At 69.7% G+C, this 55,869-nt stretch carries 53 protein-coding genes (1 of these 53 cut by a window edge); 23 read left to right on the top strand and 30 right to left on the bottom strand.

From position 1 onward, the window contains the following. The 8 genes from uvrC to A8G15_RS09440 all read right to left on the bottom strand — a co-directional run. The coding region (gene uvrC, locus A8G15_RS09475; protein WP_068158409.1) for an excinuclease ABC subunit UvrC at positions 1-1,580 on the bottom strand (1,580 nt) is incomplete at its 3' end. A 9-nt stretch (positions 1,581-1,589) separates the two neighbouring features. Beyond that, on the bottom strand, positions 1,590-2,063 hold the full coding sequence (locus A8G15_RS09470; protein ID WP_082899777.1) for a PH domain-containing protein: 474 nt from the start codon (positions 2,061-2,063) through the stop codon (positions 1,590-1,592). After that, on the bottom strand, positions 2,060-2,542 hold the full coding sequence (ribH, locus tag A8G15_RS09465) for a 6,7-dimethyl-8-ribityllumazine synthase (RefSeq protein ID WP_068158406.1): 483 nt from the start codon (positions 2,540-2,542) through the stop codon (positions 2,060-2,062). Before ribH ends, A8G15_RS09470 begins: the two co-directional genes overlap by 4 nt. Then, positions 2,542-3,792: a bifunctional 3,4-dihydroxy-2-butanone-4-phosphate synthase/GTP cyclohydrolase II gene (locus A8G15_RS09460; protein WP_068158402.1), complete on the bottom strand. Its 1,251-nt coding sequence runs from the start codon at positions 3,790-3,792 to the stop codon at positions 2,542-2,544. The genes ribH and A8G15_RS09460 overlap by 1 nt, the downstream gene beginning before the upstream one ends. Before the next feature lie 84 nt (positions 3,793-3,876). Continuing rightward, positions 3,877-4,485 (bottom strand): riboflavin synthase, encoded by a 609-nt coding sequence (locus A8G15_RS09455; protein WP_068158401.1) that lies wholly within the window; start codon positions 4,483-4,485, stop codon positions 3,877-3,879. Next, entirely contained in the window at positions 4,486-5,514 is a 1,029-nt protein-coding gene (gene ribD / locus A8G15_RS09450; protein ID WP_068158399.1) for a bifunctional diaminohydroxyphosphoribosylaminopyrimidine deaminase/5-amino-6-(5-phosphoribosylamino)uracil reductase RibD, read from the bottom strand. Beyond that, the gene (gene rpe / locus A8G15_RS09445) at positions 5,511-6,194 is read right to left on the bottom strand and encodes a ribulose-phosphate 3-epimerase (RefSeq protein ID WP_068158397.1); all 684 of its coding nucleotides are present in this window, start codon (positions 6,192-6,194) and stop codon (positions 5,511-5,513) included. Before rpe ends, ribD begins: the two co-directional genes overlap by 4 nt. Positions 6,195-6,200: 6 nt before the next feature. Next, on the bottom strand, positions 6,201-6,590 hold the full coding sequence (locus A8G15_RS09440; protein WP_082899776.1) for an MmcQ/YjbR family DNA-binding protein: 390 nt from the start codon (positions 6,588-6,590) through the stop codon (positions 6,201-6,203). Positions 6,591-6,747: 157 nt separating this feature from the next. On the opposite strand from A8G15_RS09440, the gene ppsA reads away from it, so the two are divergent. Then, positions 6,748-9,045: a phosphoenolpyruvate synthase gene (ppsA, locus tag A8G15_RS09435; protein ID WP_068158394.1), complete on the top strand. Its 2,298-nt coding sequence runs from the start codon at positions 6,748-6,750 to the stop codon at positions 9,043-9,045. Between the two features lie 9 nt (positions 9,046-9,054). On the opposite strand, the gene A8G15_RS09430 is transcribed toward ppsA, so the two are convergent. After that, positions 9,055-9,543 (bottom strand): MarR family winged helix-turn-helix transcriptional regulator, encoded by a 489-nt coding sequence (locus tag A8G15_RS09430; RefSeq protein ID WP_245687772.1) that lies wholly within the window; start codon positions 9,541-9,543, stop codon positions 9,055-9,057. Between the two features lie 63 nt (positions 9,544-9,606). Between A8G15_RS09430 and A8G15_RS09425 the strand changes: the two genes are divergently transcribed. The 4 genes from A8G15_RS09425 (at position 9,607) to surE (ending at position 14,863) form a co-directional block, all read left to right on the top strand. Then, positions 9,607-10,914: an MFS transporter gene (locus tag A8G15_RS09425; protein ID WP_068158391.1), complete on the top strand. Its 1,308-nt coding sequence runs from the start codon at positions 9,607-9,609 to the stop codon at positions 10,912-10,914. A 456-nt stretch (positions 10,915-11,370) separates the two neighbouring features. Continuing rightward, complete coding sequence (locus tag A8G15_RS09420) at positions 11,371-12,978, top strand: ABC-F family ATP-binding cassette domain-containing protein (protein ID WP_068158390.1); 1,608 nt, start codon at positions 11,371-11,373, stop codon at positions 12,976-12,978. 83 nt (positions 12,979-13,061) lie between these two features. Continuing rightward, positions 13,062-14,036, top strand: a complete 975-nt coding sequence (locus A8G15_RS09415) for a 1-phosphofructokinase family hexose kinase (RefSeq protein WP_068158444.1) — start codon at positions 13,062-13,064, stop codon at positions 14,034-14,036. Then, positions 14,033-14,863, top strand: coding sequence for a 5'/3'-nucleotidase SurE (gene surE / locus A8G15_RS09410; protein ID WP_082899774.1), 831 nt, complete (start codon positions 14,033-14,035; stop codon positions 14,861-14,863). The genes A8G15_RS09415 and surE overlap by 4 nt, the downstream gene beginning before the upstream one ends. Here surE and A8G15_RS09405 read toward each other — a convergent pair. The 3 genes from A8G15_RS09405 to fmt all read right to left on the bottom strand — a co-directional run bounded on the left by A8G15_RS09405 (position 14,806) and on the right by fmt (position 18,155). Further along, positions 14,806-15,735: a 1-phosphofructokinase family hexose kinase gene (locus A8G15_RS09405; RefSeq protein WP_068158384.1), complete on the bottom strand. Its 930-nt coding sequence runs from the start codon at positions 15,733-15,735 to the stop codon at positions 14,806-14,808. The genes surE and A8G15_RS09405 overlap by 58 nt on opposite strands. 63 nt (positions 15,736-15,798) lie before the next feature. Continuing rightward, positions 15,799-17,235: an RsmB/NOP family class I SAM-dependent RNA methyltransferase gene (locus A8G15_RS09400; RefSeq protein WP_068158381.1), complete on the bottom strand. Its 1,437-nt coding sequence runs from the start codon at positions 17,233-17,235 to the stop codon at positions 15,799-15,801. Next, positions 17,232-18,155, bottom strand: coding sequence for a methionyl-tRNA formyltransferase (gene fmt, locus A8G15_RS09395; RefSeq protein WP_068158378.1), 924 nt, complete (start codon positions 18,153-18,155; stop codon positions 17,232-17,234). The genes A8G15_RS09400 and fmt overlap by 4 nt, the downstream gene beginning before the upstream one ends. A gap of 334 nt (positions 18,156-18,489) precedes the next feature. Here fmt and A8G15_RS09390 point away from each other — a divergent pair, with 334 nt between their 5' ends. From A8G15_RS09390 to A8G15_RS09325, 14 genes are all read left to right on the top strand, one after another. After that, positions 18,490-19,572 (top strand): phosphotransferase, encoded by a 1,083-nt coding sequence (locus A8G15_RS09390; protein ID WP_068158377.1) that lies wholly within the window; start codon positions 18,490-18,492, stop codon positions 19,570-19,572. Positions 19,573-19,608: 36 nt separating this feature from the next. Then, a complete protein-coding gene (locus A8G15_RS09385; RefSeq protein ID WP_245687770.1) occupies positions 19,609-20,019 on the top strand; it encodes a cupin domain-containing protein in 411 nt (136 codons plus the stop codon). Between the two features lie 333 nt (positions 20,020-20,352). Beyond that, a complete protein-coding gene (locus A8G15_RS09380; RefSeq protein ID WP_068158374.1) occupies positions 20,353-21,876 on the top strand; it encodes an AMP-binding protein in 1,524 nt (507 codons plus the stop codon). Next, on the top strand, positions 21,869-22,096 hold the full coding sequence (locus A8G15_RS09375) for a ferredoxin (RefSeq protein WP_068158371.1): 228 nt from the start codon (positions 21,869-21,871) through the stop codon (positions 22,094-22,096). Before A8G15_RS09380 ends, A8G15_RS09375 begins: the two co-directional genes overlap by 8 nt. Continuing rightward, the gene (locus A8G15_RS09370; protein ID WP_068158368.1) at positions 22,083-23,342 is read left to right on the top strand and encodes a CaiB/BaiF CoA transferase family protein; all 1,260 of its coding nucleotides are present in this window, start codon (positions 22,083-22,085) and stop codon (positions 23,340-23,342) included. Before A8G15_RS09375 ends, A8G15_RS09370 begins: the two co-directional genes overlap by 14 nt. Next, positions 23,339-23,758, top strand: coding sequence for a Zn-ribbon domain-containing OB-fold protein (locus A8G15_RS09365; RefSeq protein ID WP_068158364.1), 420 nt, complete (start codon positions 23,339-23,341; stop codon positions 23,756-23,758). Before A8G15_RS09370 ends, A8G15_RS09365 begins: the two co-directional genes overlap by 4 nt. Then, a complete protein-coding gene (locus tag A8G15_RS09360; RefSeq protein ID WP_068158361.1) occupies positions 23,755-24,954 on the top strand; it encodes a thiolase family protein in 1,200 nt (399 codons plus the stop codon). The genes A8G15_RS09365 and A8G15_RS09360 overlap by 4 nt, the downstream gene beginning before the upstream one ends. An 82-nt stretch (positions 24,955-25,036) precedes the next feature. Next, positions 25,037-26,506 carry an aldehyde dehydrogenase family protein gene (locus A8G15_RS09355; RefSeq protein ID WP_068158357.1) on the top strand — a complete coding sequence of 490 codons (1,470 nt, stop codon included), beginning with the start codon at positions 25,037-25,039 and terminating at the stop codon, positions 26,504-26,506. Then, positions 26,503-27,729, top strand: a complete 1,227-nt coding sequence (locus A8G15_RS09350; RefSeq protein ID WP_068158354.1) for an amidohydrolase family protein — start codon at positions 26,503-26,505, stop codon at positions 27,727-27,729. Before A8G15_RS09355 ends, A8G15_RS09350 begins: the two co-directional genes overlap by 4 nt. Before the next feature lie 60 nt (positions 27,730-27,789). Next, entirely contained in the window at positions 27,790-28,575 is a 786-nt protein-coding gene (locus A8G15_RS09345) for an SDR family NAD(P)-dependent oxidoreductase (RefSeq protein WP_068158440.1), read from the top strand. Continuing rightward, positions 28,572-29,828, top strand: a complete 1,257-nt coding sequence (locus A8G15_RS09340) for a cytochrome P450 (protein WP_068158351.1) — start codon at positions 28,572-28,574, stop codon at positions 29,826-29,828. Before A8G15_RS09345 ends, A8G15_RS09340 begins: the two co-directional genes overlap by 4 nt. A 7-nt stretch (positions 29,829-29,835) precedes the next feature. After that, entirely contained in the window at positions 29,836-30,270 is a 435-nt protein-coding gene (locus tag A8G15_RS09335; RefSeq protein WP_068158348.1) for a nitroreductase family deazaflavin-dependent oxidoreductase, read from the top strand. Positions 30,271-30,333: 63 nt separating this feature from the next. Then, on the top strand, positions 30,334-30,933 hold the full coding sequence (locus tag A8G15_RS09330; protein WP_068158438.1) for a TetR/AcrR family transcriptional regulator: 600 nt from the start codon (positions 30,334-30,336) through the stop codon (positions 30,931-30,933). Between the two features lie 219 nt (positions 30,934-31,152). Then, on the top strand, positions 31,153-32,730 hold the full coding sequence (locus A8G15_RS09325; protein WP_068158345.1) for an ABC transporter substrate-binding protein: 1,578 nt from the start codon (positions 31,153-31,155) through the stop codon (positions 32,728-32,730). Positions 32,731-32,807: 77 nt separating this feature from the next. Here A8G15_RS09325 and A8G15_RS09320 read toward each other — a convergent pair whose 3' ends face one another. Further along, positions 32,808-33,785, bottom strand: coding sequence for an esterase/lipase family protein (locus A8G15_RS09320; RefSeq protein ID WP_068158342.1), 978 nt, complete (start codon positions 33,783-33,785; stop codon positions 32,808-32,810). Positions 33,786-34,199: 414 nt separating this feature from the next. Here A8G15_RS09320 and A8G15_RS09315 point away from each other — a divergent pair, with 414 nt between their 5' ends. The 3 genes from A8G15_RS09315 (at position 34,200) to A8G15_RS09305 (ending at position 37,056) form a co-directional block, all read left to right on the top strand. Beyond that, positions 34,200-34,514 carry a hypothetical protein gene (locus tag A8G15_RS09315; protein WP_245687769.1) on the top strand — a complete coding sequence of 105 codons (315 nt, stop codon included), beginning with the start codon at positions 34,200-34,202 and terminating at the stop codon, positions 34,512-34,514. 171 nt (positions 34,515-34,685) lie between these two features. Then, positions 34,686-36,056: a hemolysin family protein gene (locus A8G15_RS09310; RefSeq protein ID WP_068158337.1), complete on the top strand. Its 1,371-nt coding sequence runs from the start codon at positions 34,686-34,688 to the stop codon at positions 36,054-36,056. Continuing rightward, positions 36,049-37,056: a hemolysin family protein gene (locus A8G15_RS09305; protein ID WP_068158331.1), complete on the top strand. Its 1,008-nt coding sequence runs from the start codon at positions 36,049-36,051 to the stop codon at positions 37,054-37,056. Before A8G15_RS09310 ends, A8G15_RS09305 begins: the two co-directional genes overlap by 8 nt. A gap of 62 nt (positions 37,057-37,118) precedes the next feature. On the opposite strand, the gene A8G15_RS09300 is transcribed toward A8G15_RS09305, so the two are convergent. From A8G15_RS09300 to A8G15_RS09220, 17 genes are all read right to left on the bottom strand, one after another. Then, positions 37,119-37,532: a hypothetical protein gene (locus A8G15_RS09300; protein ID WP_068158328.1), complete on the bottom strand. Its 414-nt coding sequence runs from the start codon at positions 37,530-37,532 to the stop codon at positions 37,119-37,121. Between the two features lie 145 nt (positions 37,533-37,677). Then, positions 37,678-39,696, bottom strand: coding sequence for a primosomal protein N' (locus tag A8G15_RS09295; protein WP_211270135.1), 2,019 nt, complete (start codon positions 39,694-39,696; stop codon positions 37,678-37,680). Positions 39,697-39,714: 18 nt separating this feature from the next. Further along, on the bottom strand, positions 39,715-40,929 hold the full coding sequence (gene metK / locus A8G15_RS09290) for a methionine adenosyltransferase (protein WP_068158325.1): 1,215 nt from the start codon (positions 40,927-40,929) through the stop codon (positions 39,715-39,717). Positions 40,930-41,061: 132 nt separating this feature from the next. Beyond that, positions 41,062-42,363: a bifunctional phosphopantothenoylcysteine decarboxylase/phosphopantothenate--cysteine ligase CoaBC gene (gene coaBC / locus A8G15_RS09285; RefSeq protein ID WP_245687768.1), complete on the bottom strand. Its 1,302-nt coding sequence runs from the start codon at positions 42,361-42,363 to the stop codon at positions 41,062-41,064. Next, positions 42,360-42,662: a DNA-directed RNA polymerase subunit omega gene (rpoZ, locus tag A8G15_RS09280; RefSeq protein ID WP_068158322.1), complete on the bottom strand. Its 303-nt coding sequence runs from the start codon at positions 42,660-42,662 to the stop codon at positions 42,360-42,362. Before rpoZ ends, coaBC begins: the two co-directional genes overlap by 4 nt. Positions 42,663-42,723: 61 nt before the next feature. Continuing rightward, positions 42,724-43,353, bottom strand: a complete 630-nt coding sequence (gmk, locus tag A8G15_RS09275) for a guanylate kinase (protein WP_068158318.1) — start codon at positions 43,351-43,353, stop codon at positions 42,724-42,726. A gap of 5 nt (positions 43,354-43,358) precedes the next feature. Then, entirely contained in the window at positions 43,359-43,682 is a 324-nt protein-coding gene (gene mihF, locus A8G15_RS09270) for an integration host factor, actinobacterial type (protein ID WP_068158315.1), read from the bottom strand. A 443-nt stretch (positions 43,683-44,125) separates the two neighbouring features. After that, entirely contained in the window at positions 44,126-44,953 is an 828-nt protein-coding gene (gene pyrF / locus A8G15_RS09265) for an orotidine-5'-phosphate decarboxylase (RefSeq protein ID WP_068158312.1), read from the bottom strand. Beyond that, the gene (carB, locus tag A8G15_RS09260; RefSeq protein ID WP_068158310.1) at positions 44,950-48,291 is read right to left on the bottom strand and encodes a carbamoyl-phosphate synthase large subunit; all 3,342 of its coding nucleotides are present in this window, start codon (positions 48,289-48,291) and stop codon (positions 44,950-44,952) included. Before carB ends, pyrF begins: the two co-directional genes overlap by 4 nt. Beyond that, on the bottom strand, positions 48,291-49,457 hold the full coding sequence (gene carA, locus A8G15_RS09255) for a glutamine-hydrolyzing carbamoyl-phosphate synthase small subunit (RefSeq protein ID WP_068158307.1): 1,167 nt from the start codon (positions 49,455-49,457) through the stop codon (positions 48,291-48,293). The genes carB and carA overlap by 1 nt, the downstream gene beginning before the upstream one ends. A gap of 70 nt (positions 49,458-49,527) precedes the next feature. Then, complete coding sequence (locus tag A8G15_RS09250; protein WP_068158304.1) at positions 49,528-50,025, bottom strand: PH-like domain-containing protein; 498 nt, start codon at positions 50,023-50,025, stop codon at positions 49,528-49,530. 4 nt (positions 50,026-50,029) lie between these two features. After that, positions 50,030-51,376, bottom strand: a complete 1,347-nt coding sequence (locus A8G15_RS09245; RefSeq protein WP_082899773.1) for a dihydroorotase — start codon at positions 51,374-51,376, stop codon at positions 50,030-50,032. After that, complete coding sequence (locus tag A8G15_RS09240; protein WP_068158298.1) at positions 51,373-52,317, bottom strand: aspartate carbamoyltransferase catalytic subunit; 945 nt, start codon at positions 52,315-52,317, stop codon at positions 51,373-51,375. The genes A8G15_RS09245 and A8G15_RS09240 overlap by 4 nt, the downstream gene beginning before the upstream one ends. After that, on the bottom strand, positions 52,314-52,934 hold the full coding sequence (pyrR, locus tag A8G15_RS09235; RefSeq protein WP_068158295.1) for a bifunctional pyr operon transcriptional regulator/uracil phosphoribosyltransferase PyrR: 621 nt from the start codon (positions 52,932-52,934) through the stop codon (positions 52,314-52,316). The genes A8G15_RS09240 and pyrR overlap by 4 nt, the downstream gene beginning before the upstream one ends. A gap of 190 nt (positions 52,935-53,124) precedes the next feature. Then, positions 53,125-53,640 carry a transcription antitermination factor NusB gene (gene nusB, locus A8G15_RS09230; protein WP_068158292.1) on the bottom strand — a complete coding sequence of 172 codons (516 nt, stop codon included), beginning with the start codon at positions 53,638-53,640 and terminating at the stop codon, positions 53,125-53,127. Then, a complete protein-coding gene (efp, locus tag A8G15_RS09225; RefSeq protein WP_068158290.1) occupies positions 53,641-54,204 on the bottom strand; it encodes an elongation factor P in 564 nt (187 codons plus the stop codon). It abuts the gene before it with no gap. A 34-nt stretch (positions 54,205-54,238) separates the two neighbouring features. Further along, positions 54,239-55,336 carry a M24 family metallopeptidase gene (locus tag A8G15_RS09220; RefSeq protein WP_068158287.1) on the bottom strand — a complete coding sequence of 366 codons (1,098 nt, stop codon included), beginning with the start codon at positions 55,334-55,336 and terminating at the stop codon, positions 54,239-54,241. A gap of 106 nt (positions 55,337-55,442) precedes the next feature. Here A8G15_RS09220 and A8G15_RS09215 point away from each other — a divergent pair, with 106 nt between their 5' ends. Then, positions 55,443-55,869, top strand: the 5' portion of a protein-coding gene (locus A8G15_RS09215) for a B-4DMT family transporter (protein WP_068158284.1). Its footprint extends 134 nt past the window's final position; 427 of the gene's 561 nt are visible here — the first part of the coding sequence; the start codon lies at positions 55,443-55,445; its stop codon lies beyond the right edge, outside the window.

The raw sequence follows: 55,869 nt of genomic DNA, 5'->3' as shown, positions 1-55,869 counted from the left end.
GTCACATCCCCACCCGTCACATTCCCACCCGTGTCCTGGCCGGCGGCGACGTCACGCCGGTGCCGCAGGAACCGGCGGCGGGTGACCTCCGCGATGGACGCGACGTCGTCGGAGCGGCCCTCGCCGGCCGCTTCCTTGATCGCGTAGTGCCGGTAGTCCGACTTGCGGGGCAGACCGTCCTCGAACACCACCAGGGAGGCGACGACGTCGGTGCCCTGCACGTGGCTGATGTCGACGCATTCGATGCGCAGCGGCGCCGAATCCAGGTCGAGCGCGTCCTGGATGCCCTGCAGCGCCGCGGACCGGGCGGTGAAATCGCCGGCGCGACGCAGTTTGTGCTGGGCGAGCGCTTCCTTCGCGTTGCGTTGCACGGTCTCCGCGAGGGCTTTCTTGTCGCCGCGTTGCGGCACCCGCAACCGGACCGGGCCGCCGCGCAGCCCGGCGAGCCAGCGGCTCATCTCCTGCGGGTTCGGCGGCAATGCCGGCACCAGCACCTCCCGCGGCACGGCACTGCCCGCCGGTTCGGCGCCGGCGGACGCGGTGAGTGCCGCTTCCTCGCCGTAGAACTGGGTGAGGAACTGTTCGACGAGCAGCGACTCCTCCGCGTGCTCCTCAGCACTCTCGGACCCGATCCCGTCGGGTGTGTCGCTTCGCCCGGCGGTGTCGATCCGGTCCGCTTCGTCGGGACGGTCGACGACGTCCCCGGACTTCTCGACGACCCACCCCCGCTGGCCGCGCACCCGGCCGCCACGGACGTGGAAGACCTGCACCGAGACCTCGAGGTCGTCGCCGGCGAACGCCACCAGGTCGGCGTCGGTGCCGTCACCGAGCACGACAGCCTGCTTCTCGAGGGCCTTGCGTAGCGCCCCGAGGTCGTCGCGGAGCCGCGCGGCGGTCTCGAAGTCCAGGTCGGCGGACGCGGCCTGCATCCGGGTCTCGACGTCGCGGACGAGTTTGTCGGTGCGGCCGGCGAGGAAGTCGCAGAAGTCCTCGACGATGCGCCGGTGTTCGGCGGCGTCGACCCGTCCGACGCACGGCGCCGAGCACTTGTCGATGTAACCGAGCAGGCAGGGCCGGCCGATCTGGCTGTGCCGTTTGAACACCCCGGCCGAGCAGGTGCGTGCGGGAAACACCCGCAGCAGCAGATCGAGGGTTTCCCGGATGGCCCACGCGTGCGAGTACGGACCGAAATAACGCACACCCTTGCGCCGCGGACCGCGGTAGACGAACAGCCGCGGGTACTCCTCGCCCAGCGTGACCGCCAGCATCGGGTACGTCTTGTCGTCGCGGTAGCGGACGTTGAAACGTGGATCGAACTCCTTGATCCAGTTGTATTCGAGCTGGAGCGCCTCGACCTCGGTGCGGACCACCGTCCATTCGACGCTGCCGGCGGTGGTGACCATCTGCCGGGTCCGCGGATGCAGGGACGCCACATCCGCGAAATACGAATTCAGCCGCGACCGCAGACTTTTCGCCTTACCGACGTAGACGACTCGGCCGTGCGGGTCGCGGAACTTGTAGACGCCCGGCTCGGTCGGGATGGATCCGGGAGCGGGGCGGTAGGTCGAGGGGTCGGGCACGGGTCCAGGCTAGTCGGCGTCGCCGACAGCCCGCCCGTAGCGCGCTTCGAGCCGGCGGAACCGGTCGGTGGCGTCGACGGCGTGCTGCCCGTCGCGCGGTTGCAGCGCCACGACCGGCATGTACTCGTCGTGCGGCAGTTCCAGACGCGCCCATGGCTTCCCCTCGGGGAAGGTCAGTCCGCGCACCTCGTCCCAGGAGAACGTCTTCTCACCGAAGACGTTGCGGACCGCGACGCCCGACGCACCTGCCCGCACCCGGGCCCGGGAGAACATCAGCGTGGCGCCGGCGAGGACGAACCCGATCACGACGACCGCGAACTGGTCGGCCGGACGCAGGTTCACGCCGGTGTCGCCGCCGCCGCGCAGTACCAGCGCGGCAGCGACGAACACGACCAGCACGACACCGGCGGCGGAGATCAGCCACGTGCGCATCTTCTTGCTGTGAACGTCGAGTTCCCAGTCTGCGTCGGTCGCAGCAGTCACCGCTCGGCTCCCCGCAGACGCCGCAGGGTGACGGCGGTGTCGAGCGCCGCCGCACACGCCTGCCCACCCTTGTCCTCCACCGAGCCGGGCAGCCCGGACCGGTCCAGGGCCTGCTGCTCGGTGTCGGTGGTGAGCACACCGTTGCCGACCGGCGTGCCCTCGTCGAGCGCGACGCGGGTGAGGCCGTAGGTGACGGCGTCGCACACGTACTCGAAGTGCGGGGTGCCGCCGCGGATGACGACGCCCAGCGCGACGACCGCGTCGTGGGTCCGGGCCAGCTGCTGCGCGACGACCGGCAGCTCGATGGCACCGGCGACCCGTTCGAGGGTGACATCGGTGATGCCCGCCTCGCCGGCGACGCGCTGCGCCCCGGCGATCAGGGCGTCGGAGATCTTCTCGTGCCAGCGGCCCGCGACGATCGCCAGGCGTAGTCCGCGCGCCTCGGCGAGCTGCAGGTCGGGCAGACCTTCACCGCTCATCAGGCGTCACCGGCCTCGAACTCGTCGAGCCCGATCAGGTCGTGACCCATCCGGTCGCGCTTGGTGCGCAGGTAGGTGAGGTTCTCGGCGTTGGCGCGCAGCGGCATCGCCACCCGCTCGGTGATCTGCAGACCGTAGCCGTCGAGACCCACCCGCTTGGCGGGGTTGTTGGTGAGCAGCCGCATCGAGGAGATGCCCAGGTCGACGAGGATCTGCGCGCCGATACCGTAGTCGCGGGCGTCGGCGGGCAGGCCGAGCTGCAGGTTCGCGTCGACGGTGTCCGAGCCGGAATCCTGCAGCTGGTAGGCCTGCAGCTTGTGCATCAGGCCGATACCGCGGCCCTCGTGCCCGCGCATGTACAGCACGACGCCGCGTCCTTCGGCCGCGATCATCTCGAGGGCCGCGTCGAGCTGCGGTCCGCAATCGCAGCGCAGCGAGCCGAACACGTCCCCGGTCAGGCATTCGGAGTGCACGCGCACCAGCACGTCCGCGCCGTCGTCGTCGGATCCGGCGATGTCGCCGCGGACCAGGGCGACGTGCTCGACCTCGTCGTAGATGCTCTGGTACCCGACGGCGGTGAAATCGCCGTGGCGGGTGGGGATCCGGGCCTCGGCGACACGCACGACGTGCTTCTCGTGCTTGCGGCGCCACGCGATGAGGTCCGCGATGGAGATCAGGGCGAGTTCGTGCTCGTCGGCGAAGACACGCAGTTCGTCGGTGCGGGCCATCTCGCCTTCGTCCTTCTGCGAGACGATCTCGCAGATGACGCCGGCGGGACGCAGATCGGCCATCCGGGCGAGGTCGACGGCGGCCTCGGTGTGCCCGGGGCGGCGCAGCACGCCGCCTTCCTTGGCGCGCAGCGGCACGACGTGGCCGGGACGGGTGAAATCGTCGGCGCGGGATTCCGGGTCGGCGAGCAGGCGCATCGTGGCGGCACGGTCCGCGGCCGAGATGCCGGTGCCGATGCCTTCCTTCGCGTCGACGGTGACCGTGTAGGCGGTGCCGTGCTTGTCCTGGTTGGTGGAGTACATCGGGGGCAGCCCGAGGCGATCGCAGTCGTCACCGTCGAGAGGCACGCACAGGTAGCCCGACGTGTACCGCACCATGAACGCGACCAGTTCGGGAGTGGCCTTCTCCGCCGCGAAGATGAGGTCGCCCTCGTTCTCCCGGTCCTCGTCGTCGACCACGACGACGGCCTTACCGGCGGCGATGTCTGCGACCGCACGCTCGATCGTGTCGAACCTCGTCACTTGCCTCGACTCCAAATCTCGATATTCCAACGAACAACTGCCTGTACTACCGCGGCGCGAAACTGCCGCATTCCACAGTACGACTCAGCGGCCCGCGTTCTGCAGGCGCTCCACGTACTTGGCGATCACGTCGACCTCGAGGTTGACGACGGTGCCGGGCTCGGCGATACCCAGCGTGGTCAGGGACAGAGTCGTGGGGATCAGCGAGATCTCGAACCACTCCTGCCCCGGCTCGCCGCCGAGGCCGGACACGGTCAGCGAAACACCGTCGACGGTGATCGAACCCTTCTCCACGACGTAACGGGACACGGTGTCGGGCAACGCGATCCGCACGACGGTCCAGTTCTCGGACGGGGCCCGGGAGATCACGGTGCCGGTTCCGTCGACATGTCCCTGCACGAGATGCCCGCCGAGGCGGCTGCCGAGCGCCGCGGCGCGCTCGAGATTGACACGGCTCCCGACGGCCAGATTCGCCAGGCTGGACCGGCTCAGCGTCTCCTGCATCACATCCGCGGTGAAGCTGTCCCCGTCGACGACGTCGACGACGGTCAGGCACACGCCGTTCACGGCGATCGACTCGCCGTGCGCCGCGTCCGAGGTCACCAGCGGCCCGCGCACGGTGAACCGTGCCGCATCCGTCAGATCCTCGCGCGTGACGATCTCACCCAGTTCCTCGACGATCCCGGTGAACACCTACCCGCTCCTTTGCTCCCGGTCGGGGACCAGGGTCATCAACACGTCGGCGCCGATCGTTTCGACGCGCTCCCGACGAAACCGTATCGCCTCGGCGATCGTGTGCACGCCGGCGTCCCTCACAGCGGACCATCCGTCGCCGAGAAACACCGGCGCGATGTACGCCTGGATGCGATCGACGCGGCGCGCGGCGAGGAACGCGCCGGCCAGTTGCGGCCCCCCTTCGAGCAGGACGTCGGGGTGATCGGTCAACGCGTCGAGTACCTCGTCGACGTCGTGGGTGCGCAGAACCAGGGTCGGTGCGGCGTCGTCGAGCACCCGCGACCGGGTCGGCAGGTCCCGGGTCCCCACGACCACCCGCAACGGCTGGTGCGGCGCCAGGGAACCGTCGGGCAGCCGGGCGGTGAGCCACGGATCGTCGGTGAGGACCGTGCCGGTCCCGACGACGATCGCGTCGAGCCTGGCGCGTTCGGCGTGTACGAGGGCCCGGGATTCCGGCCCGGAAATCCACTGGCTGGTGCCGTCGGCGGCGGCGATGCGCCCATCCAGCGACGCCGCGTACTTCCACGTCACGTGGGGGCGCCCGGTGCGGGTGCGGTGCAGCCACGCCCGCAGCGGACCGGCGGCGACCACGTCGGCGCCGAGTCCCTCGTGCACCGTGATCCCGGCGGCGCGAAGCGTCGCGGCGCCACCGGCGGCGGACGGGTTCGGGTCGGGTATCGCGTAGTAGACGGTGGCGACGCCCGCCTCGATCAGTGCGCGGGTGCAGGGACCGGTACGACCGGTGTGGTTGCACGGCTCCAGGGTCACCACGGCGGTGCCGCCGCGTGCCCGCTCCCCCGCCGCGCGCAGCGCCATCACCTCGGCGTGCGGTCCGCCCGGCGGCTGGGTGGCGCCGACACCGGCGACCCGGCCCGCGGCGTCGAGGACGACGGCACCGACCGGTGGGTTCGGGCTGGTGCGTCCCCGCACGTCCTCCGACGCATCGACGGCACGCTGCAGCGCCTCGGCGAGCGCCGGATCGGTCACGGGGCCAGGGTCAGGTGGGTGGAGGCGGCACCGGCCTGGGCGCGGAGCTTGCGAACGGCCTCCCCCGGGTCTGCGGCTCCGTACACCGCCGAGCCGGCGACGAAGCAGTCCACCCCGGCCTCGGCGGCGGCCTCGATGGTGTCGGCGTTGATGCCGCCGTCGATCTCCACGAGCAGGGTCAGCTCGCCGGAATCGACGAGGCGGCGCACGGCCCGGGCCTTGCCGAGCACGTCCGGGATGAACGACTGGCCGCCGAAGCCGGGTTCGACGCTCATCACCAGCAGCGTGTCGAATTCCTTCAGGATCTCGAGGTACGGCTCGATCGGGGTGCCGGGCTTGACGGACAGCCCGGCCTTCGCGCCCGCTGCGCGGATGTCGCGGGCGACCGCGACCGGGTCGTCGGTGGCTTCGGCGTGGAAGGTGACGTTGTGGGCGCCTGCCTCCGCGTAGGGCGGCGCCCATCGGCCCGGATCCTCGATCATCAGGTGACAATCCAGCGGAATTCCGGTCGCGCCGAGCAGCGACTGCACGACGGGCAGCCCGAGAGTCAGGTTCGGAACGAAGTGCGCGTCCATGACGTCGACGTGGAGCCAGTCGGCACCGGCGACGGCGGCGGCCTCGTCGGCGAGGCGTGCAAAATCCGCGGACAGGATGGAAGGGGCGATCATCGGGTGGGCCACGTCGGCCTAGTCTAGTCGGCCCTTCTCCTCCCGCCGGGCGGCCGGTACGCTCCCGCGCGATACCGCCGGTACCCGCTCCCGCAGCGCCGCCGGCGCGGCCAACCGCCACGCCTCGACCAGCAGCTCCCGGAGTTCGCGGGGATCGACCCGGTCGAGGTCGACGAGGATCGCTCCGTACCCGTCGTAGTGCTCGGTCGTGAAGTAGGCGGGATCGCCGGACGCGAGCAGCGCCTTCTTCTCGGAGATCTCGCACAACACCATCAGTCCGCCCTCTGATTCGGGCCGCAGCCGCGCGAATCCTCGGTCGCGGACCTTCAGGGCAGGGGTCCGGTACCACGTCGATTCGGTGACCTCGGGCAGGTCCGCGACCGCCACCACCTCCGACCAACTCGTCATGCGTCCAGTGTGCGCCGCGCCCACTCCGCTCGGGTGCGACTCCTCCGGTTCCGCGCGCCGCGTGGGTGATTCCGGAAAACGTGGATGCCGCCCGCCCGGTCTCGGGGACAGTGGAACCGGAAGCCCCGGGGTCCGCGACGGCAAGGGAGGCCGCGCCATGTCACCTGACGTCACATCACCGAAACGGTGGGTCCGGTCGATCGACGAGGTGGGCCCGCCCGACGCCCCGACGGTCGGCGGAAAATCCGCGAATCTCGGCGAGCTGACACGTGCCGGGTTTCCGGTTCCGGCGGCGTTCGCCCTGACGACCGACGCCTACCTGGACACGATGGCGGCGAACGGGCTGCGGGAGCGGCTGCTCCGGGAGTCGGCGCCGGGTGAGGACGTCCCCGAACAGCAGTTGCTGCGCGAGTCCGAGGAGCTCGCGGCGCTGGTGACCGGCGCGACCGTCCCGGACGACCTGTGCGCGGCCCTCGTCGCCGCCTACACCCGGCTCGGTTCGGATGTGCCTGTGGCGGTGCGGTCGTCCGCGCCCGCCGAGGACGCCGCCGACACGTCCTTCGCGGGCATCCACGAGTCGTACACGAACGTGATCGGTTCGGACGCGGTGGTGCGGGCGGTGCAGGCCTGCTGGGCGTCGCTGTGGTCCGCCCGCGCCCGCACCTATCGGGGGTTGCGCGGGGTGGGCGAGGAACCGTCGATCGCGGTGGTCGTGCAGACAATGGTCCGGTCGGACGCGTCCGGGGTGGCGTTCACCGCGGACCCACGTACCGGCGACCGCGACCGCATCGTCGTCGAGGCGGCGCTCGGTCTTGGCGAGGTCGTCGTGGGCGGTCAGGTCGAACCCGACACCTATGTCGTCGCGAAGGACGGCATGCGGGTTCTCGACGTACATCGCGGGCATCAGGAGTTCCGGATCTCCTCGACGACGACCGGTGAGGACCGGGTGGCGGTGGATCCACAGGCCGGCGCGCGGGTGCTCGACGACGATGCGCTCGGCCGGGTGGCGCGCCTGGCCGTCGACGTGGAGGCACATTACGGATGTCCGCAGGACCTCGAGTTCGCGATCGCCGACGGCGAGTTGTGGATCGTCCAGACCCGGCCGATCACCACCCTGGGCACCCCGGCGGCACCGTCGTCCCCGGTGGGCACGAACGGTGCGGACACGCCGGTGCTGACCGGGCTCGGAGCGGGTCCGGGTGTCGCGACCGGCAAAGCACGGGTGCTGCACGATCCGGGCGACGGCGCCAAGCTCGCCGCGGGCGAGATCCTGGTGGCGCCGATGACCCGCCCGGACTGGCTGCCGATTCTGCGGCGCGCCGGGGGCATCGTCACCGACGGTGGCGGTATCACGTGTCACGCTGCGATCGTCGGTCGTGAACTGGGGAAACCGGTCGTGGTGGGGGCGCGGACGGCGACGACCTCGCTACGGGACGGACAGGTCGTGACCGTCGACGGCGACAGCGGGTCGGTCTTCGAGGGTGCCGCACACCCGTCCACATCCGACGCCCCGACAGCGGCGGCCACCGCGGCCCCGGTCGCGGCGGCCCCGGTGACCGCGACCGCCGTGTACGTCAACCTCGCGACGCCGGACGCCGCGGCTGCCGTCGCCGCCACCGACGTCGACGGGGTGGGGCTGCTCCGCGCCGAGTTCATGATCACGGACGCGCTCGCCGGGGAGCACCCGGTGCACATGATCGCGCAGGGCAGGCGCGACGAGTACGTGACGAGGATGGCCGAGGGGGTCGCGACCATCGCGGCGGCGTTCGCGCCCCGGCCGGTGGTGTACCGGGCGATCGACCTGCGCAGCAACGAGTTCGCCGATCTCGTCGGCGGCGAGGTCGAGCCGCACGAGGAGAACCCGATGATCGGATTCCGCGGCTGTTTCCGCTACATCCGTGACCCGGAACTGTTCTCCCTGGATCTGGATGTGCTGCACCGGGTGCGGGCGCAGCATCACAACGTGCACCTGATGATCCCGTTCGTGCGCACCCGGTGGGAGCTGCGCGAGTGCCTGGCCCAGCTGGACGCGCATCCGCTCGGTGCGGACCGCTCGATGCTGCGCTGGATCATGGCCGAGGTGCCGTCGGTGGTGTACTGGCTGCCCGAGTACGCGCGGCTCGGCATCGACGGGGTGTCGATCGGCAGCAACGACCTGACGCAGTTGATGCTCGGCGTGGACCGTGATTCGGAGGTGTGCCGGGACGTGTTCGACACGATGGATCCGGCGGTGCTCGACGCGATCGATTCGATCATCGAACGTGCGGGGGCGGCGGGTTTGACCACCTCGCTGTGCGGCCAGGCGGTGTCGACGAACACCGGACTCGCCGAGCACCTGGTGCGGCGCGGCATCACCTCGGTGTCGGTGACACCCGATGCGGCTTCGGTGACGCGTCGTACCGTCGCGCGAGCCGAGCAGCGGATTCTGCTCGACCGCGCCCGCTCGGAGTCCTGAGCGGCCGGTTCACAGCGCCCGTTCGCGCGCGAGCTCCTCGAGGGAACACAGTGCGTCGAACGCCGCGAGGAGTGTCTGCCGCTGAGCGTCGGGCAGGTTACGGATGTGCCCGCCGATTCGCTCCACTCCGCCTTCGCGCCGGGCCACGACGTAGCGCAGTCCCTTGTCCGTCAGCTCGATGAGGGTGGCGCGGGCGTCGGCCGGATCGTGACGCCGCGTGACCATCCCGCCCTTCTGGAGGGACGTGACGATCGAGGTCATCGACGGCTGGGTGATCCCCTGCGCCGCCGCGAGGGTGGTGATGCGCAGCGGGCCGCGGCGCCGCAGTGTCGCGAGGGTGGCCGAGGCCGTCAGGCTCAGGTCGCGCGGGAGCTGACGCAGGAAGTCGGACATCAGGGAGTACAGCACGTCCGCGGTCGCCTCCACGCCGTCGCCGCCCGCTCCGTGCCGCTCCGGGGGGTCGGCGGGGACGTCGGGGCGAACGGGCATATCGGTCATGGTGCCAGTGTAGGCGACCCCCGACCATTGCATAGGGCTTCTATATAGAGTATCTATGTATTTGTGTCTTCCACTTCCTTCGCAAGCTCCTTCCGCCAGCCCCGGGCTGTGTGGGCGGTCGCGTTCGCGTGCGTGATCTCCTTCATGGGCATCGGCCTGGTCGATCCGATCCTGCCCGCCCTGTCCAGCGAGCTGGACGCGACACCGTCACAGGTCACGCTGCTTTTCACGAGCTATCTCGTCGTCACCGCGATCGCCATGCTGTTCACCGGCTGGGTGTCCGGCCGAATCGGCGCCAAGCGCACGCTGATCGTCGGGCTCGTCCTGATCGTCGTGTTCGCCGCCGCGGCCGGCGCGAGCGGCTCGATCGATCAGATCGTCGGATTCCGAGCCGGCTGGGGCCTGGGCAACGCGTTGTTCATCGCGACCTCGCTGGCGGTCATCGTGGGCGCGGCGAGCGGCGGCTTCTCCGGCGCGATCGTGCTCTACGAGGCGGCACTCGGCATCGGCATCGCCACCGGCCCGCTGCTCGGCGGGCTGCTCGGCGACATCAGCTGGCGCGGGCCGTTCTTCGGTGTGGCCGTTCTCATGCTCGTCGCGCTGGTCGCCACCGCGGTGCTGGTGGAACCGACCCCGGTCCCGAAGGACAAACCGTCGATCCTCGAACCGATCCTCGCGCTGAAGCACCGAAGCCTCGCCACCACGAGCGTCACCGGCCTGCTCTACAACTGGGCGTTCTTCACGATCCTCGGCTACGCACCGTTCCTGATGCACCTGTCGGCCATGCAGCTCGGGTTCGTGTTCTTCGGATGGGGTCTGCTCGTCGCGCTGTTCGCGGTGTTCGGCGCCCCGCTGCTCAAGTCGCGGTTCGGCACGCCCCGCACGCTCTACGGCGCGCTGCTCGGCATGGCGGCGGTGTCCCTGGTGATCGGGATCTGGGCGGAGAGCCGCTGGGTGGTGGTCGGCGCCGTGATCTTCTCCGGCATCTTCGTGGGCCTGAACAACACGCTGGTGACGACCGCGGTGATGAGCATCGCGCCGGTGCCGCGGCCGGTCGCGTCCGCCACCTACGGTTTCGTCCGGTTCATCGGCGGCGGCCTGGCCCCATTCGCGGCGGGCAAGCTCGTCGAGCATTTCGACGTCCATGTTCCGTTCGTGCTGGGCGCGGTCGTGGTGCTGGTCGGCGCGATCGTGCTGAGCACGGTCCGGCCGGCGCTCGATGCCGCCGACCGCGAGGAACAGCAACCGGACTCGTCGGAGCGGCGTGCCGCGGAGGACGCCGTGCGCACGGTGCCGACCCTCGAGGAGGAAGCCGTCCTCGCCGAGACCGCGCTCGCCGACGATCAGCGGTTCGGCGCCCGGCACGCCTGACCGGGCCGATGTGCCACCGAGCCCGCCCGCACGGCCTTCACCGTGCGGGCGGGCTCGTCGTTCTCCTCCCGCCGTCCGCGGCCGGAACCCCGGCACCTGTGTAGAGTCGCGGTCGTGGAAATCGAGGTCGACAGAATCTAGCCACCGGACTGCCGGTGGCTTCCTCCGCGTGGGCGCAGGTCCACGCCGACGAATGCTCGCGTCCCGACGCAGCAGCGCGTGTCCGCCCGACCCGGGCGTCGACGGCTCTGCGCGACCCCTACCGGCACGTTCGCACCGCACCGACCCCGGACCCCGCCGTTCCCCTGCGGAAAGCCGCGCCGTCGATCCACGATCGACCTGTCGCCGCAGCGGTTTCGGTCCCCGCGGTCGGTCGCCTCCCGGCCACCGCCGTCGTCGAGTGGCCGATCCCTGCGACGTCCGTCCTCGTCGACGGAAGAATCGAGTGCACCACCGATGACCGCCAACCCCACCGTCACCCTCCGCGATCTGACCTTCGAATGGCCCGACGGCACCGTCGCCCTCTCGCACCTCGACGGCACCTTCGGCGCCGGACGCACCGGCCTGATCGGCCGCAACGGCGCAGGAAAGTCGACCCTGCTGCGCCTGATCGCCGGCATTCTCGAGCCGACCTCCGGCCGGATCGACACCGCGGGCGCGGTCGGGTACCTGCCGCAGACCCTCACACTGCGGCACGAGACGACCGTTGCCGAACTCCTCGGGATCGACGAGATCCTCGCGGCGATGAGGGCCATCGAATCCGGTGACGCCGACGAACGCCACTTCGACACCGTCGGCGACGACTGGGACATCGAAGCCCGCGCCGACGAGGCCCTGCACCGGATCGGCTTCGGTGCCGCGGATCTCGACCGGAGCGTGGCCGAGGTGTCCGGCGGCGAGGCCATGCTCATCGCCCTCACCGGTCTGTACATCCGGCGCACCCCCGTCACGCTGCTCGACGAACCGACCAACAACCTCGATCGACGCACCCGCGCCGCGCTCGCCGACTTCGTCGACCGCTGGCCGGGGACTCTCGTCGTGGTCAGCCACGACCTGGAACTGCTCGAACACATGGACAACACCACCGAACTCCACGCCGGCACCCTCGACACGTTCGGCGGTCCGTACAGCGCCTGGAAGGAACACCGGGAACAGGAGCAGGCCGCCGCGGTTCAGGCCGCCCGTGCCGCCCAGCAGGCACTGACCGTCGAGAAGAGGCAACGCGTCGAGGCCGAGACGAAACTGGCGCGCCGGGAACGGACCGCGAAGAAGACCCAGAAGGACGGTGGTATCCCGAAGATCCTGGCGGGCAACCGCGCGAGCAGAGCCCAGAATTCCGCAGGCTCGATGCGCTCGACACTCGACGACAAGGTGCGGGCCGCCCAGGCCGCGGTCGACACCGCGGACGCCCGGGTGCGCGAGGAGGAACACATCCACCTCGTCCTGCCCGATCCCGGCGTGCCGCGCGGACGACGCCTCGCCGAACTCCACGACCGCGACCACACCGTCGTCGTCCAGGGACCGGAGCGGGTCGCGCTCGTCGGCGCGAACGGCGCCGGCAAGTCCACTCTGCTCGAGCAGCTCGTCCACGGGACCGCACCGGTTCCCGGTCGTCCATACGGCCGCCTCCTGACCGAGTTCGTCGGGTATCTCCCGCAACGTCTCGACGGGCTGGACGACGCGGCGAGCGCGATCGAGAACGTGCAGGCCGTCGCCCCGGCCACCGGCACGGGCACGATCCGCAACCAGCTCGCGCGGCTGCTCCTGCGCGGCGACAGCGTGGATCGTCCGGTCCGCACGCTCTCCGGCGGCGAGCGGTTCCGCGTCTCGCTCGCGCGCCTGCTGCTCGCCGAGCCGCCGGTTCAGCTGCTCGTGCTGGACGAGCCCACCAACAACCTCGACATCGCCAGTGTCGAGCAGCTCGCCGAGGCGCTCGATGCCTATCGCGGAGCACTGTTGATCGTCAGCCACGACTTCGGGTTCCTCGAGCGCATCGGAATCGACACGGTCGTCGAAATCGACGACGACGGGCACTTACAGCGACGCCGCAGGCTGACCGACTGACCCGGTCGGGTGCCGGTGAGCATCGAACGGGCACATACCGGGTACCCCCCGGTATGTCCCGTACGCCCGATGAAGCCCACCCGATGCCCAAGTCCCCCGAGCCCGCCCCGTCCACCGCGCCGAAGCCGTCCGCGTTCGTGTTCGCGCCGTCCCCGCTGCTGACCGTCACCGTCGAATGCGCCCCGGACGGCAGCGACGAACTGCACGTCCATGCCGGCGGGCAGGGATTCTGGATCGCCAGGATGGCCGCGACCCTCGCCGCGGACGTGGTGCTGTGCGGGGTCTTCGGTGGAGAGACCGGCCGTATCCTGCGCCATCTGCTCGAGTACGAGGGCATCGAGGTCCGGGGGATCGAAACGACCGGCGCCAACGGTGGTTACGTGCACGACCGGCGCGGGGGCGAGCGTGTCGCTCTGGCCCGGGTCGATCCGACGGTGCTCACGCGGCACGAGGTGGACGACCTGTTCGCGTTGTCGCTCGAGTCCGGTCTGCGCTCGGATGTGGCGGTCCTCGGTGGACCGCACAGCGGCACGACCGTGCCGGCCGAGGTCTACGGCCGTCTCGCGTGCGACCTGGGCGCGATGGGGGTTCCCGTCGTCGCGGATCTGTCCGGGCCCGAGCTCACCGCTGCACTCACCGGAAACCCGGCCGTACTCAAGGTCGCTCACGACGATCTGATCGAGGACGGCCGGGCGGAATCCGACGACGTGGATGTCCTGATCGAGGCTATGCACGCGCTGATCGACGAGGGCGCGCGGAACGTCGTGCTGTCCCGGGCGGGGGATCCGGCGCTGGCACTGCTGGACGGCGAGCTCTGGGAGGTGATCTCCCCGCCGCTGAAGATCGTCGATCACCGGGGCGCGGGCGACTCGATGACCGCCGGGATCGCAACCGCCGTCGCCCGCGGCGAGAGCCTGGTCGACGCGGTGCGGCTCGGGGCCGCCGCCGGCGCGATGAACATCACCCGGCGGGGTCTCGCCACCGGCAGGCGCGAGCTGGCCGCACGCCTCGCGGACGTGGTCGAGGTCCGCCCCTATCGGAAGGGAGCGGGTTCGTGAGAGCGCTGGTGACCAACGACGACGGCATCGACAGCCGCGGCCTCGGCGTGCTGGCCCGCATCGCCGTCGAGGCCGGACTCGACGTGATCGTGGCCGCCCCGCACACCGAACGCAGCGGGGCGAGTGCCTCGATGACGGCGCTGGCGGCAAACGGACGACTCGCGGTCGCCGACCGGCAGTGGCCCGACCTGCCGGGAGTTCCGATCCGGGCGGTGGAGGCGTCACCCGCCCTCATCGGTTTCGTCGCCGCGCACGGGGCATTCGGACCACCCCCGGACGTGGTGCTGTCCGGAATCAACCACGGCCCCAACACCGGTCACGCGATTCTGCATTCCGGGACGGTCGGCGCGGCGCTGACCGCGGCGACGCACGGGGCACTCGCGCTCGCGGTGTCACTGGCCTCCGCGGATCCTCGGCACTGGGACACCGCCGCGTCCGTCGCGGGCCGGGCATTGCGATGGCTGCTCGAGTCCGGCACGCGGGGCGCGGTACTCAACATCAACGTTCCCGATGTCCCGCCGGCCGAGCTGCGCGGCCTGCGGGCCGCTCCGCTGGCCGCCTTCGGCGCGGTGCAGGCCGACATCGGCGAGATCGGCGCGGACTTCGTCACCGTGACATTCCGGGAGATCCGTCCGGACGAGGCGGACGAGACCGACGCGGGCCTGGTCGCACAGGGCTGGGCGACGGCAACCGCGTTGCGCGCGCCCGTGGAGGCCGGCGACATCGACCTGCGACCGCTCACCTGGTCGCCGGCGGGCGATGGCCCGGATCAGCGGGACCGCGCGAGTTCGTCGAACCGGTCGATGTCCTCACGACGGCACACGTGACTGCCGGCCGTCAGCAGCGCCGCAGATCCGCAGGCGATGCCGAGCGCGAGCGCGTCGCGCAGCGACCGATCCTGCAGCAGACCCACCACCAGGCCCGCGACCATGCTGTCGCCCGCGCCGACGGCGCTGCGCACAGGCACCTCGAGCGCCGGCACCTCCACCGCGTCGTCGGCGGACACCATGATCGCGCCCTGCGCGCCGAGCGAGACCACCACGATCTCGGCGATCCCGGCGTCGACGAGTTCGCGGGCCACGGCGATCCGGGACGCGGTGTCGGGCAGGTCCCGGCCCACCCATTCGCACAGTTCGTCCAGGCTCGGCTTGACGAGGAACACCCCCGATTCGATGCTGGTCAGCGCGTCCCCGGACGAGTCGAGCACGAAGCGGGCACCGACCTTGTGCGCGACGTCGGCGATGCGCCGCACGAACGTGCCGGGCACACCGGGCGGGAAGCTGCCGCTGGCCACCACGTAGCGGGCGTCCGCCGCGGCGGTCACCAACGCCTCGAGGCAGCGCTCCTGCTCGTCGGCGGTCAGCTCGGGACCCGGTGTGACGAAACGGTATTCACGGCCGGTGCTGCGGTCGATCGCGGTGAAGCACTCACGGGTGTCGTCGGCGATCTCCACGATGTGCTCGTCGACATCGTCGTCGTCGAGCAGTCCGCTCATCTGCCGGCCGCGGGCCCCTCCGGCCGGGTACACCGCCGCGGCGGACGCGCCGAGCACGCGGGCGACCTTCGCGACGTTCACCCCGCCCCCGCCTGCGTCGTAGAAGGGTTCGTCGCACCGCAGTTTCCGGGTCGGTACGACCTCGTCGGCGAACGTGGTGACGTCGAGCGCCGGATTCAGGGTCAGGGTGACGATGTCGGGCACGAACTTCCTCTCGTCTGGGATCGGGCGGCGGGAACCGGTCGGGTGAACGGCCCCCTCACGGGGTCAGCCGACGGGTTTGCGCAGCGCGGCCATGAACATCGCGTCGGTGCCGTGCCGGTGCGGCCACAACTGAACCCCGGGGCCGGCCCCGAGGCGCGGCACCCCCGGCACGAGCTCGCGGGTGTCGAGCTGTTCGACACCGTGCCGGCGCACCGCGTCGGCGACGATCGCGACCGTCTCGGACACGTGCGGGGAACAGGTCGCGTACAGCACGACGCCGCCGGGCCGCAGCAGTCCGACGGCCGACGCGAGCAGTTCCTTCTGCAAACGCACGAGTTCGGCGACGTCGCCGGGCCGCCGTCGCCAGCGGGCCTCGGGGCGACGACGCAGCGCACCGAGACCGGTGCACGGTGCATCGACAAGGATGCGGTCGTAGCCGCCGTCGAGACCGGGATCGCGACCGTCGGCGACGTGCACCGTGACCGGCAGATCCCGGGTGGTCTTGCGGACCAGGTCGGCCCGGTGCTCGACCGGTTCGACGGCGTCCACGGTAAAACCGTCGAGGTCGGCGAGGGCGCCGAGCAACGCCGCCTTGCCGCCGGGTCCGGCACACAGGTCGAGCCAGCGGCCGTGGTCGTCGCCGTCGAGCGGTGCGAGCGTGAGCGCACGCGCGACGAGCTGGCTGCCTTCGTCCTGCACCGCGGCCATGCCTTCGCGCACGGCGTCGAGCCGGCCGGGGTCGCCGTGTTCGAGGTGCACCGCGTACGGCGACCACGGCCCGATTTCTCCCCCGGTCGCGAGCGCGAGTTCTTCGGCGGTGATGACCCCCGGTCGCGCCACCAGGTGCACGATGGGCCGGGCGTCGTCGGCGGCGAGGACCTCCTCGAGTTCTCCGGCGTCGGCGCCGAGCGAGTTCGCGAAGGCCTGCGCGATCCACACCGGATGCGGGTACCGGAACGCCAGGTGACCCACCGGATCGCGTTCGGGATCCGGGGCGAGCGCCGCGACCCATTCCTCCTCGGTCCGCTCCGAGACGCGGCGCAACACCGCGTTGACGAAACCGGCCCTGCCGGAACCGAATTCGGACCTGACGAGGTCGACGCTGGTGGCGACGGCGGCGTGCGGGGCGATGCGGGTGCGCAGCAACTGGTAGGCACCCAGACGCAACGCGTCGAGCAGCGGACCGTCGATCTCGTCCACGGGACGGTCGGCGGCGGAGGCGATGACGGCGTCGAGCAGACCCTGCGCACGGGCGGCGCCGTAGGTCAGTTCGGTGGCCAGCGCCGCGTCACGGGTGTCCAGGTGACGCTCGCGGAGCAGGCCGGGCAGGACGAGGTTGGCGTAGGCGTCGCGTTCGCGTACCGCGCGCAGCACGTCGCGGGCGGCCACGCGGGCCGGGTCCACGATGGACTGCGAGGGCCGGCGAGCCTGGCGCGGTTTGTTGTTGCGGTCGCCGGGACCGCGGTGCGATCGACGGGCCGGCCTGCGGGATTCGGTCACTGTGCACGCACCTTCGGGTCGAGGCGGGCACCGCGTGCCCAGTCCGCGGCGATCATCGCCTTCTTGCCGGGCGGCTGCACCCGGTCGAGTTTCACCGCGGTGGTGGCCGTGCCGACGAAGACCCCACTCCTGCGGACGTCGATCTCCCCTGCTTCGAGGATCTCGTCGGTGACCGATACCGGACCGATCTTCACCCGCAGGTCACCGATCATGGTCCAGGCACCGGGCGCCGGGGTGACCGCACGGATGCGCCGGTCGACCACGTGCGCCGGATGTGTCCAGGTGACCCGGGCGGATTCGACGGTGACCTTCGGCGCGTAGGACACTCCGTCGGTGGTTTGCGGGACGGCGGTGAGCAGTCCGTCCTCGAGCCCGTCGAGCGTCGATTCGAGCAGTCCTGCTCCGGAGTCCGCGAGGCGGCCGAGCAGGTCCCCGGCGGTATCGGTGGGCCGGACGGTCTCGGTGACCACTCCGTAGACGGGGCCGGTGTCGAGACCCGCCTCGAGCCGGAAGGTGCTGGCGCCGGTGATCTCGTCACCGGCGGCGATCGAGGCCTGCACGGGCGCGGCGCCGCGCCACGCGGGGAGCAGCGAGAAGTGCAGGTTCACCCAGCCGTGCACGGGGATGTCGAGCACGGGCTGCGGTAGCAGAGCACCGTAGGCCACGACGGGACAGCAGTCCGGGGCGAGTTCGGTGAGCCGGGCCACGAACTCGGGGTCGCGCGGCGATTGCGGAGTGAGGACCTCGATGCCGTGCTCGTCGGCGACCTGCCCGACCGCGGATCGCACGACCTTGCGACCCCGGCCGGCGACGGTGTCGGGCCGGGTGACGACGGCGACGACCTCGTGCCGGGACGATTCGACGAGTCGGCGCAGCGACGGAACGGCGGGTTCGGGAGTGCCCGCGAACACCACCCGCATGTCAGAGCACCGCCGATGCAGGAGTGTGCGGTGCGATGCGGGAGGAAACAAGCGGGTGTGTCACGAAGACTGCTCCAAGACTCGGCGGCGATAACTCCCCCCAGTCTAGGGAGTCCGGCGGGCCCGCTCCCACCGCGCACGCACGAACCCGGCCGGGCGCGTCGCGGTTTCTTCGAGCGAATTTTCGCAAATATGGTGATTCTCACCACATGCAGTATTACATTCTCCTCATGCCGCAATCCCATTCTACTTTTTCCAGGGCTTTCATGCCCGAACGGACGACTCGGGGACCCCGCACCGCAGCGTGCGCCCCTCGCCGGCAGGCCGATCACGCATGACCACCGCCCCCGTTCCGGACACCCTGCCCGAGGCTCTGTCGCCGCAATGGCTGACCTCCGCCCTGCATCCGCGCTATCCGGGCCTGCAGGTACGGAAGGTCGATCCGGGTCCGATCGTCGACCGGGTCTCCACCAACGCCCGCTTCACGATCGAGTGCACGGGAGGCGTACCCGAGAATCTGTCGCCGGATCTGTGCGTCAAGGGGTACTTCAACGAGCAGGGCCGCGAAACCCGGGCCGCCGGTGAACCCGAGGCATGCTTCTACCGGGACCTGGCCGACGCGACGGGCGTACGTACGCTCCGAAGCGTCTACGCCGATTTCGACGAGCACACCCGGCACGGCGTCGTCATCACCGAGGACGTCGTGGCGGCGGGCGGCTCCTTCCTCGACGCGGGCAGCTCCTTCACCCCCGATCAGGTCGCGCAGAGCCTCGAGCAGTTCGCACAACTCCACGCCGCAACCTGGGGGAACCCGGCGTGGGCCGGACAGACCTGGTTGACCCCGCGCCTGACCGGTGCGCTCCGCGCCTTCGGCGTCGACGAGATCACCGCACGCATCCACCGCAACCTCCACGGGCCGAACGGCCGTCGGGTGCCCGCCGAGCTGCGCGATGCGCCGCGGCTCGTCGCCGCCTATCAGGGCCTCGTGAACGCACTCGCGGCCGAACACGAGGCGTCCGACTGGTGCGTCATCCACGGTGACGCGCACGTCGGCAACCTCTACCTCGACGGCCGCGGGTTCCCCGGACTGGTCGACTGGCAACTCGTCCAACGCGGAATGTGGTACCTGGACGTGGGCACCCACATCGCCACGGCCCTGGATCCCGACGACCGGCGCAGCACCGAACGCGACCTGCTCGTCCACTACCTCGATTGCCTCTCGTCACGCGGGGTCGAGCCCCCGCCGCCGGACGCGGCGTGGCGTGCGCTCGGCCGCGGGATCGTCCGCGGTCTCTACCTCTGGGGCATCACCGTCAAGGTCGAACCGCGCCTGATCGAGATCCTGCTCCATCGCCTGAGCACGGCGGCCGCCGATCACGATGCCCTGTCCCCCGAGTTGTTCTCGGCCCCTTGCTGATTCCCTCCCCGATGACCACCCAGACCGGAGAAGCCCGTGCCTCACGCACTTCCACACGAGCTACCGAACGCCGGAGGCGGCCGCTGGCCCTCGGCGACCGACCACTTCCACTCGGCCCAGTGGGGCGACCTCGAGGTGGGTTACACCACGACCGCCGGTCCCCGCGACTGCACGGAGCTCTACCGCGCCTGCGGGCTCCCGGGCGGCGTCTGCATGTGCCCCCACTACGGATACGTGCTGTCGGGCTCCATCACGGCCTGCTACCCCGGCACGGACATGGAGGACGAAACCGCGGTCGCCGGCGAGGTGTACTTCTTTCCCGCGGGGCACATTCTGAAGTATCCCGAGCAGACCCGCCATCTCGAGTTCAATCCCGCGTATGCGCTGCAGCAGCTGATGGATGCCATCGAACGGCTGGCCGATCGGATGAAGCCCGTCCAGAACTGACCGAATCTACTTTGCCGCTGTACCTTTCGGCGTCAGTTGCGAAATTCGACCGTCTCGGCTCTTGAATTTCCGAGAGGACCGTGGCAGCCTGTACGAGAATCACGTTCTACCTTGAACTGCATTTTTCAAGTTCCGCCGTCGCGCGGCGCGGCGCGACGGCCGATCCCGCGGGCAACGCCGGGAGGAACACGAATCACACTCCCCCAAGCGTTTCCCGGCCACGGCAGAAATCAGTCATCCCTTTCTCGAAAGGTGTTGTGAAAGTTGGCTATCCACAGCCCGAAACTGCCGGTCAGGTCGATACCACCGGCACTGAGCCGCCACTACGAAGCAATGGGGTGGTGGACCCGGGAAACGCTCGGCGAGATCCTCGCCGAGGGGTTGAACAAGCACTCCGACAAGGGATTCCACGTGCATTCGGTGGTCCGTCCGTACACGGGGACGTTCGCGGACGTCGAGCTCGTCGCCCGCCGGCTCGCCGCGGGCCTGTGGGCGCGGGGCATCCGGCCGGGTGACGTCATCGCGTTCCAGTTGCCGAACTGGATGGAAGCCGCCGCCACGTTCTGGGCATCGTCCCTGCTCGGTGCGGTCACCGTGCCGATCGTGCACTTCTACGGGCCCCGCGAACTCGGCTTCATCCTGAACGACGCACAGCCCCGGGTGTTCATCACCGCCGAGAACTTCGGCCGGATGACCTACTCACCGGGGGTCAGCGAGCACGTGCCGGTCGTGGGCGTGGTCGGACGCGACTTCGACGAGCTCCTCGGCGACGAACCGCTCGCCGGCGTGGCCACGGTCGACCCTGCGAGTCCCGCCCTCATCGCGTACACCTCGGGCACCACACGCGAACCCAAGGGCGTCATCCACTCCCACCGCAGCCTGATCTTCGAAACCCGTCAGCTGCTCTCCAACTACGACCCCGACCGCGGCAGGCAGCTCACCGCCCTCCCGGTGGGTCATTTCATCGGGATGCTGGGTGCCTTCCTGTTCCCGGTCGTCGACGGTATCCCCGCCGACATGTGCGACGAGTGGGACCCCACCCGGGTGCTCTCGCTGATGAACTCCGACGGTGTCGCGATCGGAGGCGGTCCCCCGTACTTCGTGACGAGCCTGCTCGACCACCCGGACTTCACCCGCGACCACCTCCGGCACTTCGGTCCGATCGGTCTGGGCGGGTCGACGGTGCCGGCGGCCGTCTCCCGGCGGCTGACAGATCTGGGCCTGACCGTCACCCGCTCCTACGGCAGCACCGAGCATCCCTCCGTCACCGGATCGGCGACGACCGCCCCGGAGGAGAAGCGCCTGCTCACCGACGGCTCCACCCGAACGGGAGTGGAGATCCGCCTGACGCAGGACGGGGAGATCCTCAGCCGAGGCCCGGACCTGTGTCTGGGCTACACCGACGAGTCGCTCACCGCTGCCGCCTTCGACGACGACGGCTGGTACCACACCGGGGACATCGGGGTCATCGACGAAGACGGATACCTCACCATCACGGACCGCAAGTCCGACATCATCATTCGCGGCGGTGAGAACATCGGTGCGGCCGCCGTGGAGGACGTGCTGCTCACGATGCCCGCGATCGCGGAGGCCGTCGTCGTCGCGGCCCCGGATCCCCGCTTCGGTGAACGCGCGGCGGCGGTCCTGCGGCTGAAGCCGGGACACACCATGCCGACGCTCGACGAGGTCCGCGCCCACTTCGCGGAAGCCGGAGTGGCGCGGCAGAAGTGGCCGGAAGAACTGCACGAGGTCGACGAGTATCCGCGCACGGCGTCGGGCAAGGTCCGGAAACACCTGGTGCGCCAGTACGTGGCCGAATCCGCGCGCCACCTCGACCGGGAGGAATCCCATGCCTGAGAACCGGTACGTCGTCGAACTCGACCAGGAGATCTGCATGGGTGCCGGAGTCTGCGTCTCCTACGCCGCCGACACTTTCGCGATCGGCCCCGGCCCCAAGGCCGAACTCGTGCACCCGGTCACGAACATCTCGGACGTGCAGGTCGCAGCCTCGGGTTGCCCCACCGGGGCCATCACCGTTCGAGACTCGCAGGAAGGACCCACCCGTGACGGACGTTGACGCACCCTCGCCGGCCACGGACACGACTGCGGCGACCCGGCCCCGGGCGTTCGACGGGGTACGGGTGATCGAACTCGCCCAGTGGGTGTTCGTTCCGGTGGCCGCGGCCCTGCTCGCCGACTGGGGAGCCGACGTCATCCGGATCGAGCCCCCCGAGGGCGATCCGTACCGCGGGTTGGCGACGCAGGGGGTCGGCACCGATCGGGGCGGGCCGAATCTCTCGATGGCTCTCGCCAACCGCGGGAAGCGTTCGATGGCACTGGATGTGCGGCGAGCGGAAGGTCTCGCGGTTCTGCACGAACTGCTCGAATCCGCGGACGTCTTCATCACGAGCCTTCGCCCGGCCGCGCTGGAGCGGCTGGGACTGGACGCCGACACCCTCCGGAAACGGTATCCGCGGTTGATCTACGCGCGGGGACACGGATTCGGCACGCGCGGTCCCGATGCCGACAAACCCGGATACGACAGTTCGGCGTTCTGGGCACGCGGCGGCGTCGGCCATGTGCTGACCCCCACCGAGCGCGAGTACCCGATCAGCCAGCGCGGGGCCATGGGCGACCGCAACGGCGCCATGGCGTTGGCGTTCGGGATCGCCACCGCACTGCTCGAGCGCGCCAAGACCGGCACCGGCACCACCGTCGACGTGTCCCTGCTCGCCACCGCGATGTGGATGCTGTCGTCGGACCTGCTCGCCGCTCTCAACGGTGGCGACGTGGCCCCGGTGACCGGCCGGGGACCGGGAGTCAACCCACTCACCGGGACCTACGCCACCCGGGACCGACGGCACATCCAGCTCATGTTCCTGCAGGGCGACCGGTACTGGCCGGCCTTCGCCCGGCTGGTGGGCCGCGAGGACCTCGTCGACGACCCACGCTTCGTGGACATGGCCGCCCGCAGGGCCAACAGCTCCGCCTGCATCGAGGAGCTCGACGGCATCTTCGCGAAGCACACACTCGCGGAATGGAAACACCTGCTCGCCGGGCTGGACGCGCCGTGGGCCCCCGTGCAGTCGGTGCACGACGTGGTCGAGGATCCGCAGGTCACGGCCAACGACTACATCGGCGAGGTCCGGCTCGACGACGGACACACCTACCGGCTGCCGTCGGTGCCGGTGCAACTGGACGAGGCGCCCGCCGTCCTCCGCCGCGCCCCGGAACACGGCGAGCACACCGAATCGGTGCTGCTCGAACTCGGCTACGACTGGGAGCGGATCGGATCGCTCAACGAGAAGGGCGTGATCCCGTGACCACCGCACGACCGGTCCCCGTACCGGACGCGATCTCGGCACCGTACTGGGCTGCGGCAGCGGACCACGTCCTCACCGCGGCCCGCTGCGCCCGGTGTTCCGGGTTCGCCATGCCGCCGGACAGTGTGTGTCCGCACTGCGGTTCCACCGATCCCGAGTTCGAGTTCGTTCCGGTGAGCGGGCGCGGCACCGTCCGCTCGTGGACGGTCGTCCGCCAGTCCTTCCTTCCCGGTTTCCAGGATCTGCTCCCCTTCGTTCTGGTCGACGTCGAACTCGAGGAGCAGCCGGAACTGCGGATGATCGGCCGACTGCTCGACGGTGCCGACGGCGAACTCCGCGTCGGGACACCGGTCGTCGCGGCCTTCGAGGACCTGACCGCCGAGGTGTCGGTCCCGGCCTTCGAGCGTGCGCCGTGACCGGCGGGTTCGCCCGCAACCAGGTGGCGATCGTGGGGTACGCGCACAGCGACATCCGCCGCACGGCCGATCGGCCACTCGGCGCCCTGACGGCCGACGTGGCCCGGGCGGCCATCGAGGACGCCGGGCTACGGGTCGAGCAGGTGGACGGCTACGTCGGTTCGAGCATGTTTCCGAGCGCGGGGGGCCGCGTCGCGGAGGACGGCGTGAACATCGTGTCACCGGCCTGGCTGGCGCAACGACTGGGCGGAAACCCGGGCTATGTCGCGGGATTCGACGGGATCGGTCAACTGACCGGGTCGGTGGCGATGGCCGTCAACGCGGTCGCCGCCGGGGCCGCCGAGTACGTCCTCGTGCACCGGGCACTGCACAACCCCACCGGCAGCTATCACGGCAATCCGATGCAGCAGGTGCACGGCCCGCAGCAGTGGACGGCCCCGCAGGGATTCTTCGGGCCGCTGGCGATGATCTCCCTGCCCTACACCGAGTACCTGCAGCGGTACGGTGCGCGTCAGGAGTCGATGGCCGCGGTGGTGACCGAGGCCCGGAAGAACGGCGCCCGGATCCCGTGGTCGTTCTGGCACGGCCGGCCGCTGACGGTGGACGAGTACCTGGTGGCACCGACCCTGTTCGATCCGGTGTGCCGCTACGACTGCGACATTCCGGTCGACGGGGCGGCGGCATTCGTTCTCACGAGCGCCGAGCGCGCGAAGGATCTCGCCCGTCCTCCGGTGTACATCTCGGGTATCGCGAACGGCTACCCCGCTCGACGGCGGCTGCCGCTGCATTGGCCTCTCGACGACATCGTCGACGGCGGAACCGATATGGTGCGCCGGTTGCAGGACGCGGCCGGGATCGGCATGCACGAGATCGATCTGCCGCAGGTCTACGACGGGTTCTCCCCGTTCGTGTGGTTCTGGCTCGAGGCACTCGGTCTGTGCCCGCCCGGTGAAGCCCACCGTTTCGTGGAGGCAGGCGGAATCGATAGCGATCGACCCGGCGCGGTTCCGGCGCTGTCCGGGGGCGGAGCCCTCGGAAACGGCCGGATGCACGGGATTCCGCAGATGCTCGAGTGTTATCTCCAGCTGTCCGGCCGCGCCGGGGAGCGTCAGCGCGAGGGGGTGTCCACCGCCGTGGCGTGCCATTCGTCTCCCCACTACGGCGGGGCGGTCGTGTATTCCGTCGAGCCGTTCTGACATCCTGCAAGAATTTTCAGAATGACACTCTCGCCCAAACGAGAATTATGTTCTACTTTCACCAGCTATTTAAGGAGCAAACGTGTCCATCCTTGCGGAACGTAGAACCTACGTCGCCGGAGAGTGGGTCACCGGCGATCAGGTCGTCCCCGTCGAGAATCCCGCCGACGAGAGCCACGTGGCCGATGTGATCGCCACCCCGGTGGCCGAGGTCGAACGCGGGATCCTCGCGGCCCGTCGAGCCTTCGACGACGGCGTGTGGGCCGACCGCACCCCCCGCGACCGCGCCCGGATCCTGCACACCCTCGTCGACCACCTCGAGGCGCACCGCGAAACCCTGGTGGAGACCCTCGTCGCCGAGGCCGGCCAGCCGTACCGATTCGCCGACGAAACACAATGCCGCGCAGGAACAGCCATCGCCCGGCACACCATCGATCTCTACCTGTCGATGGCACACGAGGACACCAATCCGGTTCCGGTCGACGACCTGGTGCGGGGGCGGGTCGCGCTCAGCATCCGCCGCCACGAACCGGTGGGTGTCGTCACCGCGATCACGCCCTACAACGCCGCGCTGATCATGGCCCTGCAGAAGCTGATTCCCGCGCTGATGGCCGGTAACTCGGTCATCCTGCGGCCCAGCCCCCTGACACCGATCTCGTCGCTGATCTTCGGCGAGGCCGCGGAGGCCGCCGGCCTGCCCGCCGGGGTGCTGAGCGTGGTGGCCGAGGAAGGCACCGAGGGCGCACAGTTGTTGACAACGCATCCCGCGATCGACATGGTGTCCTTCACCGGCTCGACCGTCGCCGGCCGCAACATCATCGCGCAGGCGGCGCCGACGGTGAAGCGCCTCTCCCTCGAGCTGGGCGGCAAGTCCGCGCAGATCTACCTGCCCGACGCGATCGAACGCGTGGGCATCGGCGCTCTCGCGGTGGTGGCGCGCACCGCAGGCCAGGCGTGCGTCGCCGCGACGCGGATGCTCGTCCCGCAGGACCGCAAGGAGGAGGTGCTCGAGGCGGTCTCCGCGGCGTACAACAGAATCACCGTGGGTCCCCCCAGCGATCCCGCCGCCCTGATGGGACCGGTGATCAGCGCGCCGCAACGCGCGAAGTGCGAGCGGTTCGTGCAGCTCGCCGAGGAGCAGGGCGCCAAGGTCCGGACCGGTGGCCGGCGTCCCGAACAGTTCGATCGCGGTTACTACTTCGAGCCCACCGTGCTGGATCTGCCGAGCAACGCGAACCCGGCGGCGCAGGAGGAGATCTTCGGTCCGGTCATCGGGGTCATCGGCTACACCGACGTCGACGACGCGGTGCGGATCGCGAACGACAGCGTCTACGGATTGTCCGGCCAGGTGTACGGGGCCGACGCCGCGGCCGCCGTGGCCGTCGCCCGGCGACTGCGCGCCGGTGCCGTCAACGTCAACACCACCGTGTTCAGCGCCTATGCGCCGAGCGGCGGTTACAAGCAGAGCGGGCTTGGTCGCGAACGCGGCCCCGAAGGAATCCGCGAATTCCAGGAAGTCAAGCACATGTCGATTGGAGAACTGCCGAAATGAGCATCGAGACGACGACCAACACCGAGTACAACCTGGATTGGCTCATCTCCGTGGACGACCACATCCTCGAGCCGCCGAACCTGTGGGTCGATCGGGTCCCGAAGAAGGACCGGGACCGCGCCCCCCACATGATCAAGGACGACAAGACGGGGATGGACGTCTGGGTCTACGACGGCAAGAAGTTCCCGAGCAGCGGCCTGAGCGCCGTCGCAGGCAAGTCCAAGGAGGAGTTCAGCCCCGAACCGCTGAACTACAGCGACATGCGGCCGGGCTGCTACGACCCACTGGAACGCGTGAAGGACATGGACCGCGCGGGAATTCTTGCGTCCCTGTCGTTTCCGACCATCACCCGATTCTGCGGTCAGCTCTTCATGGAAGCGAGCGATCGCGAGTTCGGATTCACGTGCCTGCAGGCCTACAACGACTGGCACATCGAGGAGTGGGCCGGCGCCGCACCGGGACGCTACATCCCGCTGATGCTGATCCCGCTGTGGGATCCGCAGCTCGCCGCCAAGGAGATGGAACGCTGCGCCGAGAAGGGCGTCACCTCCTTCTGCTTCTCGGAGAATCCCGAACCCCTCGGGCTGCCGACCATCCACGACAAGGACCGCTACTGGGATCCGGTCTTCGCCGCGGCCGACGATCTCGGCATGGTTGCCTCCATGCACGTCGGCTCCTCGTCCACGGTGCCCCGGATCTCCGCGGACGCGCCGTTCATGGCGAACCTGTCCTGGGGCGCGACCCGCACCTCGGGCGCGATGCTGACGTGGCTGTTCAGCAGCGTGTTCCAGCGTTTCCCCAACCTCAGGATCGCCCTGTCCGAGGGTGAGATCGGGTGGATCCCCTACTTCCTCGAACGGGCCGAGCAGGTGCTCGACAAGCAGCGCTACTGGGTGCAGCGGGGAGCCAACTTCACCGGGCACGCCGGCATGGACACCGATCTGGACGCGCTCGACGTGCGCGAGGTCTTCCGCAAGCACATCTTCGGATGCTTCATCGAGGACCATCACGGGATCGCGAGTATCGACGAGATCGGCGAGGACAACATCATGTGCGAAACCGACTACCCGCACTCGGATTCCACGTGGCCGAACTGCATCTCGTCGGTGAAGAAGCAGATCGGTCACCTTTCACCCGAGGTCCAGTACAAGATCCTGCGCGGCAACGCCGAGCGCCTGTACCGGTTCACTCCGGCGAAGCCCCCGGTGCTCGCCGATGCCTGACCTCGTTCTCGAACCGACCGCGGCGACGGACACGTCGATTCCGCCGAAATGGAGTGTGCGATGACCGACTTGTTCGGTGACAAATCCGCGATCGTCACGGGTGCCGGCTCCGGCGTGGGCCGCGCCACGGCCCTGCGTCTCGCCGAAAAGGGTGCCCGCGTCGTGTGCGCCGACATCGACGTCGACCAGGCGAAGCAGACGGTTCGCCTCGTCGAGGGCCACGGCGGCACCGCCGTGGCCGTGGGAACGGACGTGTCCCGCGAGGATCAGGTGGAAGGCATGATCGGAGCCGCCGTCGAGCAGTACGGCCGGCTCGACATCCTCGTCAACAACGTCGGCATCCCGACACCGCGGCTGGGCACCCTGCTCGAGGATCACACCGCCGAGGAGTTCCACCGCCTGGTGTCGGTCAACCTCGGCGGCGTCTTCTTCGGCTGCAAGCACGCGGTGCGGCAGTTCAAGAAGCAGGGCACCGGCGGCTCGATCGTGAACACCGCGTCGGTCGCCGGCATCGTCGCCTGGGGCGGATCGGTCTACGGCGCGACCAAGGGTGCGGTACTGCAACTGACCCGCGCGCTGGCGATCGAAGGCGCTCCCCACGACATCCGGGTCAACGCCATCTGCCCCTCGGGGATGCCGGCGACCGGTTTCATGGCGGCCGGCGGGATGGATCCGGAAGCGAGCGCAGCGCCCGAGTTCGCCGAACGCGTCGCCGCACAGCATCCGCTCGGTCGTGCTCTGACCGCGGAGGACTGCGCGGAGGCCATCCTGTTCCTCGCCTCCGACCGTGCACGCAACATCACGGGCGTGTCGGTGCCCGTCGACGGGGGGTACGTCGCCAGATGACGACCGCATCGCTCGACCGCAACCGGATGCGTGAGCTGTTCGACCTCCAGGGTTCCTACAACGAGCTCACCGGAGGTCTCTACAGCGGGGATCCGTACCCTATCTGGCATCGTCTCCGCAGCGAGAAGCCGGTGCACCGGGGCACCGTGCACGAACTCACCGGAATCTCGGATCAGCTGTATTTCCAAGGACTCCCGTTTCCGGACCGGCCCCACTTCTCCGCGTTCAGCTTCGAGGCGTGCAACGACGCGTTCCGCAATCCCGCCGTGTTCGCCTCCTCCCCCGAGGCCGTGGACGCCGATCCGGAGAAGGGGTCGCTCGGGCACAACAGCATGCTGTCGATGAACGGTGTGGAGCATCGGCGGTACCGCGGCCTGGTCCAGCCCTCGTTCCTCCCGTCCAACGCCGAATGGTGGATCCGCAACTGGATCGAGGAGACCGTCCATCTCCTCATCGACGGTTTCGCCGGCGACGGACGCGCCGAACTCAACGTCGACTTCTGTGCGGCCATCCCGGTGCTGACCATCACCGGCAGCTTCGGCGTGCCGATGGAACAGGCCCTCGACATCCGTGCCGCCCTGACCCGCGACCACGGGAAGATCGTGGAGATCCTGGCGCCGATCGTCGCGGCGCGACGATCGAATCCGCAGGACGACCTGATCAGCGTGCTGGTTCAGGCCGAACTCACCGACGATTCGGGTCACACCCAGCGACTCTCCGACGAAGAGATCTACACGTTCTCGCTGCTTCTGCTCGCTGCCGGATCGGGAACGACGTGGAAGCAGATGGGCACCACGATCACCGCACTGGTACAACGCCCGGACGTTCTCGACGCGGTCCGCAACGATCGCCGGCTGCTCCGCGCGGCGATCGAGGAAACCCTTCGGTGGATGCCCACCGACCCGATGTTCTCGCGCTGGGTCACCGAGGACATCGACTTCCACGGTCAGTCCATACCGAAGGGCTCGGTCATCCACCTGTGCGTGGGTGCGGCGAACCGCGACCCGGAGCGCTGGGAGGATCCGGACAGGTACGACATCACACGCCCGACCAGGTCGACGCTGGCGTTCGGTCAGGGCGCCCACATCTGCCTCGGCATGCACGTCGCCCGCGGCGAGATGACCGTCGGGATCAATGCCCTGCTCGACCGGCTCCCCGGTCTGCGGCTGGACCCCGACGCGACCCCGCCGAGAATCGTCGGTATGTACGAGCGCGGCGCAACCGCCATCCCCGTGCTGTTCGATGCGAAATGAGAGGAATATGCCCGAAACCGATTACACTCCACCCGATCTCAGCCTGAGGGGTGCCGAGCACGTGCGCGCGTACCAGCAGTCCAACGGTGCGGTCGGATACCTGTGGAACGGTGTGCCGACACTGTTGCTCACGGTGCCCGGTCGCCGAACCGGGAGACCGGTCACATCCGCGCTGATCTTCGCGCGCGACGGAGCCGACTACCTGGTCGTCGCCTCGAAGGGCGGCGCGCCCGAGCATCCTCAGTGGTATCTCAACCTGCGGGCACATCCCCGCGCCGATCTGCAGGTCGCGGACCGGAAATTCTCGGCGGTCGCGCGGACGGCGACGCCCGAGCAGAAGCCCCGGCTGTGGAAGGTCGTCACCGAGACGTGGCCGAACTACGACGCCTATCAGGCACGAACCGACAGGGACATCCCGGTCGTGGTGCTCACACCGGGATGACGACGACTAGGATTCCTCAGCATGTCCAGGGCTGAGGAACGCGCGGTCGAGCGGTCGACGGCGGTGCAGCGATCGCGAACTCGCATCGAGAACCATGTGCGCGCGATTCTCGACGCCGCCCACCGGCTCGTCGAGACCAAGGGCGATGCCTTCACCACCCAGGAACTGGCGAAAGAGGCAGGCGTCGCACTGCAGACCTTCTACCGGTACTTCTCCAGCAAGGACGAGCTCCTCCTCGCGGTGATCGGCGACGGACTCGACGACGCGTGCCGGCGTTGGTCCGTGACGGCGGAGACGTTGGCCGGACCGCTCGAACGACTGCGGTTCTTCGTCACGTCGCCGCTGGCGGGCCTGGATCGCGAACCCCGCCGTCACAGCCTGGCACAGTTCATCGTGTCGACCCACTGGCAACTGCACCGGGTGTTCCCGACCGAACTCGCGCAGGCCGAACAACCCCTGGTCGACCTGCTGGAGAAGGAGATTCGGGCCGGCGTGGCCGCCGGCCTGCTGACGTCGACCGACACCGCGGAAGATGCGTGGTTCGTCACCGAACTCGTCCGGTCGGTGTACCACCACTGCGCCTACACCGCCGGCGATACCAGCGACCTGCAAGAGCAGCTCTGGCAGTTCTGCCTGAAAGCTCTCGGCGGCACCGCGCGCTGATCCGCGGCGCCGATCACCGCTGCCCGCCACCCGCGGGCGGCACGTACGCATCACGATGTCCGGATTCCGGCGTCGAACACGGCTCATCGCGGTGCACCATCCTGCCCCGCTGTCCGGCGCAGCAGATTCCCGGCTCGTCGTGTACCGCGGCCGGGCACGCCGGCGGCGGTGCCCCGACCCTGCCACCCCTCATCCCGACAACGATCGAGAGGTCTTCCCGTGATCCGACACAGACGTACCCGGAGGCTGTCGACGGCCTTGCTGTCGACGGCAGTGTGCCTCTTCGCCGCCGGCTGCGGCGGCGGAGCCGGAACCACCGCCGGCGCGGCCCCCGACGAGGAGGGCGAGCCGGTATCCGGTGGTTCCGCGCGCATTCTCCAGATCGCCGAACCGCAGTCCCTCGACCCTGCCAGACTCTCCAACACCTGGGCCCACATGGCCGCTCTCGGGAATGCCCTCTACGGCACGTTGATGGTCAACGACACCGAGAACTTCGAGCTGGACTACAAGATGGCCACCGGATTCACCTCCACCGACGGGGGCGCCACCTTCGATCTGACGCTCCGGCCGGGTCTGATGTTCACCGACGGAACGCCCTTGGACGCGGCGGCGGTCGAGTACAACTGGAACCGGCTCAAGGATCCCCAGGTCGGCTCCACGGCCCTCCGTCAGGCCGTGCAGGTCGCGAACACCGAGGTCGTCGATCCGACGACGTTGAAGGTGACGCTCGTGTCCCCCAATCCGTACTTCGCGCAGGGCCTCGTCGCGGGTGCCATGAACTGGATCGCCTCGCCCACCGCGCTCGCCAAGGGTACGACCGCGTTCGACGAGGATCCGGTCGGCGCCGGTCCGTTCGAACTGGCCTCGTGGACCCGCCACGGCGCCATCGAGCTGCAGAAGAACCCGAACTACTGGGATGCGCCCAAGCCCTACCTCGACAGTCTGACCATCCAGACCGCACACGAGGCCAGCCAGCGCACGAACGCCATCACCACCGGCGCCGCGGACCTCACCTCCGAATCGAGCGCGAGCAACATCAAGATCGCCGAGGCACAGGGACTCCGGGTCGAGGTTCCGCCCACCGGCGGGGGCCAGATCATCGCGATGAACCAGCGCCGTGCGCCGTTCGACGACATCCGGGCCCGGAAGGCCGTGCAATTGGCTTTGGACACAGACACTCTCAACGCCATCGTGTACAACGGCGAAGGTGAGGTTCCGGCGACCCTCTTCCCGGAAGGGTCGCCCTTCTACACCGGCGCGCCCCTCCCGGAGGCGAACAGCGAAGAGGCGCAGAAGTTGTTCGACGAGCTTGCCGCCGAAGGGAAGCCGGTCTCGTTCACGTTCATGTCCTATCCGGCGAGTGAAAGCCGGATGCTCGCCGAAGCCGTCCAGGCGCAGTTGAGCGCCTACGACAACGTCGATGTGAAGGTCGAAGCGCACGACATCACCAATGCGACGGCCCGGACGGCGAGCCGCGACTTCGACATGTCGATCACCTCGGCGATCGTCCAGGATCCTGACTATTCCCTGTGGACGGCTTTCCATTCGGCGTCGGCGGGCAACTTCATGGGCGTCTCCGACCCCGAACTGGACGCGGCACTCGACCGCGGACGCACCTCCGAGTCGCAGGAGGAACGCATCTCCGCATACACCGCCGCGCAGGAGCGCCTCGACGAACTCGCTGTCGGAGTGTGGTACACACGCGCCACCCCGGGCGTTGTCTACGGTGACGACGTGCACGGCGTCGAGCTCTATACCCTCGGTTCACCGCTCCCCGAGGAACTCTGGATCGGCTGACCGCGCGATCGTCCGTGGTGCCGGTCCGTGACACGGCCGGCATCACGGCGTCGGGCGACGTCGTGGTGCGCGACGGGTCAGAAATTGCTCTCGAGGATGACCTCGGGAATCCCGGTTCCCAGAGCCACCGGCACGCACGGACCGAGGCCGTAGCTGTCCGGATCGAGTGTCTGCCGGATCAGCGCGAGCGAGAAGTTGTCGTACGGCATGTTGAAATGCCCGGTCAGGTTGTCCGGGCACAGATCCTGGATCACCAGATTCACCGCGCCCGGTCCGTGCAGGGCGACGTTGCTCGGCGGCTGGATCACTTCGTCGACCCGGGTGCCGATGGTGGTGTACTCGACGCCGGGCACCGTGTCGGTGGGGTTGTTGAGTTCGGTGAGCAGTTCCGAGCCCTGCGCCTGCTGCACGAGCGCCACCGAGAACTCGTCGGCGATGATGTCGGTCGCCCCCGGGACCTGCGCGGCGATGGTTCCGAGCCCGTAGAAGGTGCCCCCGTAACTCGGTGAGGCCACCCCGATCCACCGGTCGACCGCCGCGGCTCCCCCGAGCCGGTTTATGTAGTAGCGGGCGACCGTCGCGCCCTGTGAGAACCCGACGACGTCGACGTCCGCCGCACCGGTCGCGGCACGCACCGCATCCACGAAGTCCCCGAATTGCCGTCCGCTGACCCGGATGTCGCCGGTTCCGTAGTCGTCGGCTCCCGGAGCCTTCCCGAAGTTCACCGCATACACGCACCACCCGGAGTCCGCGAGCAGGGGCGCCAGCGCCGCGAAGTCGGTGTAGCTGTTCGAGTCGGTGCCGTGCGCGAGCACCACCGGGCGCGGGTGCTGCACGGACGGGACGCACTCGAAGTCGTTGGAACCCGGCGGGGCCGCGTCGACGTGCTCGTCCGCGTAGGCCGCGGCCTGCGCGGAACTGGCGGCCGGGGGTGCCGGGGCGCGGGGCACGCTGGCGGTGGATCCGGCCGGCTCGGCGGTCGCCTGGCTCCCCGCGACGATCAACGCGGCGCAGGCGGCCGCGAGTACTGCGCTGGTTCGTCGTCCACCGGCCATGTCCGCGCCTTTCGAGTCGCCCTCGACCGCTGGGCGCCACACCCCATCATTGAGACTCGTCACCGCCGCAACAGCGGAATCCTGTCGAGAAGTCTAAAGGGAACCGGTTCAACCCGGATGCCGTGCGCACCAACCGTGACGAAGGTGTTTCGGGGACACCCGAGGTTTCGAGCCGCGCCGTGGGGGTGTTCCACTACGGCTACCGGGAAACCCCCGGCGGCCACGAACCGGGTGACGCCGCGAGCAGAGCCGCGAACGAGCTGACCCTCACCGACTGGGATCCGGCTTCCAAGCAACCGTTGTCAAGGGCGGAGCGGCGCGCGTCGAACGCCTCGGGACCGGGGGCGGCGTCCCGTCCACCGCGCCCCGCGGCCACCGCACCCGAGACGTTCGTCGAACCCCCGGAGGTGCGCGATGAACAGGGTGGGCCTGGCGATCCGGGAACTGCACCGGTCCGAGAACGACCTGGCGCGCCGGTTGCTGCAGGTCTCCGACCGGCACCGGACCGATCACGAGGTCGTCCACCTGGGACCCGACCTCGCGCGGTGGTCGGAGCAGCACGTGCGCGAACTCGCTCGCGTCGGGCGGGATCACGACCTCGATCCCGATGCCGAGCCCGCCGACGATCACGCCCTCCTCGCGACCCTGCGGCAGAAGGGCAGCGAACTGATCGGCCGGCATCAGGCGTGTGCCGACGGCATCGGAGAGGGGTGGACGCGCGGTGCGTGACATTCGTGACATCTCCGCGGGAACCTTTCACCGGGTGCGGTTCGTCCTATTCTGTGACGACCAGTTGTCACCGATCACAGAGAGAGCCATGCGACGCGCCAAGCGCAAACCTCGAAGACCCCGCCCGCCCCATCGTGACGAGAAGCCCGCCACGGCCCGATCGGCGTCCACATGCTGACCGCCCTCGGAATCTTCCTCGGCATCCTCGTCGTCCTCGCCATCACTGCCCTCACCGGCTACTTCGTGGCCCAGGAATTCGCCTACATGGCGGTGGACCGCTCCCGCCTGAAGGCCCGCGCCGAAGCCGGTGACGCCACCGCCGCCCGCGCCCTGGTGGTCACCCGCCGCACCTCGTTCATGCTGTCCGGCGCACAGCTCGGCATCACCGTCACCGGCCTGCTCGTCGGCTATGTCGCCGAACCGCTCATCGGTAGCGGCCTCGGCGAACTTCTCGGCGGGGTCGGGATCCCCACCGCCGTCGGTGTGGCGATCGGCACCGTGCTCGCGGTGCTGTTCTCCACCGTGGTGCAGATGGTGTTCGGCGAGCTGTTCCCGAAGAACCTCGCCATCGCCCGTCCCGAACCGGTGGCCCGCTGGCTCGCGCTGTCGACCACCCTCTACCTCAAGCTGTTCGGCTGGTTGATCACGCTGTTCGACGCCGCCTCCAATCTGCTGCTGCGCCTGCTGCGCATCGAACCCGTGCACGACGTGGAGCATTCGGCGACCGTGCGCGACCTCGAGCACATCGTCGCCGAGTCCCGTGATGCCGGGGACCTGCCGACGGAGCTGTCGACACTGCTCGACCGGATCCTCGACTTCCCCACCCGCACCGCCGAGCACGCGATGATTCCCCGCGCCCGGGTGGACGTGGTGCACGTCGACGAACCGGTCGAGCGGGTGCTGGCGACGATGAGCGAGGGTCACACCCGCTACCCCGTGGTGGGCACCTCCACCGACGACCTGCACGGTGTGGTGCACCTGCACGACCTCCTGGAACTGGACCGGACCGACGGCACTGCCGGGACCGTGCACCGGCCCGCCGTGATCGTGCCGACCACGCTGCCGCTGCCGGACGTCCTCGCCCGGCTCACCGAGGCACACGAGGAGATGGCGCTCGTCATCGACGAGTACGGCGGATTCGCCGGGGTCGTCACCGTCGAGGACATCGCCGAGGAGCTGGTCGGCGAGATCGCCGACGAACACGATCCCGAGTCCGACACCGCGGTGATCGTGCGGTCCGGGGACGGCTGGACGATGCGTGGCGATGTGCACCTCGACGAAGCGGGCCGCACACTCGGCCATTCGTTGCCCGACGGCGACTACGAGACTCTCGCCGGGCTGGTCATCGCGGAGTTCGGGGGCCTTCCCGACATCGGTGACCGCGTCGAGATCGCCTTGAACGCGGATCCGGCCGAGCTGGTGAGCGATGCCCGCATCCCCCACCGCACCCTCGTCGCCGAGGTTCGCGCCGTCGACAAGCACGTGCCGTCCTCGCTGCACGTCACCGTCCGCACCGACCCCGAGGTGAACACCGATGAGTAACCCCTGGATCGTGCTGGCCGCGACGGTCGCGCTGATCGCGGCCAGCGCCTTCTTCGTCGCGGTCGAGTTCGCGCTGATCGCCGCTCGCCGGCACCGTCTCGAGGACGCCGCCCAGCACAGCCGTGCCGCGCGGGCCGCGTTGCGCAGCGCGACGGAACTGTCGGTGCTGCTCGCCGGGTCCCAGCTCGGCATCACGGTGTGCACCCTGGCGCTGGGTGCGGTCACCAAGCCGGCCGTGCACCACTGGCTGACCCCGCTCATCGCGGGCTGGGGGGCGCCGATGTGGCTGGCGGACGTCGCCGGGTTCGTGCTGGCGCTGATCATCGTGACCTTCCTGCACCTGGTGGTCGGTGAGATGGCGCCGAAGTCGTGGGCGATCGCCCACCCGGAGAAGTCGGCGACGATGCTCGCCGTCCCGATGCGGGTGTTCATGTGGTTCACCCGCCCGGTCATCATCCAGCTCAACCGGATGGCGAACTGGTGCCTGCGCAAGGCCGGCGTGGAACCGGTCGATCAGGTGGCCACCGGCCAGGACCCGGACGCGCTGCGGCACCTGGTCGAGCATTCGGCCACGGTCGGCACTCTCGACGAGCGTTACCACGGGCATCTGACCAGCGCTCTGGAGTTGGAGGCCCTGACGGTCGGCGACATCGTCGCCCCGAACGACCGTCCGAGCAGCGTGCCGCCGGATGCCTCCGGTGCGCAGATCCGGGATGCGGCCCGCCGGACCGGGCACCTACGGTTGCTGGTGCGCGGCAACGGTCACGTCGACGGCGTCGTGCACGTGCGCGACAGCCTCCACACCCCCGGGGCCAGTGCCGCCGACCTCATGCGGCCCGCCCTGACCGTCGACGCTGCGGTCCCGGTCTACGAAGCGCTGCGCACCATGCGCGAAACCCGCAACCATCTCGCGACCGTCACCGACGGTGGGCGGGTCGTCGGGTTGATCACGATCTCCGACGTGCTCCAGCGTCTCCTCCCCACCGCCGAAGTGCGCTGACGCGCCGGTGTGCCTTTATGGCGGCGGCCGGAGCCGCCACAAAGGCACACCCTGGGCAGTAGTCAGGGCGTTCCGCGGGAGCACGGCCGGTCCGTGGCAGGCCGGAACCATGTGGTGACCCGGCTGAGCAGGTCGGGATCACCGGCCGTCGTGACCGAGCCGTCGGCGACGGCGTCCGACCATTCGCACCTTCCCCTGGCGAGCGCCAGGAGCGCCGGCATCGAGGACTCCAGGTAGACGAAGCGACTCGGATCCAAGAGCGGGTCGGTGAGACACCCGTACGGCTCGGCACCGTGTTTCAGCACCAGCCAGTACCTGCAGTCGGACCGGTGGTGCAACCGAACCTCGAGGACGACGGCCCGCTGTGGCGCACGGGCCGGATCCGCCCGCTGTGCCAGCCAACCGAGCACGATGTCGGGGTCGTCGGGAAGCAAGGTGTCCGCCCACGCCCGGAGCGAGCCGAGTGTCGCCGTCAAACCGTCCCAACCGGATGGTCCGAGCTGCCGGCGTACAGGGCCGCTTCGTGCGCGGCCGGGCAGGCCGGGTCGCGGCGCCGATGGAGGAGTTCACCCGCACCGTGTGCCTTTCCGGCGGTCCCCACCGCCACAACGGCACACCAGCCTAACCAACCTTGGGCGGATCCATCTGGACGCGCAGTGGTCCCTCGACGCGGCGGGCGGTGCGGGCGGCCTGCGCGTCGCGCAGTGCCCGGCCGAGCGCTCTACCGCGGCCGCGGCTGACCCGCACGAGCATGCGGTGCACCTCGTCCGGTTCCGGGTCGTCCGCACCGAACGGCAGACGCTGACCGGGCGGCAGCGGTACCGGGCCGAGCACCTCGGCGTCGTCCGGCAGCGCCGTCGCCTCGAGCAGTTCCGCGACCGCGCCGGCGCTGCCGTCGATCGCTGCCATGTGCACGGTCGGCGGGAACCCGACCTCGGCGCGTTCGTCGATCTGGGAACGCGCATGCCCGACCGGATCCCAGCGCACCAGTGCCTGCACGGTCGGGATCCCGGAATCCGCGACGACCACGACCTGGCCCCCGTCCCGGAACGGACGGACCAGCGACGACGCGGTCAGCCAGCGTCGCAGGGTCTCCTCGGCGGCGCGAAGGTCGGCGCGGCCGAGCAGTGCCCAGCCGTCGAGCAGCAGCGCCGCGCCGTAGCCGCCGGGCACCACCGGTTCGGCGCCGACCGTCGAGACCACCAGCGCCGGCCCCTCCGGGGCGGTGGTCTTCACGTCGGAACCGCCGGAGGTCACCACCGGCACGCCCGGGAACGCACGGCCCAGTTCCTCGGCGGTGCGTCCGGCCCCGACGACCACCGCGCGCAGCGACCGCGCGCCGCACACGTGGCACCGGTGCGTGGCGTCGGCGACCCCGCACCAGCGGCACGCCGGGATCGCGGCTCCGTCCGGACCTCCGGCGGTGGGCAGGGCGAGCGGACCGTTGCAGCGCCGGCACCGCGCAGGCGCCCGGCATTTTCCGCAGGCCAGGGCGGGAACGTAGCCTCGGCGGGGCACTTGCACGAGCACGCCTCGCCCGGCGCCGAGTGCCGCCCGGGCCGCGGCGAAGGCGACCGCGGGGATCCGGGCCGCCCGCGCCGCCGGGTCGCGGGCCAGAGCGTGATCGCTGTCGGCCAGCGCCGTCACCTTCGGCGCCCACTCGCGGATCACCTCACGCGGCGCGGTCAGGTCGTGCGCCCAGCCGGAGTCGACGAGCGCCTGGGTTTCGGCGGTCCGGGCGTGCCCGCCGAGGACCACGGCGGCACCGGCGGCATGCGCGCGCAGCACCGCGACCTCGCGGGAGTGCGGATACGGGGACCGGGGTTCGGCGTGCAGATCGTCGCCGTCGTCCCACACGACGAGCAGGCCGAGGTCCGGGGTGGGTGCGAACACCGAGGCGCGGGTGCCGACAACGACGCGCGCTGTGCCGCGCAACGCGGACAGCCAGCGCCGATAACGCACGGCCGGTCCGAGTCCCGCACTGAGCCCGACGACGTGGCCGGCACCGACGACGGTTTCGCAGGCGGCCAGCACCCGGTCCAGGTCCCGTTGATCGGGGACCACGAGTACCGCGGCGCGCCCCCCGGCCGCGGTGAGCGCGGCGAGCTCGGCGAGGCGGCGAGGCCAGTCCTCCCCCGGCAGCGCCTGCCACGCCGCGCGTGGGGAGCGGCCCGCGGCGAGCGCGTCGAGGAAATGCTCCCCGAACCGGTATCGCGTCCACGCCTGCCGGTCCACCTCCGGGGCTTCCGGCGCCGGCGTCTCGACGGCCGGTTCGGCTTCGACGCGGGCGTGCCGCGGCGGCACCGCCAGGCGCAGGACGTCGGCGCGGGTTCCGGCGTAGCGGGTGGCGACCTCGTCGGCCAAGGCGGCGATCTCGTCGGTCAGCACCGGCTCGGACGAGACGACGCGGTCGAGCCAGCCCAGGCGTCCCTGATGGTCGCTGGTGGCGATACGCGAGAGCAGGAAGCCGTCGACGAGGCGGCCGGAGAAGCGGACACGAACGCGGACGCCCGGTCGGGCGTCCGCGTCGAGTTCACGGGGAATCAGGTAGTCGAACTCGCGGTCGAGGTGTGGAAGCGGCAGCAGCGGAAGAATCCGTGCCACCGGATCGGTCTCGGCGGCGAGCCTGTCGGCACCCACCCGTCGGTGACCCGTCGGTCAGAGGCCGGCGGCCGCGCGCAGTTTCTCGGCGCGGTCGGTGTTCTCCCACGGCAGGTCGATGTCGGTACGGCCGAAGTGGCCGTACGCGGCGGTCTGCGCGTAGATGGGGCGGAGCAGGTCCAGGTCGCGGATGATCGCGCCCGGCCGCAGGTCGAAGACCTCGTTGACGGCCGCCTGGATGCGGGCCGGGTCGGTCTTCTCGGTGCCGAACGTCTCGACGAACAGCCCGACCGGGGCGGCCTTGCCGATGGCGTAGGCGACCTGCACCTCGATGCGGTCCGCGAGGCCCGCGGCGACCGCGGTCTTGGCGACCCAGCGCATCGCGTACGCGGCGGAACGGTCGACCTTCGACGGGTCCTTGCCGGAGAACGCGCCGCCGCCGTGGCGGGCCATGCCGCCGTAGGTGTCGACGATGATCTTGCGGCCGGTCAGGCCGGCGTCGCCCATCGGCCCACCGAGCACGAACGAACCGGACGGGTTGACGAGCAACCGGATGTCCGAGGAGTCGAGGCCGGCGAGGTTAGGATCGGCGAGCACCGCGTCGACGACGTGGGTGCGCAGATCCGGGGCCAGCAGGTTGTTCAGGTCGATGTCCGCCGCGTGCTGCGTGGAAATGACGATCGTGTCGAGACGCACCGGGGTGTCGCCGTCATACTCGATGGTGACCTGGGTTTTGCCGTCCGGACGCAGGTAGGGAAGCACACCGGCCTTGCGGACCTCGGTGAGGCGCCGCGACAGCCTGTGAGCCAGCGAGATCGGCAGCGGCATCAGTTCCGGGGTGTCAGAGCACGCGTACCCGAACATCAGGCCCTGGTCGCCGGCGCCCTGCTTGGCGACCTCGTCGTCGGTCAGCGTTCCGGACCGGTGCTCGTGGGAGACGTCGACGCCACCCGCGATCTCCGGGGACTGCGCGCCGATCGCGATGTTCACGCCGCACGAGTTGCCGTCGAAGCCCTTCGAGGACGAGTCGTAGCCGATCTCGAGGACACGGTCGCGCACGATCTTCGGGATGTCGGCGTAGCCGGAGGTGGTGACCTCCCCCACGACGTGGACCTGACCGGTGGTCACGAGCGTCTCCACCGCAACACGTGCGCGCGGATCCTCCGCGAGCAGCGCGTCGAGGACGGAGTCGCTGATCGCGTCACAGATCTTGTCCGGGTGCCCCTCCGTCACGGACTCACTGGTGAAAAGCCGACCGCCGGTCTTGCTCACAGAACTCCCTCTCGACTGAAAGTGTCTAGCTCGAATGGACAGGATCTACATCAACCGAACGCAATGCCCGGGCCGGTGGCCCGCCACAACCTCGACGCTACTGTTCCGCGCACGCCGACGCGATAGTTAAATTCATCCGCTCTTCGGCCGGTCCGCGGACGCGAGCAGCGGACGCAGCGCATCGAGGACGCGGCTGGCCATCAGCGACTTCGACCCGTGCGCGAGCGCCGTCTCGGATCCGTCGGCCGCGAGCAGCCACCCGTCGTTGTGGTCCACCTCGAACGCCTTGCCGTCACCGACGGCATTGACGACGAGCAGATCGCACCCTTTGCGTGCCAGTTTGGCGCGGGCGTGGGTGAGCACGTCGCCGTCCGCGTCGCCGGTCTCCGCGGCGAATCCGACGATGACGGTGCTCGCGGCGAGAGTGCCCTCGGTGCGGGCGCCGACCAGTCCGGCGAGGATGTCGTCGTTCTTGGTCAGCGCGATCGAGTCGGGTTCGCCCGCGCCCTTCTTGATCTTCGTGGTCGCGAACGTCGTGGGCCGGAAGTCGGCGACGGCCGCGGACATGATGACCGCGTCGGCGCCGGCGGCGTACTTGACGACCGCGTCCTGCATCTGCGCGGCGGTCTGCACGCGCACCACGTCGACGGCGGCGGGGTCGGCGAGCCCGGTGACGGCACCGGCGACCAGGGTCACCTCGGCGCCGCGTTGCGCGGCGAGCCGGGCCAGGGCATAGCCCTGCTTCCCGGAGCTGCGGTTGCCGAGGAACCGGACCGGGTCCAGCGGTTCGCGGGTGCCGCCGGCCGAGATGACCAGCTTGCGGCCGGTCAGGTCGCGCGGCAGGGCGTCGGCGCGTTCGAGCAGCAGCGTCGCCAGCCCGAAGATCTCCTCGGGCTCGGGCAGCCGGCCCGCGCCGGTGTCCTGGCCGGTGAGCCGGCCCGAGGCCGGTTCGACGACGACCACGCCGCGGCGACGCAACGTCTCGACGTTGTCGACGGTGGCCGGGTGTTCCCACATCTCGGTGTGCATCGCCGGGGCGAACATCACCGGGCAACGCGCGGTGAGCAGCGTCGCGGTGAGCAGGTCGTCGGCGCGACCCTGGACGGCACGGGCCATCAGGTCGGCGGTGGCCGGGGCGACGACGACGAGGTCGGCTTCCTGACCGAGGCGCACGTGCGGGACCTGCGGCACGTCGGTGAAGACCCCGGTGTGGACGGGATTGCCGGACAGCGCCTCGAAGGTGGCGCGGCCGACGAACTCGAGTGCGGATTCGGTCGGGATCACCCGGACCTGGTGGCCGCTCTCGGTGAAGGCGCGGATCAGCGCACACGCCTTGTAGGCAGCGATGCCGCCGCCGACGCCGATGACGACGCGACGGCGGCGCTGCCCGAACTCTGTGGTGTCGTCGAGGCCGTCCACGGTGAGCGGACTCACTCGCCTTCGGTGTGCTCGAGCAGGTCCGTGTGGATCTCGCGCATCGCGATCGACAGCGGCTTCTCCTGCAGACCCGGCTCGACCAGCGGGCCGACGTACTCGAGGATGCCGTCGCCGAGCTGGTTGTAGTAGTCGTTGATCTGGCGGGCGCGCTTGGCCGCGTAGATCACCAGCGCGTACTTCGAGGAGGCGCGCTCGAGCAGCTCGTCGATGGGCGGGTTGGTGATACCCAGCGGGGGGTCGTAGACCGGAAGCTCGTTACCCGCAATGTCGGTCGCGGCTGCCTGGATGCTGCTCACTCGGTGATCTCCTGAGTATTCGCGGGAAAGAAATAGCGGCGGACCGCCGCCGGAGGCACGGCTACTGGGAGCGCGGCCCGGGCCCGGCGTCGGGTCCAACCAACAAGGATACCAATTCGTCGCAGGCCCGGTCGACGTCGTCATTGACGATCACGATGTCGAACTCGTCCTGCGCGGCCAATTCGGTGCGGGCCGTCTCGAGCCTGCGCGCCACCACATCGTCGGACTCGGTGCCACGGCCGGTCAGCCGTTCGACGAGGACCTCCCAGCTCGGCGGAGCCAGGAAGGCCAGGACCGCCTCGGACATCGCGGCCCGGACCGCACGGGCTCCGGCCAGGTCCACCTCGACGAGCACCGGCCTGCCGTGGGCGAGCGCCTCGCGGACCGGAGCGGCGGGCGTACCCGATCGCTGCAGTCCACCGTGGATCTCCGCCCATTCGAGCAGGTCCCCGGCGTCGATCATCCGATCGAACTCGGTGCGCTCCACGAAGTGGTAGTCCTCACCGTCGACCTCCCCCGGACGCGGTCCCCGGGTCGTCGCCGAGACACTGAAGTACAGGTCCGGAACGCGGGAACGCAGGAGGCGGACGACGGTGGACTTACCGACCGCGGAGGGGCCGGCCAGAACAACCAGCCGGCCCCTCCGCGTCACGGGCGCGCTGTCCGACACAGTTTGTGCGTCAGCAACCACAGTCGTTACTCAGCGTCGAAATCGAACCTGGCGAGCAGCGCCTTGCGCTGACGGTCGCCCAGGCCGCGCAGGCGGCGCGTCGGGGCGATCTCCAGCTCGGTCATGATCTCCTGAGCCTTGACCTTGCCGACCTTCGGCAGGGCCTCGAGCAGGGCGGAAACCTTCATCTTGCCGAGGATCTCGTCGTTCTCGGCGTCCTTGAGCACCTGCTTGAGGTCGGTGCCGCCGCGCTTCAGGCGCTCCTTGAGCTCTGCCCGGGCACGACGGGCAGCAGCCGCCTTCTCCAGAGCAGCGGCGCGCTGCTCGTCGGTCAGCTGGGGAAGGGCCACGGTTCCTCCGTCTCATCGTTGGAAAACAGTCTTCGACCGCTGATAACCAGCGGCGATAGCGACCGTACTCACGCTCGGCGACGATTGCGAACCCACCCCCCGGCGTTCCACTCGAAAATCCGTGCGGTAGTGCAGAGCGATTCCGCGACGCGAAACCGCCGCTCCGGACGACCGATGCACCACTTCCGACCTGCAGCAACGCGGAAAACCCGCAGGTGAGGACAGCAATGTCCGATTCGCTGCGGAAACGTGCCCGGACTCGGCAGCGAGCGGGCCGCGTCCGTGTCGAAGCCGGTCGGCCGGTCCGGAAAATTTTCTGACGATTGCGCGTGTCGCGTCTCCCACCAGCACCGGGAGACACGACAGGACCCCCGCAGCGGCCCCCACGCACAACGGCGGGGCCGGACCCGTCGGAGGGCCCGGCCCCGCCGCGACGAGTGCCGTCAGGCCCTCAGGAACGCGAATCCCTCGACGGCACGGGCGACCGCGTCGCGCAGCGCCGGCACCGTCGGCCCGGCGCGCAGCACCTCCCGGGACACGTTCGGCACGACCGCGTCGAGATGGTCGCCGACCAGGCGGCGCACGTCGTCCGCGGTTCCCCCCTGCGCGCCCACACCGGGCATGAGGATCGGGCCGTGCAGCGCGCTCAGATCGGGAGCGGCCGTCAAGGTCGCCCCGACGACCACTCCGACGGACCCCAGTACCGGGGCTCCGGCGTTGCGGGCGGCGGCCTCGTCGACCATCACCTGCGCGAGTGTGCGCCCGTCCGCGACCGTCGCCTGCTGCACCTGGGCGCCCTCCGGATTGGAGGTGGCCGCGAGCACGAACACCCCACGATCGGTCTTCTCCGCCAGCGTCAGCGCCGGTTCGAGGGCACCGAAACCCAGGTACGGCGAGACCGTCACCGAGTCGGAGCACAGCGGCGAGTCGTCGGACAACCAGGTACGGGCGTACGCGGCCATGGTGGAGCCGATGTCGCCCCGCTTGGCGTCGGCGAGCACGAGTGTTCCGCGCTCGCGCAGCACCGCGACGGCGCGTTCGAGCACGGCGATACCCGCCGACCCGAACGCCTCGAAGAACGCCACCTGCGGCTTGACCAGCGCGACCTCACCGGCGAACGCCTCGACGCAGTGTTCGGTGAACGTCGCCAGGCCCGCGGCATCGACGGTCAGTCCCCACGCCCCGAGCAGCTCGGGGTGCGGGTCGATGCCGACACACAGCGGTCCGCGCTCGGCGAGCGCCGCGTGCAGCCGCTCCCCGAACCCGGTCACGACTGCTGCTCGCCGTTGCGCAGGCCCGCCTGCATCCGCTGAATCGACCGGACGCCGATCTCGCCGCGGATCGCGGCCTCGATGCCCTGGATGGCGGCGGCGGCACCCTGCACGGTCGTCACACACGGGATGTTCGCGGCGACGGCGGCGCTGCGGATCTCGTACCCGTCGATGCGCGGGCCGGCGTTGCCCCACGGGGTGTTGATCACCATGGCGACGTCCCCGGCGCGGATCCGGTCGACGATCGTCGGTGCACCCTCCGGGCGTTCCTCGTCCGACACCTTGTACACGTGCTCGCACGGAACACCGTTGCGCTGCAAGGTTTCCGCGGTACCTACCGTCGCCATGATCCGGAACCCGAGGTCGGCGAGGTGCTTGACCGGGAAGATCATCGACCGCTTGTCCTTGTTCGCGATGGAGACGAACACGGCACCCTCGAGCGGAAGGGATCCGTAGGCGGCGGTCTGCGACTTCGCGAACGCCCGGCCGAAGTCACTGTCGAGGCCCATGACCTCACCGGTGGACTTCATCTCGGGGCTGAGCAGCGTGTCGACGCCGGTGCCGTCGGCGCGGCGGAACCGGTTGAACGGCAGCACCGCTTCCTTCACCGCGATCGGGGCGTCGAGCGGGGCGTCGCTGCCGTCACCCTCGGCGGGCAGCAGACCCTTGGTGCGCAGTTCGGCGATGGTCTCGCCGAGCATGACCCGCGCACACGCCTTCGCGAGCTGCACACCGGTTGCCTTGGACACGAACGGGACGGTGCGGCTGGCCCGCGGGTTGGCCTCGAGGACGTACAGGATGTCGTCCTTGAGCGCGTACTGGACGTTCAGCAGGCCCTTGACGCCGATGCCCTTCGCCAGCGCCGCGGTGGACCGGCGCACGTTCTCGATGTCGGAGCGGCCCAGCGTGATCGGGGGCAGCGCGCACGCCGAGTCGCCGGAGTGGATGCCGGCCTCCTCGATGTGCTCCATGATGCCGCCGATGTACACGTCGGTGCCGTCGCACAGGGCGTCGACGTCGATCTCCACGGCGTCGTCCAGGAACCGGTCGACCAGCACCGGACGATCGTCGGAGATCTCGGTGGCGTTCGCGATGTAGGTCTCGAGCGCCTTCTCGTCGTAGACGATCTCCATACCGCGTCCGCCCAGCACATAGGACGGGCGCACCAGCACCGGGTAGCCGATTCCGGCGGCGATCTCCCGTGCGCCTTCGAAGGTGGTGGCGGTGCCGTACTTGGCGGCGGGCAGGCCGGCCTCGTCGAGGACGTGGCCGAACTCGCCGCGGTCCTCGGCCAGGTCGATGGCCGAGGGGCTGGTGCCGACGATCGGCACCCCGGCGGCCTCGAGCCGGCGCGCCAGACCCAGCGGGGTCTGGCCGCCGAGCTGGACGATGACACCGGCGACGGTGCCGGATTCGCACTCGGCGCGGTACACCTCGAGGACGTCCTCGAAGGTGAGCGGCTCGAAGTACAGGCGGTCGGCGGTGTCGTAGTCGGTGGACACCGTCTCCGGGTTGCAGTTGACCATCACGGTCTCGTACCCGGCGTCCGACAGGGTCAGTGCGGCGTGCACACACGAGTAGTCGAACTCGATGCCCTGGCCGATGCGGTTCGGGCCGGACCCGAGGATCAGCACCTTCGGGCGCTCGGTCTGCGGCGCGACCTCGGTCTCGGCGTCGGGATCGAGCTCGTAGGCCGAGTAGTGGTACGGGGTGCGGGCCTCGAACTCGGCGGCACACGTGTCGACGGTCTTGTACACCGGGTGCACGCCCAGCTCGACGCGCAGCGCACGCACGGCGTCCTCGTCGGCGAATTGCTGCGGGCGCAGTTCGGCGATCTGCCGGTCGGAGAAACCGTGGTGCTTGGCGTAGCGCAGTTCCTGCTCGCCGAAGGTCTCGGCGGCGCGGATCTCGTCGCCCAGTTCGACGATCTGCTGGATCTGGTCGAGGAACCACGGGTCGATCGCGGTGGCGTCGAAGACCTGCTCGACGCTCGCGCCGAGTTCGAAGGCCTTCGCGACCCCGTAGATACGACCGTCCGTGGGGGTCGCGATCTCGGCGAGGATCGACTCGAGGCTGCCCTCGACCTCGGGGCCGGTCCAGAAACCGGCGCGCTTGGTCTCGAGCGAACGCAACACCTTGCCGAACGCCTCGGTGAAGTTGCGCCCGATCGCCATGGCCTCACCGACGGACTTCATCGTGGTGGTCAGCGTGCCGTCGGCGCCCGGGAACTTCTCGAACGCGAACCGCGGGGCCTTGACCACGACGTAGTCGAGGGTCGGCTCGAAGCAGGCCGGGGTTTCCTTGGTGATGTCGTTGACGATCTCGTCGAGCGTGTAGCCGATGGCGAGCTTGGCGGCCATCTTCGCGATCGGGTAGCCGGTCGCCTTCGACGCCAGCGCCGAGGACCGCGACACGCGCGGGTTCATCTCGATGACGACGAGGCGGCCGTCCTTCGGATCCATCGCGAACTGGATGTTGCAGCCGCCGGTGTCGACGCCGACCTCGCGCAGGATCGCGATGGAGAGATCGCGCATCTTCTGGTACTCGCGGTCGGTGAGGGTCATCGCCGGCGCGACCGTGATCGAGTCGCCGGTGTGCACACCGACCGGGTCGACGTTCTCGATGGAGCAGACGATCACGACGTTGTCGCGGCCGTCGCGCATCAGCTCGAGTTCGTATTCCTTCCAGCCGAGGATGGACTCCTCGATCAGGACGTTCGCGGTCGGCGACGCGGCGAGACCGCCGCCGGCGATGCGAGTGAGGTCCTCGTCGTTGTAGGCCATGCCGGAACCGAGACCGCCCATGGTGAACGACGGGCGCACCACGACCGGAAAGCCGAGTTCGGCGACGGTCGCGCGGACCTCGTCCATCGTGTAGCAGACACGCGAACGGGCGGACTCGCCGCCGCACTTGGTGACGATGTCCTTGAACATCTGCCGGTCCTCGCCGCGCTGGATGGCGTCGAAGTCGGCGCCGATCAACTCGACGTCGTACTTGTCGAGGATGCCCTGCTCGGACAGCGCGACCGCGGTGTTCAGCGCGGTCTGGCCGCCGAGGGTCGCGAGCACCGCGTCGATCGGAGTGCCGTTGGCGGCCTCGGTGGCGATGACCTTCTCGACGAACTCGGCGGTGATCGGCTCGATGTAGGTGGAGTCGGCGAACTCCGGGTCGGTCATGATCGTGGCCGGGTTGGAGTTGACGAGGCTGACCCGCAGGCCCTCCTCGCGCAGCACCCGGCAGGCCTGGGTGCCCGAGTAGTCGAACTCGCAGGCCTGGCCGATGACGATCGGGCCGGACCCGATCACGAGGATGTGGGAGAGATCGGTACGACGTGGCATTAGGACTTGTCTCCCTCGAGCAGGCTGGCGAAACGGTCGAACAGGTAGGCGGCGTCGTGGGGTCCCGCCGCAGCCTCCGGGTGGTACTGCACCGAGAAGGCGCTGCCGTCGAGCAGGCGGACACCTTCGACGGCCCCGTCGTTGGCGCAGGTGTGGCTGATCACGGCGCGTCCGAACGGGGTGTCGAACTCCTGACCCGCTTCACCCTCGAGCGCGAACCCGTGGTTCTGCGCGGTGATGGCGATGCGGCCGGTGTCGTGCTCGACGACGGGGATGTTGATGCCGCGGTGCCCGAACTTCATCTTGTAGGTGTTCAGGCCGAGGGCGCGGCCGAGGATCTGGTTGCCGAAGCAGATGCCGAACAGCGGCAGGCCCTGTCCCAGCACCTCCTTGGTCAGGTGCACGGCACCGTCCGCGGTGGCCGGGTCGCCGGGGCCGTTGGACAGGAACACACCGTCGGCCTTCAGGTCGAGGATGTCGTGCAGCGTCGCCGTGGACGGCAGCACGTGCACCCGGATGCCGCGATCGGCGAACATGCGCGGGGTGTTGGTCTTGATGCCCAGGTCGATGGCCGCGACCGTGAACCGTGCGTCGCCGCCGGCGGGCTCGACGACATATCCGCTGCTGGTGGTGACCTCACCGGCGAGGTCGGCGCCGAGCATCGACGGTTGGTCCTTGACCCGCGCGAGCAGTTCCGCGTCGGAGGCGAGGGCGTCGCCGGAGAAGACACCGGCGCGCATCGAGCCGCGGGTACGCAGATGCCGCACGAGGGCGCGGGTGTCGATCCCGGCGATGCCGACGACACCCTGGCGGACCAGTTCGTCCTGCAGGGAGCCGGTGGCACGCCAGCTCGAGGTGCGGCGGGAGGGGTCGCGCACGACGTAGCCGGCGACCCAGATCTTCGCGCCCGCGGAATCGCCGGTCGGACCGACGGACTCGTTGTCCTCCTCGTTCCATCCGGTGTTGCCGATCTGCGGGGCAGTCGACACCACGATCTGACGGTGGTAGCTGGGATCGGTGAGCGTCTCCTGGTAGCCGGTCATGCCGGTGCTGAAGACGGCCTCACCGAGGGTCTGGCCGACCGCTCCGAAGGTGCTGCCGCGGAAGATCCGCCCGTCCTCGAGCACCAGTACCGCGGTGCCGCCGCCGAAATTGCCGCCGCTCATGCGTTCTCTCCGTTCTGCTCGACCTCACCAGAGCTGTCCGCATCGGCTGAAATCTCACGTGCTGTGATCGTCACTGTCCTGAATCTTCGTTCGTCGCGTCCACCCACGAGGGGTAGACAGTCTTGTCGTCGCCGCGGAAACCAGTGTCCACCTCGGTTCCGGACGGCAGCTGCCAGCGGATGACCAGGACCCCGTCCTTGGTCATGACCTTCCCGGCCAGGCCCCGTTCGGTGCGGATCGCGCGGATGGAGTCCTGGGGAATCCAGATCGGCGACGCACCGTCGCGTTCGAGGAGCACGCCGCCGCGGTAGCGGCTGATCTCCCCCGCCGCCCGGTGCCCCAGGTCGCCGACCGCGATGCGGTCCTGCCAGCTCGGCGCGAGCGTGCTGCCCACGTACAGGCCGGTGCTCGGCGGCACGAGTTGCTCACCGAGCTGCGCCGGCACGGCGGGAAGTTCGCCGACGGCGTCGGTCTGGCGGCGGGCGCGTCCACGCCAGCCCTTCCACATCAGCAGCACCAGCACGACCCACAGCAGCAGGAAGCCGAGGGTGATGAATACGCGGTCCATGTCTCTACCTCCCGCCGGTCGCCGGTCGCACCGCACCGTCGCGGGTGGTGACCCTGCCGCGCAGCACGGTCGCGGTGACCTTCGCGGGCAGAGTCATCTCCTCGTACGGTGTGTTGTTCGAGATGCTGGCCAGTTCCGGTCCGCGCACCGTCCACTCGGCGTCCGGGTCGACGAGCACGAGGTTGGCGGGCTCGCCGACCGCGAGCGGACGGCCCTGGTCGTCGAGGCCGACGATCTCGGCGGGCCGTTCGCTCATCACCTTCGCCACACCGCGCCAGTCGAGCAGACCGGGGCGGACCATCGTCTCGACGACGATCGACAGCGCCGTCTCGAGACCGAGCATGCCGGGACGGGCCTGCGAGAATTCGCAGCACTTGTCCTGTTCGGCGTGCGGCGCGTGGTCGGTGGCCACGCAGTCCAGCACTCCCTCGGCGAGACCGCGGCGCAAGGCCTCGACGTCGGAGCGTTCCCGCAGCGGCGGGTTGACGCGATTCACGCCGTCATAGGTCTCGAGCCGCGAATCGTCGAGCAGCAGGTGATGCGGGGTCACCTCGGCGGTGATCGAAATTCCCTGTCCGCGTGCCCATCTGACGAGCTCGACGGTGCCGGCGGTGGAGGCGTGGCAGATGTGGACGCGGGCACCGGCGTCGCGGGCGAGCAGTGCGTCGCGCGCCACGATCGACTCCTCGGCGGCCCGGGGCCACCCGGCCAGACCCAGCCGCGCCGCGGTCGGGCCCTCGTGGGCGACCGCACCGACGGTCAGCCGCGGCTCCTCGGCGTGCTGAGCGATGAGCACCCCGAGGGTGCCCGCGTACTCGAGCGCGCGCCGCATGATCAGCGGGTCGTAGACGCAGTGACCGTCGTCGGAGAACATCCGGACCCGGCCGACACCGGCCGCCATGGTTCCCATCTCGGCGAGCTGCTTGCCGGCGAGTCCGACGGTGACCGCACCGACCGGGTGCACGTCGACGAGCCCGACCTCCTGGCCGCGCCGCCACACGTGGTCCGTGACGACGACCGAGTCCGCGACCGGGCTCGTGTTGGCCATCGCGAACACCGCGGTGTAGCCGCCGAGCGCGGCGGCGGCCGAACCGCTGTCGATCGTCTCGGTGTCCTCGCGCCCGGGTTCGCGCAGGTGTGTGTGCAGGTCCACGAAACCGGGCAGCAGGACCTGACCGGCACCGTCGATCACCTCGGCATCGGCGTCGGCGTCGAGCGCGGAACCGATCGCGAGGATCTGCTCGTCGCCGAGCAGGACGTCGACCGGGTCGCCCTCGCCGTAGACCAGCACGTTGCGGATGAGCACCTGCGGGGTCACCGAATTGTCTCCTGTTCCAATCGATTTCGTCATGCCGATGCCCCTTCGGTGCCGACGAGCAGGCGGAAGAGCACCGCCATGCGCACGTGCACACCGTTGGTCACCTGCTGCAGCACCGCGGTCTGCGGGGCGTCGGCCACCGCCGAGGCGATCTCCATACCGCGCAGCATCGGGCCGGGATGCAGCACCACCGCGTCGTCGGAGAGCAGCCGCAGCCGACGCTCGGAGAGCCCGTAGCCGATCGAGTACTCGCGCGCCGACGGGAAGAACCCGCCGTTCATGCGTTCGGCCTGTACCCGCAGCATGAGCACCGCGTCGAGCCCGGGCAGTTCCGCGTCGAGCGAGTGCGCCACGGTCACCGGCCAGGTCTCCACCCCGACCGGGAGCAGGGTGCGGGGCGCGACGAGCACGACGTCGGCGCCGAGCATCGACAGCAGCAACGCGTTCGAGCGGGCCACTCGGCTGTGCAGGATGTCGCCCACGATGCCGATCCGGCGGCCTTCCAGCGAACCGAGTCGCTGCCGCAGCGTCAACGCGTCGAGCAGCGCCTGCGTGGGATGTTCGTGGGTGCCGTCCCCGGCGTTGATCACCGACGGGCCGTTGCCGTCGGCATCCGTCGTCCAGTCCGCGATCCGGTGCGCCGCGCCGGACGCCGGATGACGCACGATCAGCGCGTCCGCACCCGCGGCGTGCAGGGTCAGCGCGGTGTCGCGCAGCGATTCACCCTTGGAGACCGACGAGCTCGACGCGCTGACATTGATGACGTCCGCGCTCATCCACTTCCCAGCGACCTCGAAAGACACCCGGGTCCGGGTCGAGTTCTCGAAGAACACGGTCATCACGGTGCGGCCGCGCAGGGTCGGCAGCTTGCGCACCTCACGACCGAGCAACGCCTGCTCGAACCGTTCCGCCTCGTCCAGAAGCTCCGTCGCGGAATCCGTCGTCAGATCCGCGATGGAGAGCAGGTGTTTCACAGGTTCTTGCCTCCGGAGATCTCCACCGCATCACGTCCGTCCTGTTCGGTGAACAGCACGCGCACATCCTCGGTGCGGGCAGTGGGTACGTTCTTGCCGACGTAGTCGGCGCGCAGCGGCAGCTCACGGTGACCGCGGTCGACGAGCACCGCGAGCTGCACAGCTCGCGGCCGGCCCAGATCACGGAGGGCGTCGAGGGCGGCGCGCACGGAGCGGCCCGAGAAGAGCACATCGTCGACGAGAACCACCAGGGTGTTGTCGACGCCGCCCTCCGGCACCGAGGTGCGTTCGAGGGGGCGGTGCGGCTTGGTGCGCAGATCGTCGCGGTAGAGCGTGATGTCGAGGGATCCGACGGGCACCCGGACGCCGGAGAACTCCTCGATGCGGTCGGCGATGCGGTGCGCGAGGGTGGTGCCGCGGGTGGGGATTCCGACCAGCACGACGCGGGGCGCTTCACCCGCCGGGGCGTCGAGTGCGGTCTTCTCGATGATCTGGTGCGAGATGCGTGCGACGGTGCGTCCGACGTCCGCGGCGGACAACAGCTCGCGGGCGGGCGCTCCGGTTCCGGACGCCGATGAATCGGTGGATGCTGACGAGCCGTCCTCGGACATGGCCATACAGCGACCTCCTTCTCCGCCTCGCTGGACGGATCGTTAAAGGATGCCTGACGGTCAAACAGCCTATCAGCGGCCGAGTGGCGTCACGGCAAGGTTGACGGGTGAAGCGCGACACACGTGCGCCGACGACGAAGGCGGGTCCGGTGAGGTCGTCGACCCCGCCCGGACCCGCCTGCGTTGCATCGGTGTCCTACTGTTCCGAACCGGGTTGTTCCGGACCGTCGGACTTCTCCGCGGCGTGCACCGACGTCGCGGCGGCCGCGGCACGCACCTGATCGGCGACGGCGACGAGCTGGCCGAGAACCCCGTTGACGAACGCCGGCGAATCGTCGGTGGACAACTGCTTGGCGAGTTCGACGGCCTCGTCGACGGCCACGACCGGCGGCACGTCGGTGGCGTGGAACAGCTCCCACGCGGCGATCCGCAGGATCGCGCGGTCCACCGCGGGCAGCCGTTCGAGCGTCCACTCGTGCAGGTGGTCGGCGATCAACTGATCGAGCTCGTCGAGGTGTTCGGCGACCCCGCGGACCAGGGTCCGGGTGTACGGTGCGACCGGCGCCACCTGGTCGTCGGTGAGCGCCAGCGCGACACGGTCCGCGGCGAGGTCGATCGGGTCGGTGTCGCGGGCTTCGGCCTCGAACAGCAGGTCGACGGCGCGCTTACGCGCCTTGTGCCGGGCCCCGAGTTTCTTCTGCGTTCCGGACACTCAGGAGTTCACTCGCCCGAGGTAGTTGCCGTCACGCGAATCGACCTTGAGCTTGTCACCGGTGTTGATGAACAGCGGCACCTGGATCTCGGCGCCGGTCTCGAGGGTCGCGGGCTTGGTGCCGCCGGTGGAGCGATCGCCCTGCAGCCCCGGATCGGTGTGCTGGACGACCAGCTCGATCGTGACGGGGAGCTCGACGAACAGCGGGGTGCCCTCGTGGGTCGCGACCTGGACGGCCATGTTCTCGAGCAGGAAGCGGGCACCGTCGCCGAGCGTCTCCGGCGTGATCGAGATCTGGTCGTAGGTCTCGCCATCCATGAAGACGTAGTCGGTGCCGTCGTTGTACAGGTAGGTCATGTCGCGGCGGTCGACCGTCGCGGTCTCGACCTTGACGCCGGCGTTCCAGGTCTTGTCGACGGTCTTGCCGGAGAGCACGTTCTTCAACTTCGAGCGCACGAACGCCGGACCCTTGCCGGGCTTGACGTGCTGGAACTCGATGATCTGCCAGAGCTGGCCCTCGATCTTCAGCACGAGCCCGTTCTTGAAATCACTGGTATCGGCCACTTACTTCGCGTCTCCTAGAGTCGAGGAACCGCCCTTATACGACGGTCAATGTCTTGTCGGTCAGCGTGAGCAGTTCCGGTGCCTGCTCGCGCACCACGAGCGTGTCCTCGATCCGCACACCTCCGCGTCCGGAGAAGTACACGCCCGGCTCGACGGTCACCGTCGCACCGGCGACAAGTGTACCGGTCGCCGCCGCGCCGATTCCCGGCGCTTCGTGGATCTCGAGTCCGACTCCGTGGCCGAGGCCGTGCAGGAACAGTTCCCCGTACCCGGCCTCGCTGATCACCGAGCGGGACGCAGCGTCCACCGCGGCGCATTCGACGCCCGGGACGAGCGCTTCCCGCCCGGCCTGCTGGGCACGCAGCACCAGGTCGTACAGCTCGCGCTGCCAGTCGGCGGCGCTGCCCAGCACGTAGGTGCGGGTCATGTCGGAGTGGTAGCCCCCGACCTGCGCGCCGAAGTCGAGTTTGACGAAGTCCCCGGTGGCCAGCACCGTGCCCGTCGGCCGGTGGTGCGGGATCGCCGAGTTGGCGCCGGCGGCCACGATCGTCTCGAAGGAGATCCCGTCGGCGCCGTGGTCGAGCATGCGGGACTCGAGGTCACGGCCGACCTCCTTCTCGGTGCGGCCGGGACGCAATCCCCCGGCGACGACCAGGTCCGCGAGCGCGCGGTCGGCGGCGGTACACGCGGCCCGCAGCAGCCCGATCTCGTGTTCGTCCTTGACCGCCCGCAACTGCTCGACGAGACCCGGCGCCGCGGTGAATGTCACGCCGCCGTCGAGCCCGGACCAGCGGGCATGTTCGTCGACGGTGACGATGTGGCTTTCGAAACCCCAGACGGTCGCGTGCGTCCCGGCGGATTCGACGAGGTGCGCGGCACTGGCGCGGGAGATGACGGCACGCAGGTCCGGGACCTGTTCGGCGATCTGGGTGACGTACCGGCCGTCGGTGCTCACGACGGTTCCGGATTCGTCGGCGTCGTCGTCGGTGGCGACCAGCAGCGCAGCGTTGGACCCGGTGAAGCCGGTGAGGTAGCGGATGTTCAGCAGATCCGTCACCAGCAGCGCGTCGAGCCCGCGGTCGGCGAGGACGGCGCGCAGCGCGGCGCGACGGGAGGCATGATCGGCAGCCATCGGTCAAACGTACCCCGGCGGTTGGTGGCCGGTCACAGGACGGCGGGCCGGATTCGAGTGTGGGCCGAGACACACTTTTGCGCTTTCAGCCGTTACCCTCGGATACATGAAACCCTGGTTGACTCGCGGGCTCGGCCTGACCCTCGTGCATGTGCTCGTCCGCGTCCTGCTGGGCGCAGCGCTCGTCCAGTGGCCCCTGCAGGGATCGGTCCTGCGGTGGGGCGGTCTGCTCGTCGTCGTGTTCGTCGCCCTGATCTGGGGCGGCATCGACGGAATCCGTGACCGGCGGGCGAACCCGGACCCGGATCGCGGCGCGGACCTGACGATGCTGTGGCTGAAGGCGGGCGCGATCACCGGTCTGCTCGGTGGATTCCTCACGTGGCTCGTCGATGCGATCACGCCGATCCCGGTCGGGGTCAAGTCGCTGTTCTTCGAACTCACCTCCGGTGCCGCGTTCACCGTGCTGCTGGTGTTCCTGCCCGCGATGCTGGCCGTGACGGTCGGACGCCTGCTGGTGCGCCGCGAGCAGGCGA

This window comes from Rhodococcus phenolicus, assembly GCF_001646785.1.
GTDB classification, from domain to species: Bacteria; Actinomycetota; Actinomycetes; order Mycobacteriales; family Mycobacteriaceae; genus Rhodococcus; species Rhodococcus phenolicus.
The sequence above is the reverse complement of the archived record's forward strand: the minus strand, read 5'-3'. Positions and strand labels throughout refer to the sequence as shown.

Bases quoted from the DNA above. Each gene is read 5' to 3' on its own strand.
- A8G15_RS09420 (WP_068158390.1), top strand. From the start codon at position 11,371: ATGACCGCCAACCCCACCGTCACCCTCCGCGATCTGACCTTCGAATGG.
- A8G15_RS09340 (WP_068158351.1), top strand. From the start codon at position 28,572: ATGACGACCGCATCGCTCGACCGCAACCGGATGCGTGAGCTGTTCGAC.
- A8G15_RS09220 (WP_068158287.1), bottom strand. From the start codon at position 55,336: ATGGCTGCCGATCATGCCTCCCGTCGCGCCGCGCTGCGCGCCGTCCTC.
- A8G15_RS09320 (WP_068158342.1), bottom strand. From the start codon at position 33,785: ATGGCCGGTGGACGACGAACCAGCGCAGTACTCGCGGCCGCCTGCGCC.
- A8G15_RS09310 (WP_068158337.1), top strand. From the start codon at position 34,686: ATGCTGACCGCCCTCGGAATCTTCCTCGGCATCCTCGTCGTCCTCGCC.
- A8G15_RS09245 (WP_082899773.1), bottom strand. From the start codon at position 51,376: ATGACGAAATCGATTGGAACAGGAGACAATTCGGTGACCCCGCAGGTG.
- A8G15_RS09380 (WP_068158374.1), top strand. From the start codon at position 20,353: ATGGGGTGGTGGACCCGGGAAACGCTCGGCGAGATCCTCGCCGAGGGG.
- A8G15_RS09350 (WP_068158354.1), top strand. From the start codon at position 26,503: ATGAGCATCGAGACGACGACCAACACCGAGTACAACCTGGATTGGCTC.
- carB (WP_068158310.1), bottom strand. From the start codon at position 48,291: ATGCCACGTCGTACCGATCTCTCCCACATCCTCGTGATCGGGTCCGGC.
- A8G15_RS09375 (WP_068158371.1), top strand. From the start codon at position 21,869: ATGCCTGAGAACCGGTACGTCGTCGAACTCGACCAGGAGATCTGCATG.
- A8G15_RS09430 (WP_245687772.1), bottom strand. From the start codon at position 9,543: ATGACCGATATGCCCGTTCGCCCCGACGTCCCCGCCGACCCCCCGGAG.
- A8G15_RS09440 (WP_082899776.1), bottom strand. From the start codon at position 6,590: ATGACGAGTTGGTCGGAGGTGGTGGCGGTCGCGGACCTGCCCGAGGTC.
- ppsA (WP_068158394.1), top strand. From the start codon at position 6,748: ATGTCACCTGACGTCACATCACCGAAACGGTGGGTCCGGTCGATCGAC.
- A8G15_RS09345 (WP_068158440.1), top strand. From the start codon at position 27,790: ATGACCGACTTGTTCGGTGACAAATCCGCGATCGTCACGGGTGCCGGC.
- A8G15_RS09305 (WP_068158331.1), top strand. From the start codon at position 36,049: ATGAGTAACCCCTGGATCGTGCTGGCCGCGACGGTCGCGCTGATCGCG.
- ribH (WP_068158406.1), bottom strand. From the start codon at position 2,542: ATGAGCGGTGAAGGTCTGCCCGACCTGCAGCTCGCCGAGGCGCGCGGA.
- A8G15_RS09250 (WP_068158304.1), bottom strand. From the start codon at position 50,025: ATGGACCGCGTATTCATCACCCTCGGCTTCCTGCTGCTGTGGGTCGTG.
- fmt (WP_068158378.1), bottom strand. From the start codon at position 18,155: ATGCGGGTGGTGTTCGCGGGCACTCCCGAACCCGCCGTTCCGTCGCTG.
- A8G15_RS09415 (WP_068158444.1), top strand. From the start codon at position 13,062: ATGCCCAAGTCCCCCGAGCCCGCCCCGTCCACCGCGCCGAAGCCGTCC.
- A8G15_RS09390 (WP_068158377.1), top strand. From the start codon at position 18,490: ATGACCACCGCCCCCGTTCCGGACACCCTGCCCGAGGCTCTGTCGCCG.
- pyrR (WP_068158295.1), bottom strand. From the start codon at position 52,934: ATGGCCATGTCCGAGGACGGCTCGTCAGCATCCACCGATTCATCGGCG.
- A8G15_RS09335 (WP_068158348.1), top strand. From the start codon at position 29,836: ATGCCCGAAACCGATTACACTCCACCCGATCTCAGCCTGAGGGGTGCC.
- carA (WP_068158307.1), bottom strand. From the start codon at position 49,457: ATGAGCGGCGGCAATTTCGGCGGCGGCACCGCGGTACTGGTGCTCGAG.
- A8G15_RS09315 (WP_245687769.1), top strand. From the start codon at position 34,200: ATGAACAGGGTGGGCCTGGCGATCCGGGAACTGCACCGGTCCGAGAAC.